General features: G+C 47.5%; 58 protein-coding genes and 1 pseudogene (2 of these 59 running past the window's edge). All 59 read right to left on the bottom strand.

Annotation, left to right across the window (positions count from 1 at the left end; genetic code table 11):
- On the bottom strand, positions 1-195 hold the beginning of the coding sequence (locus A3849_RS05735) for a dipicolinate synthase subunit B (protein WP_074088183.1). The gene continues 402 nt to the left of window position 1, outside the view; 195 of the gene's 597 nt are visible here — the first part of the coding sequence; it begins with the start codon at positions 193-195; its stop codon lies off the left edge, out of view.
- Positions 196-1,092, bottom strand: coding sequence for a dipicolinate synthase subunit DpsA (gene dpsA / locus A3849_RS05730; RefSeq protein WP_074110544.1), 897 nt, complete (start codon positions 1,090-1,092; stop codon positions 196-198).
- A gap of 279 nt (positions 1,093-1,371) precedes the next feature.
- A complete protein-coding gene (gene dut / locus A3849_RS05725) occupies positions 1,372-1,818 on the bottom strand; it encodes a dUTP diphosphatase (RefSeq protein WP_143191745.1) in 447 nt (148 codons plus the stop codon).
- Entirely contained in the window at positions 1,796-3,061 is a 1,266-nt protein-coding gene (locus tag A3849_RS05720; RefSeq protein WP_074110542.1) for a M16 family metallopeptidase, read from the bottom strand. The genes dut and A3849_RS05720 overlap by 23 nt, the downstream gene beginning before the upstream one ends.
- A 77-nt stretch (positions 3,062-3,138) precedes the next feature.
- Positions 3,139-4,125: a polysaccharide deacetylase family protein gene (locus A3849_RS05715; RefSeq protein ID WP_074110541.1), complete on the bottom strand. Its 987-nt coding sequence runs from the start codon at positions 4,123-4,125 to the stop codon at positions 3,139-3,141.
- A gap of 343 nt (positions 4,126-4,468) precedes the next feature.
- Positions 4,469-6,571: a polyribonucleotide nucleotidyltransferase gene (pnp, locus tag A3849_RS05710; protein ID WP_074110540.1), complete on the bottom strand. Its 2,103-nt coding sequence runs from the start codon at positions 6,569-6,571 to the stop codon at positions 4,469-4,471.
- A 460-nt stretch (positions 6,572-7,031) separates the two neighbouring features.
- Positions 7,032-7,301, bottom strand: coding sequence for a 30S ribosomal protein S15 (rpsO, locus tag A3849_RS05705; RefSeq protein WP_019910460.1), 270 nt, complete (start codon positions 7,299-7,301; stop codon positions 7,032-7,034).
- Positions 7,302-7,451: 150 nt separating this feature from the next.
- The gene (locus tag A3849_RS05700) at positions 7,452-8,399 is read right to left on the bottom strand and encodes a bifunctional riboflavin kinase/FAD synthetase (RefSeq protein ID WP_074110539.1); all 948 of its coding nucleotides are present in this window, start codon (positions 8,397-8,399) and stop codon (positions 7,452-7,454) included.
- Between the two features lie 38 nt (positions 8,400-8,437).
- Positions 8,438-9,352, bottom strand: a complete 915-nt coding sequence (gene truB / locus A3849_RS05695; protein ID WP_074110538.1) for a tRNA pseudouridine(55) synthase TruB — start codon at positions 9,350-9,352, stop codon at positions 8,438-8,440.
- Positions 9,349-10,326, bottom strand: coding sequence for a DHH family phosphoesterase (locus A3849_RS05690; protein ID WP_074110537.1), 978 nt, complete (start codon positions 10,324-10,326; stop codon positions 9,349-9,351). Before A3849_RS05690 ends, truB begins: the two co-directional genes overlap by 4 nt.
- A 21-nt stretch (positions 10,327-10,347) precedes the next feature.
- On the bottom strand, positions 10,348-10,701 hold the full coding sequence (rbfA, locus tag A3849_RS05685; protein WP_020434078.1) for a 30S ribosome-binding factor RbfA: 354 nt from the start codon (positions 10,699-10,701) through the stop codon (positions 10,348-10,350).
- Positions 10,702-10,718: 17 nt separating this feature from the next.
- A complete protein-coding gene (infB, locus tag A3849_RS05680; protein WP_074110536.1) occupies positions 10,719-13,352 on the bottom strand; it encodes a translation initiation factor IF-2 in 2,634 nt (877 codons plus the stop codon).
- Positions 13,350-13,668: pseudogene (locus tag A3849_RS05675) on the bottom strand (YlxQ family RNA-binding protein); the annotation flags it as partial. The gene infB and the pseudogene A3849_RS05675, both read right to left, overlap by 3 nt.
- Positions 13,661-13,969, bottom strand: a complete 309-nt coding sequence (gene rnpM / locus A3849_RS05670) for an RNase P modulator RnpM (RefSeq protein WP_019910454.1) — start codon at positions 13,967-13,969, stop codon at positions 13,661-13,663. The gene rnpM and the pseudogene A3849_RS05675, both read right to left, overlap by 8 nt.
- A 35-nt stretch (positions 13,970-14,004) precedes the next feature.
- A complete protein-coding gene (gene nusA, locus A3849_RS05665; protein WP_074088162.1) occupies positions 14,005-15,102 on the bottom strand; it encodes a transcription termination factor NusA in 1,098 nt (365 codons plus the stop codon).
- A gap of 26 nt (positions 15,103-15,128) precedes the next feature.
- Positions 15,129-15,596, bottom strand: a complete 468-nt coding sequence (gene rimP, locus A3849_RS05660; RefSeq protein ID WP_074088160.1) for a ribosome maturation factor RimP — start codon at positions 15,594-15,596, stop codon at positions 15,129-15,131.
- Between the two features lie 243 nt (positions 15,597-15,839).
- A complete protein-coding gene (locus A3849_RS05655; protein ID WP_074110535.1) occupies positions 15,840-20,165 on the bottom strand; it encodes a PolC-type DNA polymerase III in 4,326 nt (1,441 codons plus the stop codon).
- Between the two features lie 179 nt (positions 20,166-20,344).
- On the bottom strand, positions 20,345-21,793 hold the full coding sequence (gene proS, locus A3849_RS05650) for a proline--tRNA ligase (protein ID WP_074110534.1): 1,449 nt from the start codon (positions 21,791-21,793) through the stop codon (positions 20,345-20,347).
- 139 nt (positions 21,794-21,932) lie between these two features.
- Positions 21,933-23,207 (bottom strand): RIP metalloprotease RseP, encoded by a 1,275-nt coding sequence (gene rseP / locus A3849_RS05645; RefSeq protein WP_074110533.1) that lies wholly within the window; start codon positions 23,205-23,207, stop codon positions 21,933-21,935.
- A 146-nt stretch (positions 23,208-23,353) separates the two neighbouring features.
- Positions 23,354-24,493 carry a 1-deoxy-D-xylulose-5-phosphate reductoisomerase gene (locus tag A3849_RS05640; RefSeq protein WP_074110532.1) on the bottom strand — a complete coding sequence of 380 codons (1,140 nt, stop codon included), beginning with the start codon at positions 24,491-24,493 and terminating at the stop codon, positions 23,354-23,356.
- Between the two features lie 24 nt (positions 24,494-24,517).
- Entirely contained in the window at positions 24,518-25,318 is an 801-nt protein-coding gene (locus A3849_RS05635) for a phosphatidate cytidylyltransferase (RefSeq protein ID WP_074110531.1), read from the bottom strand.
- Between the two features lie 21 nt (positions 25,319-25,339).
- Positions 25,340-26,110, bottom strand: coding sequence for an undecaprenyl pyrophosphate synthase (locus tag A3849_RS05630; protein WP_074110530.1), 771 nt, complete (start codon positions 26,108-26,110; stop codon positions 25,340-25,342).
- Positions 26,111-26,188: 78 nt separating this feature from the next.
- Complete coding sequence (gene frr / locus A3849_RS05625) at positions 26,189-26,743, bottom strand: ribosome recycling factor (RefSeq protein WP_074088147.1); 555 nt, start codon at positions 26,741-26,743, stop codon at positions 26,189-26,191.
- A complete protein-coding gene (gene pyrH, locus A3849_RS05620; RefSeq protein WP_074110529.1) occupies positions 26,743-27,471 on the bottom strand; it encodes a UMP kinase in 729 nt (242 codons plus the stop codon). The genes frr and pyrH overlap by 1 nt, the downstream gene beginning before the upstream one ends.
- Positions 27,472-27,569: 98 nt before the next feature.
- The gene (tsf, locus tag A3849_RS05615; RefSeq protein ID WP_074088145.1) at positions 27,570-28,220 is read right to left on the bottom strand and encodes a translation elongation factor Ts; all 651 of its coding nucleotides are present in this window, start codon (positions 28,218-28,220) and stop codon (positions 27,570-27,572) included.
- A gap of 133 nt (positions 28,221-28,353) precedes the next feature.
- On the bottom strand, positions 28,354-29,055 hold the full coding sequence (gene rpsB, locus A3849_RS05610) for a 30S ribosomal protein S2 (protein ID WP_020434093.1): 702 nt from the start codon (positions 29,053-29,055) through the stop codon (positions 28,354-28,356).
- 188 nt (positions 29,056-29,243) lie between these two features.
- On the bottom strand, positions 29,244-29,888 hold the full coding sequence (locus A3849_RS05600; RefSeq protein ID WP_074110528.1) for a hypothetical protein: 645 nt from the start codon (positions 29,886-29,888) through the stop codon (positions 29,244-29,246).
- Positions 29,885-30,460, bottom strand: coding sequence for a hypothetical protein (locus A3849_RS05595; RefSeq protein WP_083613375.1), 576 nt, complete (start codon positions 30,458-30,460; stop codon positions 29,885-29,887). Before A3849_RS05595 ends, A3849_RS05600 begins: the two co-directional genes overlap by 4 nt.
- Before the next feature lie 36 nt (positions 30,461-30,496).
- Entirely contained in the window at positions 30,497-30,808 is a 312-nt protein-coding gene (locus A3849_RS05590; protein ID WP_074110526.1) for a hypothetical protein, read from the bottom strand.
- Positions 30,809-30,885: 77 nt separating this feature from the next.
- Positions 30,886-32,289 (bottom strand): flagellar assembly protein A, encoded by a 1,404-nt coding sequence (locus tag A3849_RS05585; protein WP_074110525.1) that lies wholly within the window; start codon positions 32,287-32,289, stop codon positions 30,886-30,888.
- Between the two features lie 30 nt (positions 32,290-32,319).
- Complete coding sequence (locus A3849_RS05580) at positions 32,320-33,108, bottom strand: FliA/WhiG family RNA polymerase sigma factor (RefSeq protein ID WP_074088136.1); 789 nt, start codon at positions 33,106-33,108, stop codon at positions 32,320-32,322.
- 50 nt (positions 33,109-33,158) lie between these two features.
- On the bottom strand, positions 33,159-33,578 hold the full coding sequence (locus A3849_RS05575; protein WP_074110524.1) for a hypothetical protein: 420 nt from the start codon (positions 33,576-33,578) through the stop codon (positions 33,159-33,161).
- Positions 33,579-33,580: 2 nt separating this feature from the next.
- Complete coding sequence (locus A3849_RS05570; protein WP_074110523.1) at positions 33,581-34,078, bottom strand: chemotaxis protein CheD; 498 nt, start codon at positions 34,076-34,078, stop codon at positions 33,581-33,583.
- Positions 34,071-34,664, bottom strand: coding sequence for a chemotaxis protein CheC (locus A3849_RS05565; RefSeq protein WP_372237746.1), 594 nt, complete (start codon positions 34,662-34,664; stop codon positions 34,071-34,073). The genes A3849_RS05570 and A3849_RS05565 overlap by 8 nt, the downstream gene beginning before the upstream one ends.
- 36 nt (positions 34,665-34,700) lie before the next feature.
- Positions 34,701-35,162: a chemotaxis protein CheW gene (locus tag A3849_RS05560; RefSeq protein WP_074110521.1), complete on the bottom strand. Its 462-nt coding sequence runs from the start codon at positions 35,160-35,162 to the stop codon at positions 34,701-34,703.
- Between the two features lie 28 nt (positions 35,163-35,190).
- Entirely contained in the window at positions 35,191-37,269 is a 2,079-nt protein-coding gene (locus tag A3849_RS05555) for a chemotaxis protein CheA (RefSeq protein WP_074110520.1), read from the bottom strand.
- A 34-nt stretch (positions 37,270-37,303) separates the two neighbouring features.
- On the bottom strand, positions 37,304-38,701 hold the full coding sequence (locus A3849_RS05550) for a protein-glutamate methylesterase/protein-glutamine glutaminase (protein ID WP_074110519.1): 1,398 nt from the start codon (positions 38,699-38,701) through the stop codon (positions 37,304-37,306).
- 36 nt (positions 38,702-38,737) lie between these two features.
- Positions 38,738-39,619: a MinD/ParA family protein gene (locus tag A3849_RS05545; protein WP_074110518.1), complete on the bottom strand. Its 882-nt coding sequence runs from the start codon at positions 39,617-39,619 to the stop codon at positions 38,738-38,740.
- The gene (flhF, locus tag A3849_RS05540) at positions 39,616-41,037 is read right to left on the bottom strand and encodes a flagellar biosynthesis GTPase FlhF (protein ID WP_074110517.1); all 1,422 of its coding nucleotides are present in this window, start codon (positions 41,035-41,037) and stop codon (positions 39,616-39,618) included. The genes A3849_RS05545 and flhF overlap by 4 nt, the downstream gene beginning before the upstream one ends.
- Entirely contained in the window at positions 41,034-43,067 is a 2,034-nt protein-coding gene (gene flhA, locus A3849_RS05535; protein WP_074088122.1) for a flagellar biosynthesis protein FlhA, read from the bottom strand. The genes flhF and flhA overlap by 4 nt, the downstream gene beginning before the upstream one ends.
- Before the next feature lie 21 nt (positions 43,068-43,088).
- Positions 43,089-44,183, bottom strand: coding sequence for a flagellar biosynthesis protein FlhB (gene flhB, locus A3849_RS05530; RefSeq protein ID WP_074110516.1), 1,095 nt, complete (start codon positions 44,181-44,183; stop codon positions 43,089-43,091).
- A gap of 21 nt (positions 44,184-44,204) precedes the next feature.
- On the bottom strand, positions 44,205-44,990 hold the full coding sequence (fliR, locus tag A3849_RS05525) for a flagellar biosynthetic protein FliR (protein WP_074110515.1): 786 nt from the start codon (positions 44,988-44,990) through the stop codon (positions 44,205-44,207).
- A 10-nt stretch (positions 44,991-45,000) separates the two neighbouring features.
- A complete protein-coding gene (gene fliQ, locus A3849_RS05520) occupies positions 45,001-45,270 on the bottom strand; it encodes a flagellar biosynthesis protein FliQ (protein WP_074088117.1) in 270 nt (89 codons plus the stop codon).
- 22 nt (positions 45,271-45,292) lie between these two features.
- Positions 45,293-46,057: a flagellar type III secretion system pore protein FliP gene (fliP, locus tag A3849_RS05515; protein ID WP_074110514.1), complete on the bottom strand. Its 765-nt coding sequence runs from the start codon at positions 46,055-46,057 to the stop codon at positions 45,293-45,295.
- A complete protein-coding gene (locus tag A3849_RS05510; protein WP_074110513.1) occupies positions 46,054-46,584 on the bottom strand; it encodes a flagellar biosynthetic protein FliO in 531 nt (176 codons plus the stop codon). The genes fliP and A3849_RS05510 overlap by 4 nt, the downstream gene beginning before the upstream one ends.
- Positions 46,585-46,593: 9 nt before the next feature.
- Entirely contained in the window at positions 46,594-46,959 is a 366-nt protein-coding gene (locus A3849_RS05505) for a response regulator (RefSeq protein ID WP_019910416.1), read from the bottom strand.
- Positions 46,960-46,986: 27 nt separating this feature from the next.
- On the bottom strand, positions 46,987-48,282 hold the full coding sequence (gene fliY, locus A3849_RS05500; protein ID WP_074110512.1) for a flagellar motor switch phosphatase FliY: 1,296 nt from the start codon (positions 48,280-48,282) through the stop codon (positions 46,987-46,989).
- Positions 48,272-49,270: a flagellar motor switch protein FliM gene (gene fliM / locus A3849_RS05495; RefSeq protein WP_074088109.1), complete on the bottom strand. Its 999-nt coding sequence runs from the start codon at positions 49,268-49,270 to the stop codon at positions 48,272-48,274. The genes fliY and fliM overlap by 11 nt, the downstream gene beginning before the upstream one ends.
- A gap of 38 nt (positions 49,271-49,308) precedes the next feature.
- Positions 49,309-49,776, bottom strand: coding sequence for a flagellar basal body-associated FliL family protein (locus A3849_RS05490; protein WP_074110511.1), 468 nt, complete (start codon positions 49,774-49,776; stop codon positions 49,309-49,311).
- Positions 49,773-49,997, bottom strand: a complete 225-nt coding sequence (locus A3849_RS05485) for a flagellar FlbD family protein (protein WP_074088105.1) — start codon at positions 49,995-49,997, stop codon at positions 49,773-49,775. Before A3849_RS05485 ends, A3849_RS05490 begins: the two co-directional genes overlap by 4 nt.
- 121 nt (positions 49,998-50,118) lie before the next feature.
- Positions 50,119-50,937: a flagellar basal body rod protein FlgG gene (flgG, locus tag A3849_RS05480; RefSeq protein WP_074110510.1), complete on the bottom strand. Its 819-nt coding sequence runs from the start codon at positions 50,935-50,937 to the stop codon at positions 50,119-50,121.
- A gap of 121 nt (positions 50,938-51,058) precedes the next feature.
- On the bottom strand, positions 51,059-51,442 hold the full coding sequence (locus A3849_RS05475) for a TIGR02530 family flagellar biosynthesis protein (protein WP_074110509.1): 384 nt from the start codon (positions 51,440-51,442) through the stop codon (positions 51,059-51,061).
- Entirely contained in the window at positions 51,439-51,924 is a 486-nt protein-coding gene (gene flgD, locus A3849_RS05470) for a flagellar hook assembly protein FlgD (RefSeq protein ID WP_074110508.1), read from the bottom strand. The genes A3849_RS05475 and flgD overlap by 4 nt, the downstream gene beginning before the upstream one ends.
- A 24-nt stretch (positions 51,925-51,948) precedes the next feature.
- Positions 51,949-53,454, bottom strand: a complete 1,506-nt coding sequence (locus A3849_RS05465; protein ID WP_074110507.1) for a flagellar hook-length control protein FliK — start codon at positions 53,452-53,454, stop codon at positions 51,949-51,951.
- Positions 53,455-53,479: 25 nt separating this feature from the next.
- The gene (locus tag A3849_RS05460; protein WP_256700660.1) at positions 53,480-54,427 is read right to left on the bottom strand and encodes a MotE family protein; all 948 of its coding nucleotides are present in this window, start codon (positions 54,425-54,427) and stop codon (positions 53,480-53,482) included.
- Between the two features lie 18 nt (positions 54,428-54,445).
- Entirely contained in the window at positions 54,446-54,889 is a 444-nt protein-coding gene (gene fliJ, locus A3849_RS05455) for a flagellar export protein FliJ (RefSeq protein WP_074088097.1), read from the bottom strand.
- Between the two features lie 6 nt (positions 54,890-54,895).
- Positions 54,896-56,221 carry a flagellar protein export ATPase FliI gene (gene fliI, locus A3849_RS05450; protein WP_074088096.1) on the bottom strand — a complete coding sequence of 442 codons (1,326 nt, stop codon included), beginning with the start codon at positions 56,219-56,221 and terminating at the stop codon, positions 54,896-54,898.
- Positions 56,202-57,053 carry a FliH/SctL family protein gene (locus tag A3849_RS05445; protein WP_074110506.1) on the bottom strand — a complete coding sequence of 284 codons (852 nt, stop codon included), beginning with the start codon at positions 57,051-57,053 and terminating at the stop codon, positions 56,202-56,204. Before A3849_RS05445 ends, fliI begins: the two co-directional genes overlap by 20 nt.
- Positions 57,046-57,671, bottom strand: partial view of a flagellar motor switch protein FliG gene (gene fliG, locus A3849_RS05440; RefSeq protein WP_074088093.1) — the 3' portion only. It continues 391 nt past the right edge of the window; 626 of the gene's 1,017 nt are visible here — the last part of the coding sequence; the start codon falls outside the window, past its right edge; the stop codon is at positions 57,046-57,048. Before fliG ends, A3849_RS05445 begins: the two co-directional genes overlap by 8 nt.

Here is a 57,671-nt window from a genome sequence, read left to right as displayed (position 1 = left end):
TGTTATATCTTTCAACTGTTTTAGCCAATTTTCCGATGTGCCAAAGCGTGTGTCTGTATTCAGCACAGATGCTGAAACAATTGGCACCACTTTGGCGCCGCCATCCATAAACCGTTGAATCTGCGGCATCACCTCGGCAAACGTACAGTGTGAACCGGTAATCGCATAACCTACTGTTTTTCCATGCCAATCCATTTATTCGTCCCCCCTGTTAAAAGTCTCGTCCGATATCGACTGTACCAGCGCACCTGCCATAATAATTCCGGCGCTTTTGGGAGCAACGATTCCGGGTAGCCCCGGTGCCAGCATGGCTTTGATCCCGCGTTTTTCCGCATAGCGGAAATCGCATCCGCCCGGGGCGGAAGCCAGATCGATAATTACACAGTGTTTGGGGAGACGCGACAGCACCTGCGCGGTAATAATCATACTTGGTATGGTATTGAAAATAAGATCTACTTCCGGCGCATGTACTAGCAGCTCTCCAGTCATAAAGGGCTTCCAGCCCATCTCTTCAGCCCTTGCGTAATGTTCTTGTTTTCTTACTCCCACCTTCACAACTGAACCGAGTCCCTGCAGCGCCCTGGCCATGGTGAACCCGGTTCTGCCCATGCCTAGTACCATTGAGGTCGAGCCATGGATTGTAAAATCCGTATTCTGAATCGCCATGACCAGCGCTCCCTCCGCTGTCGGGATGGAGTTGTAAATTGCCACATCGTCCCGGTTCAGCAGCTCCACCAGCTTCAGGGAGTGCTTGGCGCACAGGCCACGCAAATAACCTTTGGCCATACCTGTATAAACCGTACAGCCGGGTGGCAGTGCTGAAGCGTGTTCCTCCAACAGTTGCAGGTGCTCCGTGGAAAAAAGGGCATTGATATTCCCTTCATCATCACAGCCTACCGTAGGCAGCACCAGTACATCCGCACGGCTCAGCAGCTCTACCGACATTTGTTCAAGGCTAACCCCTGGGCCAGGGGTATCCCACTTGTCGAACCCGGCAGCGCTTACCGTCGCATCCATTTCCACACATTTCCGAATCACTTCAATCTGTCTCGCGTCCCCGCCCAGGAACACGATCCTGATGCCAGTAAGCATAGGGATGACGCTCCTTTCCACATACACACTATTGACTATAGAGCATCTTATGCCAGGGTGGGCTGATGGGTGAATAGCCGGGAAGAATTGAACCTCAGGCCCTATTCAAAACAACTTTCAAATACAAATAAGCCGCCTCAGGTATGCACCGTAAGCAGCGTTATCAATATCAGTTGATCAATTAAAAAAAGCTAAGCAACCAATATCTACCGAATCCAATCCGGTGTGTATTGGTAATGCTTAGCTCAAGTTAATAATCAATGTAAAGAAAAAAGCATTTTATTTACCTGTATGTCCGAAGCCTCCGGCTCCGCGCTCCGTCTCTGACAGTTCATCCACTTCGACCAGTGTCACTGACGGTACAGCCTGAAAGACCATTTGGGCAATCCGCTCGTTGCGGGCGATGGCAAAGGGTTCCTGTCCCAGGTTGATGAGCAGCACTTTGATCTCACCGCGGTAATCGGCATCAATGGTTCCAGGTGTGTTCAGGCAGGTGATACCATGCTTCAGCGCAAGCCCGCTGCGCGGCCGGATCTGCGCCTCCAGGCCGTCTGGCATGGCCAGTGATATTCCTGTGGGGATTAGTGCCCGCCCGCCCGGAGCAAGCACAACAGCCTCTCCCACGGCGGCATACAGGTCATAACCCGAGGCCTGCTCAGACATTTTACGGGGAAGCTCTACATCCTCATTCCCGGGAAGCTTATTAATTTGAACGTAGTACGACAAGATCATCTCTCCTAACATTGGCAATAGCTTTGTCTGTTGAGCCCACCATCGCTAGTGCAAGCGGCTCCGCAAACATATGATCCAGCAAATGGTTGACATCATCCATTGTCACCTGCTGGATTTTGGCGATCATATCATCCAGTGTATCATGTCTTCCAAGCATCAGCTCGTTTTTACCGATACGGTTCATCCGGCTGCTCGTGCTTTCAAGGCTAAGAATCAGGCTTCCTTTAAGCTGCTCCTTGCCCTTTCTCAATTCATCTTCGCTAAGCCCGTGGACAGCAAGCTCAACCATCATTTCTTTGATCAGTTCTGTGACCTCTTTGGTCTGCTTCGGTGCAGTTCCTGCGTATACAGTGAACATCCCGCTATCCGCCTGGGAGCTGTGATAGGAATATACTGAATAGGCCAAGCCGCGCTTTTCACGGATCTCCTGAAATATACGTGAGCTCATACCGCCGCCAATTGCATTATTCAGCAGCACCATCGGGTATTGCAGGGGACCACCGCTTTGCACACCCGGCAAAGAGAGGCAAATATGGTTTTGCTCTGTCTTTTTGCGGTGGAACAGCAGCTCGCCTTGGAAATCAGGCACTGTCAGCACTGCGGATTCACCATGATTTTGAAAAGATCCAAAGTGTTTCTCTAGCAGCTCTGCCAGTCCATCATTAATATTCCCGGCAATGCTGATGACCGTATTTTCAATCGTATACTGAGCCTTCATATAGGCCCGGAGATCATCCGGAGTCATTTCCTGAAGACGTTCTTTGAGGCCCAGAATTGAATACGCCAGCGGGTGTTCGCCGTAGGCTGCAGCACACATCAGATCATGAACCAGATCATCCGGAGTGTCCTCACACATGGCGATTTCCTCCAGAATGACGTTTTTTTCCTTGGCAAGCTCTTCAGCATCCATACGTGATCGGAAGAACATATCGGCCAGCACATCCACGGCAATGGGCAGATGCTCATCCAAAACTTTGGCATAATAGCATGTGTATTCCTTAGAGGTAAATGCATTGACGTTACCGCCAATCGCATCGAACTGTTCGGCAATATCCTTTGCACTGTACCGTTCGGTGCCTTTGAACAGCATATGCTCAATAAAATGAGAAATCCCGTTATTCTGCGGAGTCTCATTGCGGGAGCCTGTTTTGACCCAGATTCCAAAGGAAACGGATCGGCCGGTGGGGATTTTTTCCGTTACCACCCTGAGGCCGTTTGATAACACTATTTTTTCCACTTCTAAATCCTCCTGGCATAGCCCTGGTTCTATCTGTATTTGGTATACGCGCTTTTATCCTACCAGAATTATACGGCTCACTCAACATCGGCAGGCAGCACACGCTCTGAAGATAACGTTTGGCTTACTGTTCCCAGTTGCAGCCCTTTAGCCTTTATTCCCCGGATCATGCCTTTCAGTGCCTGAGATGAGGAAGCTGTCGGATGCATAAGAATCAGGGTTCCCGGCTCCGCCTTACTGCTGATTTTGGTTATGATCGATTCCGGTGAAGGATTGCGCCAATCCACCGTATCGAGCGTCCACAGTACTGTTTTAAGACCAAGCGAGGCGGCAATCTCTACAGTTTCCTGGTCAAAATCACCGGATGGAGGTGCAAACCAAATATTCGTTACGCCGAGACTTTCCTTTAAAAGATTTTGCGTTTTCCGAATTTCAGCGGTAGCCCTGGCCCTGCTCAAAGTGCTCATATTGGGATGGGTATATGCGTGATTCTCCATTTCATGACCGCGTTTCTGCATTTCCCTTGCCAATTCTTTATTATGACTAAGCCAACTGCCATCCAGAAAAAAGGTGACCTTCACCTGTTCCTGATCCAGAATGTCCAGCATCGGGATAATATACTGGTTCCCCCATGCGACATTGATCATCAGTGATACCATCGGTTTCGCCGGATTGCCCCGGTAGATGGGCTGCGCCCCCAAGTCACTTAATGAAATCTTAGGCTGAATTTGGCGGTAGAACAGCTTCAAGCCGTCATTTGGCCCCTTAAGCCGTGCATTCCTGTAGGTTGCCTCCACATCTACCTCCAGACCGTTATAGCCCGGTATAGCCTTCCACACACGGTCCACAGTCGCATCCACTGGCGGGCTGTTCAGTTTGGATGCCTTGCTCTCGATGATCGTTCGTAGATCCTTCCCCGGCTCTGCTGAGACCTCGTTCCATACAGCCAGTTCTGTCGGTGGCTTAAGCTGGGAGAGCATCTCTTTTACAGGACCTTGGGTACTGCCGATGCCGATTACCACAGCGATACAGGCCAGTACAAGTGCCGCTTTTTCCGTCTTCATGACGCCTTTCCTCCTCGGCAGAAACGTTCATTTGTCGGTCCCGGCACAGAGCAGGTGCAGGGACACTTTGTCCCAGCCTATGAACCCCCGGAGGAAAATATGCCCGCAACTCAAGTAGAAACGGCTACGCCGTCCTTTTTGGGGACGGTAGCCGTTTCAGTGAGAAATATAAGGATAATTTAATGTGTGAAACATATAAATTCTATATTCTAAAATAGCCCCACAGCGTGGAGCTTGGTCAGCCGGATATTCAGCCCTATATATTTAAAAAAAGAGCCAGAACGAAATTGCTTCTGTCTCTTCCCATTCATACATTTAACCTGTGTTTGAAGTAACAGTGAAATTACGCTTTGGCTGCGCCTTCCGAAGTCAGCACAGCTTTACGTGACAAATTGACGCGGCCCTGCTGGTCGATTTCGGTTACCTTGACAGTAATCGTATCGCCGATGGCCACTACATCCTCTACCTTGGCTACACGCTCTGTGGACAGCTGGGAAATGTGCACCAACCCGTCTTTGCCCGGAATGAGTTCAACAAATGCACCAAACTTCTCGATACGTCTGACTGTACCCACATAGATTTCGCCAACCTGCACTTCACGCACAATGCCTTCGATAATGCCGCGCGCTTTTTGAATCATCGCTTCGTCTGAAGATCCGATAAAGACACGACCATCCTGCTCGATGTCGATTTTCACGCCGGTTTCCTCAATGATTTTGTTGATGATCTTGCCACCCGCACCGATAACATCACGGATTTTGTCCGGATTGATGTTGATGATAATGATTTTGGGAGCATATTTAGACAGGCTTGTTCTAGGTTCGGAGATGGCTTCCATCATTTTGCCCAAGATGAACATCCGTCCTTCTTTCGCCTGCTGCAGCGCATCCTGAAGAATCTTACGGTCGATGCCGTCGATTTTGATATCCATCTGAATCGCCGTAACCCCTTCAGCCGTACCAGCTACCTTAAAGTCCATATCGCCTAAATGATCTTCCATCCCTTGAATATCGGTAAGAATCGAGACATGATCTCCGTCTTTGATCAGACCCATAGCTACACCGGCTACAGGGGCCTTAATTGGCACACCCGCATCCATCATTGCCAGAATACTGGCGCAGATACTCGCTTGGGAAGTTGATCCGTTGGATTCAATGGCTTCTGATACCAGACGAATCGTGTACGGAAATTCGGTTTCACTAGGGATAACTTTGGACAACGCGCGTTCACCCAGAGCTCCATGTCCAATCTCACGGCGGCCAGGTGCTCTAAGCGGACGAGCTTCCCCTACGCTGAAAGGAGGAAAGTTGTAGTGGTGCATGAATCGTTTGGTCTCCGTCGGATCAATTCCATCGAGAATTTGCACATCGCCGAGAGCTCCAAGTGTACATACGCTAAGGATCTGTGTCTGTCCACGTGTGAAGAGACCGGAACCATGTGTCCGTGGCAGCAGAGCAGTGTCACATTCAATGGGACGGATTTCATCCAGTTTGCGTCCATCCGGACGGATTTTGTCATGTGTGATCAGACGTCTTACTTCATCCTTCACGATATCATGCAGCACTTCCTTAACATCTTTCAGAAGCTCCGGTGTTTCTATGTATTTCTCTGCGAAATACTCCACCGTTTCATTATTAATCAAATCGATGGCATCCTGACGGGCATGCTTCTCGGCGATCTTCACTGCCTCTACCAAGCGAATCTGTGCATACGCGCGAACTTCTGCGTTCACATCCGCATTTACAGCATGCAGTTTCACTGCCATTTTTTCTTTACCGGCAACCGCAACCAGTTCCTCGATCACAGCAACGATCTTGCGGACTTCATCATGTCCGAACATGATGGCTTCCAGCATTACATCTTCCGGCACTTCATTGGCTTCTGCTTCCACCATCATGATGGCGTCCTTGGTTCCGGCTACAACTACATAAATATCGCTGACGGCTTGTTGCGCAACATCAGGATTAATGATGAATTCACCGTTAATACGGCCTACAGCCACACCGCCGATCGGACCGCTGAAAGGCACATCAGAAATACTGAGTGCAGCAGAAGTACCAATCATAGCAGCAATATCGGGTGCACAATCCTGATCCACACTCATTACCAGATTAAGAACCTGTACATCATTGCGGAATCCTTCAGGAAACAATGGGCGAATCGGACGGTCCGTGAGACGGCTGGACAGAATTGCCTTCTCGCTGGGTCTGCCCTCACGTTTGATAAATCCTCCGGGGATTTTACCAACTGCATATAGTCTTTCCTCGTAGTTAACTGTAAGCGGGAAAAAATCCAGATCTTTAGGCTCACTGGACGCTGTAACCGTACACAATACTGAAGTATCACCATAACGGACCATAACCGCAGCATTTGCCTGTTTGGCCAATCGGCCCGTTTCGAGTACAAGGCGTCTTCCGCCAAGTAGCATTTCTACACGTTTTTCCATAAAATCCCTCCTTGAATGGTAGTAGACCCGCCGTTCACGATCGCAGGTTCAATGTTAGCCTTAAGCAAAACGTAAGTTATACAAGTGGAAACGGCTATGCCGTCCTTATTAGGACGGTATTCGTTTCAGCGAGAAAGAGAAGGAAAATTTATAGCGTGGAATATATAAATCCTTATCCTTTATGAAGAAACAGCTTCAGCGTATGTAAATTAAGCTCTCCCGTTTCCTCAAAAATATAAGGATCACCTATAGCTCAACGACTATAAATTCTTATATTTCATGCAAAAACGGCTTGTCCTCAAGCTGAGGTTAAGTAGCCGTTTTGTGCAAATCATATCCACTTGCTGCTTACCATAGTTTCCCCTAAATTTTCAAAAAGCAACCCGGCTGTCCCGCTGTCGCTCGTAAGAAGGACATACGGTATACAACCAGGCTGCTTTAGGGTAAAGATTATGGAAAATTAGCGACGCAATCCCAGTTTTTCGATCAGGGCGCTGTAACGTCTGATGTCTTTGTTTTTCAAATACGCCAGCAGTTTACGACGTTGTCCAACCATCTTCAGCAGTCCGCGACGGGAATGATGATCCTTCTTGTGCGTACGCAAGTGGTCAGTCAAATTAACGATGTTCTCCGTAAGGATAGCAACTTGCACCTCAGGGGATCCTGTATCGGATTCATGAGTTTTGTGCTCGTCAATCAATTGGTGTTTACGTTCTTGAGTCAATGCCATCCTGTTCACCTCCTTCAATATAATCGCCAATAGCCTCGTCACCGTCGGTGAGAACATGCAACCAAGCTAAGGTTATGATGCTGTCATTCCAGCAACGTTAATCAGTATAGCACCTTCGCAGACAAATGTAAACGGCATGTCCACTGTGAATCAGGCTTGATCTTCCAGCAGACTTTTTGCTGTCTCGGCATCCTCACCAATTTGTTCGATCAAGGCGCCGATAGAGTCAAACTTACGCTCAGGACGGATGAATGAGACCAGCTCCAACTCAAGCTCCTGTCCGTATATATCCCCCGAAAAATCAAACAAATGCACCTCAAAGCTGGGCGCTGTTACTCCTTCATGGAAGGTTGGTTTCACACCAACGTTCATTACCCCGTGAAGTACTTCATCCTTATAGAATACTCTGACAGCATAAACACCTTTGGCAGGAATAACATAACGATCCTCTAGTTGCACGTTAGCTGTTGGAAACCCTATCGTGCGTCCACGCTTCTCTCCATGCACCACTGTTCCCCGCAGATGATAACAGCGTCCGAACCATGTATTCGCCAGGGTAATTTCGCCATTCTGGAGGCTTTTCCGAATTCCGGAGCTGCTTACCTTTTCTCCCTCAATCAGGAACGGAGGTGCAGTTACAACGCTCATTGCCCCTTGACCCAGCTCTTGAAGCCGTTCAGGGTCACCCTCTCCAAGATAGCCAAAACGGAAATCAAAGCCGACTACGGCGGTTACAATCTGAAGCGGTAGCAGCATCACTGATACGAAATCCTCCGGACTTACTTTTGAAAGCTGCTCATTAAATTCAATGATATACAAAATATCAACACCCATACCCGCAAGGATTTCCTGCTTGTCTTTTGGAGGAGTCAGATATCCATCATAGTCTCCTTTGCCCATAACATCCTTAGGATGCGGATGGAAGGTCATGACTGAAGCGGGTATACCCTCCTGACGGGCCAGAGCAACAGCGGATGCAATGACACTGGCATGTCCACGGTGCAGTCCGTCAAACTGACCCAGAGCGGCCACTTGCGGCCGTGCCCACAGAGCTGCGGTCTCCGGCGGTATCGGATAGCTTAAGGTTACGGTTCTCACGCTGTTTCTCACCTACAATTCACTAAATGAAATAAAATTTATGCTTGTGCAAATACCTTAACGGGAGCGATCGCCCCTGTATCTTCTAATTCATAAATACCCAGGAACTCACCCTTTACGTCATACAGACGAAAATGTCCATTCTGTTTCACTTCAGGCGCCACATGACGGATCGACAGGCGCTGTCCCTGCAGAGCTGCTTTCTTTTTCTCATCAATCACTGTATGTCTGGGTAAATGGGAAATGGCTTCATCCGCTGCAATCAAATGTTCCACCAGTGTACCTGCTTCTTTGTTTTCAGCTATTTGCTCCAGGGTTAAGCAATGACTGGCCGCTATCCCTGCTGACATGGTTCGTTCAAGCGTAACCATGACTCCAGGAAGTCCGAGTGCCCGTCCGATATCCACACAAAGTGTACGGATATAAGTACCTTTGGAACACAGAACACGAAATGTAATATCAGGATGATTGCCGCTCCAGACCATACCGGTCATCTCAATCTCATAGATTTCCACTTCACGGCTTTTACGCTCCACTGTTTTGCCTTCTCTGGCGAGTTCATATAGACGTTTGCCGTCGACCTTGACAGCGGAATACATGGGTGGCACCTGTGAAATCACGCCTTTGAAAGAATTAAGCACAGTGAGTACTTCAGCTTCCGTGACATGGACTTCTTCAACCGTTTCCGTAATTGTCCCGGTTAAATCCTCTGTATCACTGGATACCCCTAGTCTCAACGTGGCTACATATTCTTTGGGAAGCTCCTGAATGTATTCAACGACACGTGTTGCCCGCCCAAGGCAGAGCGGCAGAACACCAGTCACCTGGGGATCAAGCGTACCCGTATGCCCGATCCGTTTCATACCGAGAATACGTCTAGCTTTGGCAACTACATCATGTGAAGTGAATCCGGCAGGCTTATACACGGCTAAAACACCTGTAAGCTCACTCATAAATGACGTCTGACCTCCTGAAGTACCATTGGAACAGCTTCTTCCAGTGTGGCATCGATACGTGCACCCGCTGCGCGGGTATGTCCGCCTCCACCAAAGCTTTGCGCCAAAGCAGCAACATCTACTTTACCTGCAGAACGCAGGCTAACCTTCACAGCACGCTCATGAATAACCTTAAACAGAATTCCTACCTCTACGCCACGGATATTCCGGGGATAGTTCACGATACCTTCAAGATCTTCGTTCGCGGCTTCACAATCCAGCATATCTTGAGGTGTCACTGATACCCAGGCTATTTCGCCTTCAGGTGATAGCTGCAAAGTACTTAGCGCCCGATTCAGCACCTTAACTTGTGCCAGTGTCATTTCCTCCAGCAGCGTTTCCGCAAGCGTTGGTCCATTTACACCGAGTTCGAGCAGCTCAGAAACCGCCGCCATCACTTTAGGGGAAGTATTGCTGTAGCGAAAACCACCGGTATCCGTCAACAATCCAGTGTAGAGAGCTGTGGCGATATCTATATCCCATTCCACCTCAAACGTCTTCAACAGATCGAACAAAATTTCCGCAGTCGCAGCAGCATCCGGTTTAATCAGCGTAACGTAGCCATAACCGTTGTTCGTAGGATGATGATCTATATTTACGATGAGGGCATCGGTGGCAAAATGACGCTGGGTAAGCCCTACACGCTGAAAATCGGCACAATCGACGCAAATGACATTCTGGTATTGCCGGGAGAGCTCACCGTCAGCCAAATTAACAATCTCATCAGCATGCCATAGGTATTCCATCCGTTGCGGGATCGGTCCTTCATTCAGCATAGTATATTTTTTGCCCAGACATGAGAGAAGCCAGCCCACCGCGAGGGTGGAGCTGACTGCATCTCCGTCCGGCTGAACATGCGACACTACAAGATAATCGTCGTGTTCCAGCAGAAACTTACGGGTCTGCTGGAGACTTTGTTCATAGCTCTGCATTCGCCGTCTCCTTTATGTTTCCTAGCTTTCTTCGTTCTTGCCAATTTCACCAAGCAGCTTCTCGATATGGCTTCCGTAAGCAACGGATTCGTCAATCTTGAAGATCAGCTCAGGGGTATGACGAAGGCGGATCGCTTTGCCAAGCTCCGAGCGGAGAAAACCGTTGGCTTTCTCAATCGCTTTGAGCGAACCCGTGACCTGCTCTTCGTCCCCAAATACGCTCAGGTAGACTTTCGCCTGCGACAGATCGTTGGTCACGTCTACGCCGGTTACTGTCACAAACCCGATGCGCGGGTCTTTTAGTCCACTTTGGATGAGCTGGCTCAGTTCTTTTTTGATCTGTTCGCCAACTCGTCCGGCTCTGATTTTAGACATCTATATCACCTCTTCGCTTAGCGCTCTACCGTTTCCATGATGAACGCTTCGATAATGTCGCCTTCAACGACATCATTATAGCGTTCCAAAGTTATGCCGCATTCATAACCCTGCGCCACTTCTTTTGCATCATCTTTGAAACGTTTCAAGGTGTCGATCTTGCCTTGGAAGACAACGATACCGCTGCGGATCAGGCGCATTTCGGCATTGCGGGTGATTTTGCCGGAAGTAACCATACATCCTGCAATAGTACCCACTTTGCTGATTTTGAAGACATTACGCACTTCAGCATGGCCGATAACGTTCTCTTTGTAGATGGGATCAAGCATCCCTTTCATCGCACTTTCAATTTCTTCAATTACATTGTAGATGATGTTGTGCAGACGCACATCCACTTTCTCCTGCTCGGCAGCCGCTTTCGTCTGAGTATCCGGACGAACGTTGAAGCCGATAACGATAGCATTGGATGCTGCCGCCAAGGTGATGTCGGATTCCGTAATCGCACCAGCACCACTGTGAATGATCTTCACGCGCACACCTTCAACTTCGATTTTGGCCAACGAGCCTTTCAGTGCCTCTACCGAACCTTGTACGTCACCCTTGATGATCACGTTGAGATCTTTGATCTCGCCGTCTTTGATGTGCTTGAACAGATCATCCAGCGTTACGCGGGTGTTCGTGTTCAGCTCGGACTGGCGCTGAGACGTAGAACGTCTGTCAGCAATAGCACGGGCTTTGCGCTCATCTTCAAAGGCCATGAACGGATCGCCAGCCTGCGGCACTTCCGTCAAACCGGTAATTTCCACTGGTGTGGAAGGTCCCGCTTCCTTAATCTTGCGTCCCTTGTCATTGACCATGGCACGTACGCGTCCGAAACAGTTACCTGCAACAAAGGCGTCTCCGACTTTCAGCGTACCATTCTGTACGAGAATTCGGGCAACTGGTCCACGGTTTTTGTCAAGCTCAGCCTCTATAACAGTACCGCGTGCCCGTTTGTCCGGGTTCGCCTTGTACTCATTTACTTCAGCAACGAGCAGAATCATTTCCAGCAGTTCTTCCAGGTTAATACGCTGTTTGGCTGACAGGTTGACGAAGATTGTATCGCCGCCCCACTCTTCCGGAACCAGTTCATAACTAGTAAGCTCCTGCTTCACCTTGTCAGGATCTGCGCCCGGCTTATCGATCTTGTTAACTGCAACAATGATCGGAAGTCCGGCTGCCTTGGCATGGTTGATTGCTTCCACCGTTTGCGGCATTACACCGTCATCAGCTGCTACGACGATAATTGTCATATCCGTAACCTGAGCACCACGGGCACGCATAGCTGTGAACGCTTCATGGCCCGGTGTATCGAGGAACGTAATTTTTTTGTGGTTAATTTCGACTTGGTATGCTCCGATATGCTGTGTGATTCCGCCTGCTTCACCGCCGGTTACGTTCGTGGAACGAATGGCATCAAGCAAAGTTGTTTTACCATGGTCAACGTGACCCATGATCGTTACAACCGGAGGACGGGCCTGCAGATCATCTTCGGAATCATTTTCTTCCACAGTTTCGAAGCTGTCTTCGTCCACAGGGATCTTCACTTCAACTTCAACACCGAACTCGCCGGCCAGAAGCAAAATAGTGTCGATATCAAGCTCCTGATTAATCGTAGCCATAACGCCCATGGAGATCAGCTTCTTGATCACTTCGGAAGCATCCTTGTGAAGCAGCTTAGCTGTTTCACCGACAGTCATGCTGCCGCGTACAATGATCTTCTTCGGTGTGTTGTCAATCTTTTCGCGGTATACTGTCGGCTGATTTCTGCCACGGTTGTTCTTGCCGCCACGGCCGCGGAAATTGCCGCCTTTACCGTCTTCAAAGCGTTTCTGGCCGCTGTTGTTATTTGGTCTGCCGCCAGTTGTGTTCTTTTTGGGACCTTTGTCGCCGCCACGGGAGAAATCACCGCCACCTTGACCTTGTGGACGGCTGTCAGCCGTACGTGCTCCACCTTGACCTTGTGGTGCGCCAGTACGTGGTGCACCGCTGCCTTGGCCTTGTGGGCGGCTACCAGTGGAACTGCCTTGTGGACGGCTGCCTCCGGTGGAGCTGCCTTGTGGACGGCTGCCGCCAGTGGAGCTGCCTTGTGGACGGCTGCCGCCAGTGGAGCTGCCTTGTGGACGGCTACCGCCAGTGGAGCCGCCTTGCGGACGGCTGCCTGTGGAACTGCCTTGTGGACGATTGCCGCTAGTGGAGCTCTGCGGACGGGAATTCTGTGTGGAACCTGTTGTTGCTCTGCGGGAATCTTGTCCGCTTTGGGGCCTTGGGGACGTCATCGATTGGTTGTTGTTTTGGTTACTGTTCATACCTACCTGCTTTTCCGGTTGATTTTTGTTGGCATTCTGAGCATTTTGGGGATCGGCGGTTACCGTTCCGGCAGATGCCGGACGGCTGCTGGTTCCGCTGTCCCGCTTAGCTGCAGCGTTTGACTTGATATCCTTGAAGAACTGTTCCACTTTGTTCACGGAGCCATTCTCCATGACACTCATATGATTATTCACAGGGACATTCAAACGCTTCAGAATTGTAATAATTTCTTTACTGCTCATATTGAGCGATTTCGCGTATTCATACACGCGCAGCTTATCCTTATTGTCTTCTTTAGTCAATAACTCCACCTCCGACAGTATCTCCGAGCACTCTGGAGATCATTTCCGCGAATCCTTTATCCGTAACGGCCAGCACAACGCGCTGGTCCTTACCAATACTTGCACCGAGTTCATCCCGGTGAAATGCGATTACTAGTGGAATATCGTAGGTTCCGCACTTGTCACGGAACTTTTTCTGAGTATTTTCTGAAGCGTCACCTGCGAGGACGACCAGCTTCGCCTCCGAAGACCGTACTGCTTTGAGCACAGCTTCGTCGCCGGTGACAATCTTGCCAGCTCTCATGGCAAGCCCTAAATAAGAAAGTGCCTTACTCATTGTCCTCACTATCCTTTGCTGCCAGAAACTGCTCCTCGACGGATGCAAAATCCCGAGCAAGCTGGGCATAGATTTCAGGACTCACTTGACATTTGAGTGCACGGTCAAGTGCTTTATTCTTTTGTGCCAGCTTAAAACATTCCAGTTTGCCGCAAATATAGGCTCCCCGGCCCGACTTTTTGCCAGTCAGGTCTATCAGCACTTCGCCCTCAGGCGTTCTCACCACGCGAATCAGCTCTTTCTTGGGCATCATCTCCTGGCTTGCAACGCATTTGCGCAGCGGTACCTTACGCTGTTTCATGTCAATCGCCTCCCCTCTAAAATAGAGCAGGTTGATTAGTCAATGGAGACGGAATCCTGATGCATTTCATCATTAGAAGTTCTTGGTCTGCCGTATTCCTGCTCTGCCTGGCTTTCGCTCTTGATATCAATTTTCCAGCCGGTCAGCTTCGCGGCAAGACGGGCATTCTGTCCCTTGATGCCGATTGCGAGCGACAATTGATAATCAGGAACAATGACACGAGCCATCTTTTCCGCCTCAAAGACTTGAACCTCAAGCACCTTGGAAGGGCTAAGCGCGTTGGCTACATACTCCTGAACCGCTTCAGAATAACGGACGATATCAATCTTCTCGCCGCGCAGCTCCGTAACGATCGTCTGAACTCGTGTGCCTCTAGGGCCTACGCACGAACCGACTGGATCTACTTCAGGATTGCGGGAGAAGACGGCAATCTTGGAACGGAAGCCAGCTTCGCGGGCTACAGAACGAATTTCAACGACACCGTCAAAAATTTCTGGAACCTCCAGCTCGAACAGGCGTTTCAAGAGGCCGGGATGACTACGCGACAGCATGATCTGCGGCCCTTTGGTCGTGTTCTCAACCTTAGTGATATATGCCTTGATGCGCTCGCTTTGCTTGAACTTTTCTCCCGGCATCAGCTCGCTGAGCGGCAGAACCGCTTCGATTTTCCCAAGGTCAACGTAGATGTTGCGCATGTCCTGACGCTGCACAAGGCCGGTAACAATGTCATCTTCCTTGTCGATAAAGGCGTTATAGATGAGTCCGCGCTCCGCTTCGCGGATACGCTGAGTTACCACCTGCTTGGCCGTCTGGGCAGCAATACGGCCAAAATCACGCGGCGTTACTTCAAGCTCGGCGATATCCTCCAATTGAAAATGAGGGTTGATCTCCCGGGCAGACATCAGCGAGATCTCAGTCCGGGTATCCAGTACCTCCTCAACAATCAGTTTGCGGGCAAACACCTTGATTACACCTGTGTTGCGGTTCATATCCACACGCACATTCTGCGCCGCATTGAAGTTGCGTTTATAGCTGGAGATCAGCGCAGCTTCGATGGCTTCGAACAGCACATCCTTACTGATGCCTTTCTCCCTTTCCAGTTCATTCATAGCTTCGATAAAATCCATACTCATGAAATTCCGGTCCCCCTTTCAAGACGTTAAAAAATAATGGCCAATCTCGCACTGGCGACTTTGGCATACGGTACAACATGTTCTTTTTTGCCCGCGGAGATGAGCAGTTCCTCGTTCTCGAACGAGAGCAAACGGCCTTCGAATTCCTTAAGTCCTTGAATCGGCTCATACACCGTTACATAGACATCCTTGCCAACCGCTTTGGCGACATCCGCAGCTTTTTTAAGCGGGCGTTCAGCACCCGGTGAGGATACCTCAAGAAAATAAGCCTCAGGTATAGGATCATTCTCATCCAGCTTCTGACTGAAATATTCGCTGATGGCACCACAATCATCAATATCAATGCCGCCTTCTTTATCTACGAATATACGCAAAAACCAGTTGGAACCTTCCTTCACATATTCAACGTCCACCAGTTCGAAACCATTGTCCTCGAGATAGGGCCCAAGCATCTGCTCTACCGTTTGTTTAATTTGGGATTTAGGTGTGCTCAAAAGAAAATAACCTCCACGAACTTGTCTTTTGCTATATACCAAAGATAAAGAGTGGGTTTCCCCACTCTTTACACAACGGACTTATCTCATTATTACTAAAAAAATTATACCATAGTGCATCAGCACTGACAAGTGCCAGCCCTTGACTGCCTCATGTAACAAGGTGTAAAAGCCTGCTCCCTCCCTGTTTAGAAGGGGAGTTTTTTAAGATTCCCCGTAGCGTTACTCCACTTGTGGCGGATATTAGAACAGCGAAAGCTGGTTGCTCTCCGGTAATCCGCGGAAGCAGCCCATATTGTTCAGCAGTTCAATAACCGTCTTGCTTGCCTTGGATTTTTGCTGGAAATCTTCGATGGACAGAAACTCTCCGGCATTCTTGGCAGCGGCGATATTGATCGCTGCGTTATCGCCAATTCCTGCAAGTGAAGAGAACGGAGGAATCAGACTTGTACCGTCAACAGTAAATTTGGTCGCATCCGAATGGTACAAATCGATATTTTTAAAGGTGAAGCCGCGTGCCGTCATTTCCAGAGCCATTTCAAGCACAGGAAGCATTGCTTTTTCCTTTGGGAGAGCCTGGAATCCTTTTTGCTCAATCTCAACAATTTGCCGGGCAATGGCTTCGTAACCCTTGCAGCACAACTCAATATCAAAATCAGCCGCCCGCACCGTAAAGTAAGTCGCATAATATTCAATAGGATGGTACAGCTTGAAATAGGCGGTCCGTACTGCAGAAATTACATAGGCTGCAGCATGTGCCTTCGGGAACATGTACTGAATCTTCAAGCAAGAATCAATATACCACTGCGGAACCTTGCATTTCTTCATTTCCTCTATCCATTCGGCAGACAACCCCTTACCCTTACGGACGCTCTCGGTAATTTTGAAAGCCAGTCCTGCATCCATTCCCGCCTTATAAATTAGAAAGAGCATGATATCATCGCGGCAACCAATAACTGTCTTAATGTTGCAGGTGTTGTTCTTAATAAGCTCTTGGGCATTACCAAGCCAAACTCCGGTGCCGTGGGATAAACCCGAGATCTGCAGCAAGTCGGCAAAGCTGGACGGCTTCGACTCCACTAGCATCTGGCGGACAAATTTGGTCCCCATCTCAGGTACTCCGTAGGTTGCCACAGGTGTCCGGATCTGATCGGGCCTTACACCCAGCGCTTCGGTAGAGTTGAACATGCTCATGACCTTCGGATCGTTCATCGGAATGGTCGTTGGGTCAACTCCGGTTAAATCCTGGAGCATACGCATCATCGTCGGATCATCGTGGCCCAGAATATCGAGCTTCAACAGATTGGCATCAAACGCATGGTAATCGAAATGGGTCGTCTTCCATTCTGCGGTGACATCATCCGCCGGGAACTGAACCGGGGTGATATCTTCAATCTCCATATAATCCGGCAAAACAACAATACCGCCGGGATGCTGCCCCGTACTCCGTTTCACACCGGTGCAGCCTGCCGCCAGGCGTCCGACTTCGGCTCCGCGCCACCGCTTTTGATGATGCTCCTCGTATTTTTTTGTGAAGCCAAAAGCGGTCTTTTCTGCAACAGTACCAATGGTGCCGGCACGGAATACATTGTCCGGTCCAAACATGGTCTTGGTGAAATTATGCGCATTCGGCTGATATTCACCCGAAAAGTTAAGATCGATATCGGGAACCTTGTCTCCCTTAAAACCAAGAAACGTCTCAAACGGAATATCCTGCCCTTCGCCTTTGAGTTTACCTCCGCAGTTCGGACAAGTCTTATCCGGAAGATCGAAGCCGCTCGGCACACTGCCGTCAAGAAACCACTCGTTATGCTTGCACTCCGAATTCGTACAGATATAATGGGCAGGCAACGGATTTACCTCGGAGATCCCGAGAAAGGTTGCCACCACTGATGATCCTACGGAACCACGCGATCCTACCAGGTAACCATCCTGATTCGATTTCTTGACAAGACGCTCAGAGATTAGATAGTTGGCAGAGAAACCGTATTTAATAATCGGCGCAAGCTCCTTTTCGAGCCGGGCAACGACTACCTCCGGTAGTTTTTCACCGTAGATCGATTTTGCTGTATTGTAGCAGGTTTCCCGGATCTCATCGTCTGCCCCTTCAATAATAGGTGTGAACAGATCGCTTGGGAAAAGCGGATATTCCTCAAATCGCTCAGCTAAGGCTACGGTGTTAGTAACAACAACCTCCATCGCTTTTTCCGTACCCAGGAAATCAAATTCTGCCAGCATCTCGTCCGTTGTGCGGAAATGGGCGTCCGGCTTGCGCTGATCCTTCAGTGGACTGAAGCCGGTAATTCCATGAATCGTAATATCACGGAACAACTTATCCCTTGGTTCCAGGTAATGCACATTTCCAGTGGCGATAACCGGCTTATTCAATTGCTCGCCAATTTCGCAGATTTTACGCACTACTCCCCGTAAATCCTCCGGACTGGCAACAAAACCTTTGTCCACCAGATGCATGTACATGGTCAGCGGCTGAATCTCAAGAACATCATAAAACTGAGCAACTTCCATTGCCTCTTCCACAGTCTTGTTCAGCACCGCCTCAAAAAACTCGCCCCGTTCACATCCAGAAATCACAAGTAGACCGTCCCTATGCTCTTCGAGCTTGGACTTTGGTATGCACGGCACCCGTTTGTAATATTCGGTATGAGACATGGAAATCAGCTTATACAGATTCTTTTTCCCCACTGGATTCAGCGCATAAATACCGCAGTGGAACGGACGGGTGTTGGAGAGATCATTACCGACATAATCATTCAACCGGTCTAGCCGGGTAAGGTTCTTGAGCTTCTCAGCATCAGCCAGTAAGCCGTTTAGGATTCCTCCCAGTGCAACAGTATCATCTACCGCACGGTGATGGCTCTCCAGCAGTACTTTATACTTATCCGCTAATGTATTCAGCCTGTGATTCTTCATGCTCGGGAACAACAGTCGCGCCAGCTCCAGAGTGTCCAGCGAAGGGTTTGGTAATATCGGTTTGCCCAGCTTCGTTAGTGATGCCTGAATGAATCCCATATCGAATCTTGCATTGTGGGCAACGAGGATGCTATCTCCAACAAAATCCACGAATTCCTGAAGCACAGGCTCCAGGTCCGGTGCATCCTTCACCATTTCATCCGTAATATTGGTCAGTTGCTGGATATGATAAGGAATTTTTTCATGCGGGTTCACAAACGTTGAGTACCGGTCGAGCTCCTTGCCTTCGCACATCTTGATCGCCGCAAGCTCGGTAATATTGTTGCGTGTAATTGATAAACCCGTGGTCTCTATATCAAACACAACGTAGGTGGCTGTCTTCAGTTCCAAGGGCTGCGGATTCTCTACAATATTCACCGAGTCATTGACAACATTGGCTTCTACGCCATAAAGCATTTTGATTTTGTGCTTATGGGCGGCGTGATCTGCATCAGGGAAGCTCTGAACCACACCGTGATCTGTGACGGCAATTGCCGGGTGACCCCATTTCGCGGCTGTTTTAACATACGCATCGATAGGTGCGACCGCATCCATTGTACTCATTGTCGTATGCAGATGGAATTCAACACGCTTCACTGGGGCAGTATCTTTACGGGCAGGTGGTGCCTGAACCTCGGACAGATCCGAAGGAATCATCACCAACTCGGGAATTTGCATGAACCGGTCGTATTCCACTTTACCGCGTGCTCTGACCCATTTGCCGTTAGCAAGTTGTCCCATGACCTTCAGATCTTCTTTGGTCTTGGCAAACATCTTGATTTGCAGAGAGTCCGTAAAATCTGTAATACAGAAAGTGAACAGTGTATTTCCGTTACGAAGCTCCTTGCTCTCGAGACCAAAAATAGTCCCTTGTATCGTGATCTTCTTTTCCTCATCCTGAATCTCAAGAATGGGCACAGCCTGCTCTTTAATCTCATAGCCGACCTGAAGCTTAATAACCTCGTTCGGATCCCCCTCCTCTACAGGCTCATCAGGTTCACTGGACATCATCATCATTTCAACCAGTTCACGCTGTTCTTGCTGCAGTTTCTGCTGGAATTCCTCATAGGCATCCGCTTTACTCTCACTCTCAGCAATCTGGAGTTTAACCTTCAGGGGAAGACCGAAGAATTTATCGTAAAATTTTACTATCGCGCCTTCGATCCCTTTTTTGCGGGCCAGCTCCAGGGACATGGAGTCATTCAGGCTCAGTAAAAGTGTACCGTCTTGCAGTTCCTGGGTGGAGCGTGTCAGCCAGCCATTGACAGAAGGGATTTCACGCTGCGCCCATTCCAGAAAAAGCCCCCAATACTCCTGCACAAGCTCCGCTCTGCTAATTTTGTCATCATATAGGAACAAGAAGCTAACTTTGGCAATATGCTGCAGCTTCTCACGCATTCTCAGTACAAAGGTCCGGTACGTCTGGGCCGGAACCAAACTTTCTTTGACAATAACGATATGCCAGTCATGATTACCGCGGCTGATTTCCACACGTTCAATATATCCATCCAAGAAGTAAGGATCAATAATCGCGGGCGGAATTTCACCTTGCTTCATCAAAAGCTCAAACCGCTTTCTTCTCTCCACGTTCTGTTCCATGCTTCCCCCACCTAACTTACGCAATAATAAAAACACCTGATTTCAGCACATCATAAGATTAAACAGATTTAAAAAGCTTCCGGGTCAAAAAGCTTTGGGTTCTTTCGGCCCGCCGACTCCTCTCACCAGAAGCTAGATTAACGTACTAGAATCTTTATCATAAACAATGCTGAACCAAATTAATAGGCTTTGGCAAAAACAACCGTATGTGCTGCTGGTTTGCCGCAGCAAATGCACACTTGCTTCGTCTCGGCAGGGTTAAAAGGAATGTTGCGGCTTGTAGCACCCATCTCTTCCTTCACCTTGGATTCGCACTCCTCGGAGCCGCACCAGCCTGCCAGTGCAAAGCCTCGTTTTTCTTCCATGGAAGCCTTCATTTCTTCGAGTGTATCCACAGAATAGAAGTGATCCTCACGGAATTTCAGCGCGCGCTCGAACATTTCGTTATGCACCTGCTCTAGCATCGTCTGTACTTCTTCCACCAGATTCACTTGCTGGATGACCTTCTTCTCTCCGCTAATACGAGAGACCAGCACGCAGACGCCGTTCTCCATATCACGTGGCCCCAGTTCAAGACGGACTGGCACACCGCGCATTTCATATTCATTAAACTTCCATCCTGGAGTTACATCCGCCCGGTCATCCACGCGCACGCGAACACCTGCGTTTTTGAGTTCCTTGAACAGCTCGTCTGTCCGGCCGATGACAGCGTCACGGGTCTTAGGCGGTCCGATCGGAATCATAATAACTTGGGTAGGCGCAACTTTTGGCGGCAACGCGAGCCCTCTGTCATCACCGTGGACCATAATCATGGAACCAATCAGACGTGTGCTTGTTCCCCATGAGGTGGTATGTACATGCTCAAGCACATTCTCCCGGCTCAGATACTGGATTTCAAAAGCAACTGCAAATTTGGTACCCAGATAATGCGAAGTTCCCGCCTGCACAGCTCGTCCATCCTTCATCATGGCTTCAATGGAATACGTATCTACAGCACCGGCGAAACGCTCCGATGGGGTCTTTTGTCCGGTAATTACCGGAATCGCCAGATATCCTTCTACAAAATCACGATAGATCTCCAGCATCTGCATCGTTTCTTCACGTGCTTCTGCTTCATTCTCATGAGCAGTATGTCCTTCCTGCCAGAGAAATTCACTGGTGCGGATGAAAGGAAGTGTACGCTTCTCCCAACGGACTACGTTAGCCCATTGATTGATCAGTACCGGGAGATCACGGTAAGACTGAATCCACTTGGAATACATATGCCCGATCATGGTTTCCGACGTAGGCCGGATTGCCAGTCGCTCTTCCAATTTATCGCCGCCCGCTTCTGTTACCCAAGGCAGTTCAGGATTGAAACCTTCGATATGGTCCTTTTCCTTTTGGAAAAAACTCTCTGGGATGAACATCGGAAAATAAGCGTTACGATGTCCTGTTGCCTTGAAACGCCGGTTCATTTCTTCCTGGATATGTTCCCAGATTTCAAAGCCATCCGGTTTGAACACAATACAACCGCGGACTGGTGAGTAGTCCATCAAATCCGCCTTTTTAATAACATCAATGTACCAGCGTGAGAAATCCTCGCCCTGCGGCGTAATCTCTGTAACGAACTGCTTATCTTTGGCCATGTGGTGTAACTCCTCCTAAAATAGCCCCACAAAGTGTTGAATATTCATCAAAGCTGATTCAGGTGCTTTGCGGGGACCCCCAAAAATGTAGAACCCAAGCGAAAAACGTAATGAAAAAGATTAGGTGAAACAAAAGTAATCAACCGCTTATGAGACGCAGTATATCATTATACGTAACAGCAATCATCACCAGGAACAGCATCGCAAAGCCGACGAAATGGACCATACCCTCATGGCCAGGATCAACCGGTTTGCCGCGCAATGCTTCTACACCAAGGAAAACCAGCCGGCTTCCATCCAGCGCGGGAATCGGCAGCAGATTAAATATCCCCAAGTATAGGCTTAGAATAGCCGCCCAATAGGTTAAATACTGAATCCCCTGCTGAGCGATCTGGCCTGTCATTTTTGCCGTACCAACAGGTCCTGAAATATCATCCATGTTAAAATTATTAATTAATTGTTTAAAACCCATAAATATCGCCTTGGTCGTATCCACCATAGCTATACCTGATTTGGAGAACGTCTCCCCAAACCCGGCCTGTCGAGTAGGCAGCTCAGGAGTAATACCTACTTTGCCGCCTTCTTCTCCCTCCATACTGCGAGGAATCATAGCCACTTTATAGGTTTCATCACCACGCTGTAATGTCCACTGCATCTCTTTGCCTTTGGAAGCGGAGGTTAACGAGATCATCTTCTGATAATCCCCGCCGATTTTCTCTCCGTTTACGGATACGACGATATCGCCTTTCTGCAGTCCGGCTTCCTCAGCTGGCATGTTGGCACTGACATCACCGATTTTCACATACGTAGGATTCTCTATGGGGATTCCTGCCATTTGCAGATGCAGGGCAAACAGCACAAAGGCGAGAATAAAATTCATCACTGGTCCGGCAAAAATAGCAATTGCACGCTGACCAACGGTTTTACTGCCGAATTGGCGGTCCTTAGGTGCAATTTGCGTCTGCTGTGTTCCTTTAATCAGCATTGCTTGCGGATGAACATCATACACGGTTACTTCTCCATCTACATCCAGACGAATCTTCAATTCGTTCTCCAGATCCGTATATTGCGCTTCCCCGCGGATTACATTTCTGCGCGTGTCAAGGGAATCCAGGTATATGTTCTTAACCTTGTTATCTTGTCCCAGCCTAACAGCAATAGTTTGTCCTGGACCAATCTCAATAATTTCCGGATCTTCTCCAGCCATCCTAGCATACCCCCCAAAGGGCAGCAGACGAAGTGTGAACTGGGTTTCATTTCGTTTATAAGAAAACAGTTTCGGGCCGAAACCGATGGCAAATTCCCGCACAAGAATACCGGCGCGTTTGGCAAAATAATAATGTCCCCATTCATGCACTGTCACCAGTACAAAGAACATGAATACCGTTAAAAAAACGACTCTTACCATTTCCATGCGTAACTTTCCCCCTTTAGGTGTAAGACCGAAGTATGTCCTCTTAATTTATCATTATTCCAAGACCTTGCACAAGAGAATCAACAGCCCCAGCCTATTTTTCAGGGTAAAGCAAAAATCCACGGATACAACTGGATTCCAACAGATTACAGCTTACTTGCAAGTTCACGTGTTACACGGTCACAATACTCAATTTGTTCCAGATCCGGGAATGCAACCGTTTCATGATGCTGCAGTACTTCTTCAATAATCTCTTCAATCCGTAAGAAAGGAATCTCATGACGAAGGAAACGGGCAACTGCGATTTCGTTAGCGGCATTAAAGGCAGTAGTGTTCGTCCCTCCGGCCTTCCCGCATTCTATCGCAAGCTTCAGCGCTGGAAAACGCACATAATCCATTTCCCGGAAGGTTAGTTGGCCAACTTGAGCCAGAGACAATCGTTTGGCCGGTGAAGCCCAACGATCAGGATAGGTTAGAGCATACTGGATGGGTACGCGCATATCCGGGTTACCCAACTGAGCCATTATACTGCTGTCCCTGAACTCAACGTAAGAATGGATAATGCTTTCGGGATGAAGTATTACCTGAATTTGCTCATAAGGTAAACCGAACAGCCAATGAGCTTCAATTACTTCCAAGCCCTTATTTACCATTGTGGCCGAGTCAATCGTGATTTTGGACCCCATACTCCAGTTCGGATGCCGAAGAGCATCTTCAACCGTAACCTCCTTAAGCTGATCCCGGGAATAGTCCCGAAAAGAGCCGCCGGAGGCAGTAAGCGTAATATTGGCAATATCCTCACGGTTCTCACCATTAAGACACTGAAATATAGCAGAATGCTCACTGTCGATTGGCAGCAATTGAACGCCTTTTCTCGAGGCACGCTCAGTCACCAAATGTCCGGCTGTAACGAGTGTCTCCTTATTGGCTAAGCCAATATGTCTTCCGGCATCAATTGCCGCAAGTGTGGACTGTAACCCGACACTGCCCATTACCGCTGTTACCAAAGTATCCGCATCTCCGCCTGCAGCGATCTCAACCAGTCCTTCATTCCCGCTAAAAAGTTCCACGCCCTCAGGAAGGCTCGTTCTGATCTCCTCAGCCAGCTCTTTAGAGGACACAGAAACGCGGCGTGGCTTGAAACGCTGAATCTGCTCTAACAGTAGGGCAGTATTGCTTCCGGCGGCCAGGCCCTCCACTTCAAAGGCATCCGGGTGCATGGCGATAACATCCAGGGTCTGTGTCCCGATCGAACCCGTGGAGCCGAGAATACTTATTCTTTTCACAGTAGAACCTTCTCCCTGGCGTTATTAGTATGGCATAAGCATTACGATATGTACGAAAGGAAATACGATAATCCAGCTGTCGCAGCGGTCAAGAATGCCTCCATGACCAGGCAGCAGCGAGCCTGAATCCTTAATACCGTACACCCGTTTATAGGCAGATTGTACAAGATCACCCAGCTGACCCAGAACCGCGCATGAAATTCCGATAAGAAGCGCACGTCCTATAGTCAGGAGATCAGGAACAAATAAAGCAAAACCAATTGCAATCAGAATGGAGATCAATACCCCGCCAAGGGCTCCTTCCACGGTTTTGTTGGGACTTATAGCTGGCCACAGCTTGTTTTTGCCAAAGCTTCTGCCTACAAAATAAGCACCTGCATCACTGCCCCAGATACAGCACAGCAGCAGGAAAGTCCAGATCAAACCATGCCCGTCCCCCGCACCACGTGCAATAGACATATAGGAAAAACCCATTCCTATGTATACAATTCCGGTAAACAATATAGCTGCAATTTTAACATCCGACTTATTCTTGCTGATTACTGTAATCAAGAGAAAAACCAGCATTAATAGCCAAATCCCTTGCTCCCAAGAAAACCATTCAGAGATACCCATTAAATCCCAAGGAATCATAAAACACATTACAGACAGATAACCTACAATAGCGGTAGCACCAAAAGTCTGTGTGCCTGTCATTTTCACAAATTCATAAAAACCGATGAGCGCCATAGCCGTAAGCAGCAGCTGGTACGGCCAGCCTCCCCAAAAGCACAATCCTAAAAATACCGCGCCGGCTATAATTCCGGTAATCAATCGCTGCTTCAAAGGTTCCCATCTCCCATCAGGCTACTTCAGTCCACCATAACGGCGTGTGCGGCGCTGATACTCCGCCACAGCCTGCAACAAATGCGACTTATCAAATTCCGGCCAGTATGCTTCTGTAAACCAGAACTCACTGTAGGCAACCTGCCAGAGCATAAAGTTGCTGAGCCGCATCTCTCCGCTTGTACGGATAAGAAGGTCAGGGTCAGGCATTCCTGAACTCAATAGTCTGCTGTCGATCAGTTCGGATGTAATGTCTTCCGGTGATAATACTCCATCCTGAATATCCTGTCCTAATCCCCGCATGCAATCTTCAATTTCTTTGCGCGAACCATAATTCAAAGCAAAATTCAAAATAAGGCCTGTATTATGCTTAGTACGGTTGACTGCTTCCTCCATAGCCTTACGAGTATGAGATGGCAGAGCGTCAGTATCGCCCATCACGCGTACTTGCACATTTTTCTCAATAAGTTCGTCAAGCTCTAGAGCTAGAAACTCGACTGGCAAGCGCATTAAAAAGTCTACTTCTTCCTTCGGACGTTTCCAGTTTTCGGTAGAGAAAGCGTACATGGTCAAGAACTCCACGCCCAGATCATTCGCAGCAATTGTGGTACGTTTGACTGCCTTCATCCCGTTCTGGTGGCCAACGATCCGCGGTAATCCCCGGCGTTTAGCCCAGCGGCCATTTCCATCCATAATGACAGCCACATGACGGGGAATGTTATCCGGTGAAATCTCAACTGGCTCCTGCTGCCTGTCTTTACGGCTCAGCCACGCTTGAATCCGTTTGATCATTTCCGTTTCCTCCAAGCTCTTATCAGAAAGAGACAAACCCCACCATATACGGAGGGGCCTGAAGTCTCTTGAATTTCATTATACTTCCATAATCTCTTTTTCTTTGGCCAAGAGCACTTTATCAACTTCGGCTATGAACTTATCCGTTGATTTCTGTATATCTTCTTGGTGCCCATGGGACTCATCTTCCGAAATACCGTTTTTCTCCATCTTTTTGATGTCATCATTGGCATCCCGACGGATATTACGGATGGCTACCTTGGCCTCTTCACCAAATTTCTTGGTGAATTTCACAAGTTCACTGCGGCGTTCTTCAGTAAGCGGCGGAATAGAAAGGCGAATAATAGTACCATCATTGGCTGGAGTAATCCCAATATCCGATTTCATAATCGCACGTTCGATGTCCGACATCGAGGTTTTATCCCAAGGCTGGATCAGCAGCGTCCGTGAGTCTGGAGTGCTGATATTGGCCAACTGGTTGATCGGAGTAGGCGCACCGTAATATTCAACTTGAATACGGTCCAGCAGTGATGTTGAAGCACGTCCTGCCCGCAGTGTCGCCAAATCCCGTTTCAGAGATAAAATCGCTTTTTCCATACGCTCTTCGGCATTTTTCTTAACCGATTGTGGCATTAATCTACACTCCCTTTAACAATCGTTCCGATCTTCTCACCGAGAACGACACGTTTGATATTGCCTTGCTCCGTAATAGCAAACACAATGAGCGGTATATTATTATCCATGCACAGAGAGGAAGCGGTGGAATCCATAACTCCAAGATTTTTGTTGAGCATGTCCATATATGTGAGCTGCTCGTATTTCTCGGCTGTACTATCTTTGAATGGGTCAGCGGAATATACACCATCCACTTTATTCTTCGCCATTAAAATGACTTCCGCTTCAATTTCAGCTGCTCTCAGAGCTGCCGTTGTATCCGTGGAGAAGAACGGGTTACCTGTACCCGCTGCAAAAATAACCACACGGCCCTTCTCTAAATGCCGAATCGCACGGCGGCGAATATAGGGCTCAGCAATCTGCTGCATGGAAATTGAAGTCTGCACCCGTGTCGGCACATCAATTTGTTCCAACGCATCCTGTAGTGCAAGCGAGTTCATAACCGTGGCAAGCATCCCCATATAATCAGCTGTAGCCCGGTCAATCCCACTTGCGCTACCCGCGATTCCACGCCAGATATTGCCTCCACCGCACACAATGGCAACCTGAACCCCTAGCTCAACGACTTCTTTGACCTGTTCCGCGATGGAGATAATCGTCTCGGCATCAATGCCATATCCGTTTTGCCCTGCGAGTGATTCACCGCTAACCTTAAGGACTACTCTCTTAAATACCGGCTGTTCCAATTGTATACCCTCACTTTCTTACAAAAGGCGGAACACTACGTGTATGTGTTCCGCTCTTTTGATGCTTGCCTTTATTCAATTCTGTATACAGTTTACAATTATTGATTCACTTGAGCCATAACTTCTTCTACAAAGTTGTCGACTTTCTTTTCGAGGCCTTCACCCAGTTCGTAACGAACAAAACGGCGGATGGAAATGTTTTCACCGATAGTGCTGATTTTTTCGTTCAGCAGTTGGGAAATTGTCTTTTCATGATCTTTAACAAAGGTTTGCTCAAGCAAGCAGTATTCTTCATAGAACTTGCTGATACGTCCTTCAACCATTTTTTCTACAATTTTCTCAGGCTTGCCTTCGTTCAGGGCTTGAGCCTTCAAAATTTCTTTTTCTTTTTCAACAGCTTCAGCTGGCACTTCTTCACGACGAACATACAGCGGATTTGCTGCAGCGATCTGCATAGCGATATCGCGTGCGAATTCTTTGAAGGAATCCGTTTTACCTACGAAGTCAGTTTCACAGTTGATTTCAACAAGCACACCGATACGTCCGCCAGCGTGGATATAAGACTCAACAACGCCTTCTGTAGCAATACGTCCAGCTTTGTTAGCAGCGGCGGAAAGACCTTTTTCACGAAGCAAATCTGCTGCTTTCGAAATATCGTTGTTAGCTTCTTCCAGCGCTTTTTTGCAATCCAACATTCCCGCGCCTGTTCTTTCACGAAGTTCTTTTACTGCTTTTGCATCTACTGCCATTGTTAATTCCCTCCAGATAATTGTCGTTATGTTACACGTTTCATGTCTATTATCCTAAAAAAAGGGCAGTGAGAGGTTATCCACCTGCCAACCACCCTTTTCATTTAAGTTCTAGTTAAGTTCCGGCCACTACTTAAGCTGTAGTTGTATCTTCGCCCTGGTGAGCTTCAACAACTGCATCAGCCATTTTACCGGTAAGCAATTTCACGGCACGGATCGCGTCGTCATTGCCCGGGATCACGTAGTCGATCTCATCCGGATCACAGTTAGTATCAACGATAGCTACGATTGGAATACCCAGTTTACGAGCTTCCGCAACAGCGATGCGCTCTTTACGCGGGTCAATGATGAACAGCGCGCTAGGCAAACCTTTCATATTCTTGATACCGCCCAGGAATTTTTCAAGACGATCTTTCTCTTTGCGGAGAAGGATTACTTCTTTCTTAGGCAGAACTGCGAAGGTACCGTCTTCTTCCCAAAGTTCCAATTTCTTCAGACGGTCAATCCGCTTCTGAATGGTTTGGAAGTTAGTCAGGGTACCGCCCAGCCAACGTTGGTTAATGAAGAACATACCCGAACGTTCAGCTTCTTCTTTTACGGAATCTTGTGCTTGTTTCTTTGTTCCTACGAATAGGATAGTGCCGTTGTCGCCAGCGACGCTCTTTACAAAGTTGTAAGCTTCCTCTACCTTTTTAACCGTTTTTTGCAGGTCAATAATGTAAATTCCGTTTCTTTCAGTGAAGATATAACGATCCATCTTTGGATTCCAACGACGAGTCTGATGACCGAAGTGAACCCCAGCTTCGAGAAGCTGCTTCATGGAGATTACTGCCATCTTCACACACCTCCTAGTATTGGTTTTTTTGTGTGTCTCCTCCGCCGCGTGTCATCTTTCTACAAGACTTTCTTCAGAAGAAAGCACCCCTTGTCGAAATCAACCGGCGTGTGTTTTAACACCGTTTATTACTATACCATATTAAAATAACGTATGCAACGCATCAAATGAATTTCTTTTGCAAAGTGCTACTTTACGGTTATCAGTTTATCAATAATAGAATTAATACTCTCACCTTTTGTAAAGCTGTAGCCGCCATATTGAATTTTAGTATTAGCTTTACGGTTGTTCGCACTCTTCAAAAACTCAGCTTTATCATCAATGACACCTGCCTCTGCCAAAAGGTCAGCAGTCTCGGAGAGTGTGATTCCCGTAGGAATCTTAACAGATATGGTACCTGCAACCGCAGGAGCAGGTGTAGCAGGCGTATTCACCGTCGACGAAGTTACCTTTGGCTTAACTGCAGCTGAGGAGGATGGTTTGGCGGGAGCTGAAGGCTCCACAGGTTTGTTAGCATCTGTTGGCTTAGCCGCAGCCTTAGGTGAAGCTGCAGGAGAGGCTTTCGGTGAAGCAGATGGCTTGGGAGATCCGGCAACTGCTGTAGTATCATTTTCTTTGGCAGTCCCCTCTGTTCCCTGAGCAGAATCAGCTCCGTCTTCAACTGATGCTTTTGCGGCAGGATCGTTAACGGTTAAATTAAGTTTAGCCGCTTCCTTGACCAGCTCATCTTTGGTCATGGGTGCCGCTCCTCCGGAGAGCATTAACTGCAGCAGCAATGCACCCATAATTAGCCCAGCACCCAATCCCAACATGAACGAACGATTCTTGATCATACCGACTCCTCCTGTTTGGCAAGCTGCAAGATCAGCTGAACTTCACCACGCTGAAGACCTGCCGTCTTGGCAATAGAGTCAATAGATTTTCCTTCTTCATGCAGCTCAAACAGCCTGGGATAACGCTGTTTGATTGAACTGACCGGTTTCGGTTTGGGGACAGGCGCATCAATTACAGGCTCGGTATGTATATTCTGACCGGCAGCTGGTGAAACAGCCTGATTCCCTTTGCCAAAAGCCGCTGATAACTGTAGTAGGCTTTTCTCCTCAGCAGTCAGCCTGGCGTCAAGCAACATTGAGTTCTTTTGCAACTCAGCTACTTGCTCCTTCAATCCGGTAATCTCCTCTTGAAGAGCAAGCCGGTTGTTTTGCGACTGTTGTTTGATACTGCTGACCAGCTGCAGCATATCGTCATGATCACGCTCGATGTCTGCCATATACAATTCAAGCGCGGCCTCCGTTTCTTTCAGACTCTGTCTGTCTGCTGACTCGTCTTTAGCACGTACTGGCAGTCTCAGGGCATAAACGATAGCGACAGCGCCTACCAGCACGATGTATACCCATGGTTGCAAGTGCATATCTCCTTTAGAAGTTCAATTCAAGAATATTTATAGACTGAGGTCAATGCGATGCCCCTTATAAGGGTGTTCAGCATCATGACTGGTCTCCGGCTTCTGATGTTTGTGAGCGGGGGTATGACTGCCAGAGTGATGTTGTCCACTTCCGTCATCACGTAAAGCAGATTCAGCAGACTCATCCACTTCACTGCTCCGCTGTGCAAGTTGCTCCGATTGTTTCACATTCTGTCCTGCCAACTGCTGCTGATCCAGTGCAGGCCGATGCTGCAGCCCATTTTGAATCTTTCCTGCTTCGGTTGTCCGGGGCAAAGCAATTTGAAGTTCCACCGGTTTCAGACTCATAATACCCTCTCCTCACTGAAGTGGTTGCAGAACCGGTTTTCTAACGCATCGCCAATCAGAAACGTTCGTCCTCATTACTAAATATTAGGACTCATAGAGATATCCCCATCACTGTAGATGAAGGTAACCCGTTCTGTTGGGTCCTTGACGAAGCGGGTATACCTGCCAATCACAATCTTAGAACCTCCATAGATGGTTTTAATAACCTCTACTCTGGCTCGGCCTGTATCCTCAAGCATTTTTTCGATCTCGAGCACGCGCTCTTTGATCTTCTTCTCTTCTCGCATATGAGATTGCTTGGTTGCGTTCAGTTTCACGCGAAGTGCTACCTTGTCTGGAGAGAGTTGGCCGTTGTTCGCAAGCTGATTAAGCAGATACAAAGCTTTATTGGTCTTATCTTCATTCTCAAGCAGATGGCGCAGCTCTTGACGCAGTTCGTTGATCTCATTTCTCAGTTCGGGTACTACTCCTACCTCTATAGCCGTTGCTGTCGACATTGTGTTACCGATGGTCCGTGCCACTACACGTTCACCAGCCTGTACTACGCCACCAACAATCAAGCCTTTCGTTCCATTGCATAATACATCTTTGCCAGCTCTGATATTGGAATGCATTACGCTCTGTGACACGATTACATCCTCACCTGCCACTACATTCCCATCCTGGATGAAAGAAACCTTCACATTTTTCCCTGCGCTCACAAGACCCTTGTTATAGCCTATGATACCTCCGGTAATTTCGATTGAACCGCCCGAGATCAACTCTGCGCCTTCAACTCCACCAACTACACGGATATCTCCCGCAGATTTAACGGTGAAGCCAGTCAGTACGTTGCCCCGAATCACAACCGTTCCCACAAAATCAATATTGCCCGTGCTGTAATCAACATCACCCTTGACTTCATATACCGGAAAAACATTGATCTTCCCTTTGTCTGTCAAAGTCACTAGTCCATCAATAGCCGCATACATAGCCGTCTCATCCTGATCGACAAGCACATTCTTACCGACTTTGAAATGAGCTTCTTTGCCCGGTTTGAACGGCAGTTCTTCACCGGTAACCATCATGCCGGTTTTTCCTGGCTGAGGTGGAATGACTTTGGCGATAATCTGGCCTTTCAGAACGTTATGAAGCCTTACCAGGTCCTTGTAATCTACTTTCCCATCCGCCATTTCCAGTGGTTTGCGGTCCTCTTCCATATCGACAGTGAGTACTACCCGGCCGTCTGTTCCATTCACAGAAGGTTGTCCTATCGCTATAGGCACCCTGCTGAAAAAGTATTCCTCTGGATTGCTGCTGATACGTTGAACGATGTCCCGCTGAATCCCGTAGCGAATGTTGTGACTGTGCAGGAAGCTTTCCAGATCTTCAATCGTACACGAGAAATTTTCATCCTTCTTTGAAAACTGAAGGTAAGCAATCCCCTTATCCTCCGAAAAGGTAATATTAATATACTGGCTCAAAGCATAATGACCGATCAATTTCTGCTCCCCCTTGTCACCGTCGCCCGGTTAGTCGTTTTGCATGAGAAGATCACGGTTTTTTTCAAGTGTTCCTCTCAGCCGCAAAATAGCTTTCGAATGAAGCTGCGAAATCCGTGAAGGCGACAGTGACATCACCTCGGCGATCTCGCTCAAAGATAAATCTTCATAATATAAAAGGGACACGACTGTCCGTTCTTTCACTGTTAGTTTCTCGATGCCTTTGGTCAGGGTATCACGTAAATAAAATTCATTTACTTTTCGATCTGGATTCTTAGCCTTATCATCCACCAATATTGACATACGGGTCTCTGATTCTTCTTCACGGATTGGATCTTCAAGTGAGCAAAGTGACATGACTGCCACGTCCTGCAGCATATTTTGAAATTCCGGCTCCGTAATGTTCAGATATTGGCTCATTTCCTCGTCACTCACAGATCTCAAGTATTTCTGTTCAAGCTGCTGGTAGGCGTCCTCGATTTTCTTTGCTTTTTCCCTGACTGATCTGGGAACCCAATCACTTTGGCGCAAAGAGTCAAGAATCGCTCCACGCACTCGCCAGGAGGCATAGGTCTGAAACTGCAGCCCTCGTTTGTAGTCGAATTTCTCTATAGCATCAATCAAGCCCATCACACCATTGCTGGCTAAATCATCTTTGGAGACATTCTTGGGTAACCCAACTGCCAAACGGCTGGACACATAATCAACAATATGGAGGTAACTCTCAATCAGTTTCTTCTTGGCATCAGGGTTTCCGTGTTCTTTCCACTGTTCCCAGAGCCCATCAGTTTCTGATTGAGAAGCTTTATGCTCGTTCAACGGCTTTCACCCTTCCCAAAGTTTAGTCAGCGGGCATAAGCAGAACCCGCTTATTCTTCTTTCAGGTGACGAACGGCCTTGGCCAATTCTTCAGGATCTTTCATTGAAACCAGTTTGGGAGGTTGAAGCGGTGTAAAACTCTCCACATCCCCACTCCCCTGTTGTTCCGGTTTCTGTTTTAGCATATTGATTAATTCTTCATCTTCGTTCGGAGTGCTGATATCGAAATTACTACCGAGGTTCTCACTCCCATCCATGGAAGCTGTCTCGCCGTTCTCCGGAGAAACGGATTGCTTAACAATAGAACCCAATACCCATCTTAAGAGAAAAGCAAGCAGAAACCAGACAATAAATCCAAAAACCCCTCGAATCAAGCTGGTTCCCAGTAAGTTATGCCCATAGTTAATTAGAAAGGTAAAGCCAAAGCCAAGCAATCCAAACAACAGACTTAATAGAATTTTACCATTCATCGCTATATTTCCTTAGTGCCTTTTTGAACACTGCGAATATATAATATCCCGGTGCTACAGGCAATTTCTATCGTTCGGCCAAAATTTCCACCTGTGTCTTCCGCAATCAGTGGAATATTCAAGGCTTGAAGAGCAATCTTGCAGGATTCCACATTACGAGGCCCGATCCTCATGGTGTCACTCCCTCCGGCAAAAGCAAACATCTGAGAGCCGCCAGCCATTTTGGCTACAAGACGGCTCCGGACGGCGCCAAGCGCAAGCAAGCGGGATAATAGCTCCGGCAAAGCGGTATCCGCAAATTTGGCGATATTCATTTGTCCTTCCCGGGCGATCTCAGATGAAGGCAGCATAACGTGTGCCATCCCTGCAAGCTTTTTCCCAGGATCGAACAATGTTACTCCTACGCAGGAGCCAAGTCCGGTTGTACGGACAAGGCTTTCTTGACTGCCTACGTTAAGATCCGCCATGCCTACTTTGATGATGCTTTGTTCTTCAATCATTCTCGAATGGTACTCCTAATGATTTGAAGATTTTCGGGAAAGATTCCGGATCGGGAATAAGGAAAAATTGCCCTTCAATTTCATTCTGCCCTTCAAGAAAAGTCGTATCAATCAGCAAAGCGTCATCCCCCATTTGCCCAAATTGCAGCAGACCATAGCTCAATATCGCGCCAGCCATGTCCATAGCAAGTGCAGGTACGGTCGGGTACATAGACAACGAAGTGAAATCTGCTAGAGAAGATAAATAGGAACCCGCGAGAATATTGCCGATTTCGTTCAGCGCGGATAGTTCCATCTCTCCCAATTCTTCACCCTCCAAGAGCTCAATGCCGGCTATACGGCTAAGCAGGTTAATAGCTGCCTCTGGTGTGAGTATGAAGAACAAATTACCCGGTGCTTCACCTTCTACTCTTAGGAACACGGCATATACCAGTTCTTCAGCACCACCGACTTTGTCAGTAATTTCATCAAAATTCAGAAGTTGCACCTTTGGGACAGCCATATCAATCGGTTTGCCCAGAAGCTGCGACAACGCGGTGGCTGCATTGCCAGCTCCAATATTTCCGACTTCCTTTAGCACATCCATTTTAAAATCCTTAAAGTTTTTGAATAGCTCCACAGGTTAGCCCTCTAGACTTTCCAACTGCACGATTTCGTTCTTGTTCAGCACTTCGGATAAGTTAAGCATAATCAGCAAACGGTCTTCTCCGATTTTGGCCACCCCGTCCAGATATTTAGCTTTGATGCCCCCAACAACGTCTGGAGGTGTATCAATGGAATCCCGGTTCAGGTCAATGACATCATTAGCAGAATCAACAATAAAGCCAACTTCCATTTCATTAACGTTTACAATGATCACGCGGGTCTGATCCGTATGTTCCGCCTCTGCAATGCCAAAACGGCCGCGGAGATCAATTACTGGAATAACTACACCACGTAAGTTGATGACCCCTTTGATGAAGGAAAACGTCTTGGGTACACGGGTGATCGGCATCATACGCTCGATCGTTTGCACCTTTTCCACTTCAATGCCATATTCTTCATTTCCGAGTTTAAACACGATCACCTTGATGTCTTCAGCCATGGAATGAACCTCCCTGTTCTATCCTAAATTATTTAATAAAAGCATTCGGATCGATAATGAGTGCGACTTGTCCGTCACCGAGAATAGTAGCACCTGAAATGCCTTGAACCTCCGGCAAATACTTGCCCAGATTCTTGATCACAATTTCGTTTTGCCCAATAAAATCTTGAACCGCGAGGGCAACTAGTCGTTCTCCCTTGCGAATCACCACGATTTCAGTCTCCTCTTCCGTGCTTTCATCATAATCCGGTATAGAGAAGATCTTGCTGAGCGAAACCAGCGGAATATGGCTATTGCGGAATTCCAGCATTTTGTTACCATGAATTGTCCGGATCTGGGACTGCTTCACAATGCCAGTTTCTACAATGGATGAGAGCGGAATTGCATATTTCTCTGAACCCAAACGCACAAGCATAGCTGCGATAATGGATAAGGTCAGTGGAAGCTGAACAGAGAAGTTAGTACCTTTACCTTGCGTGGAGTAAATTACCACATTCCCGCCCAATGAGGTGATTTTTGATTTGACCACATCCAGTCCCACACCGCGGCCTGACACATCGGAGATAACCTCTGCGGTACTGAATCCCGGAGCGAACAAGAGCTGTATTGCCTCATCATCGGAATAATTTGATGCTTGTTCTTGGGTAAGAATGCCTTTTTTTATCGCTGACTGCAAAATCTTTTGCGGATTGATTCCAGCGCCGTCATCTTCGATTTCGATAAATACATGGTTGCCGCTGTGAAATGCCCGTAGGTTAACTGTTCCTGTATCGGACTTACCGGCAGCAAGACGTTCCTGTATTCCTTCAACACCGTGGTCAACAGCATTTCGCAGCAAGTGTACCAGAGGATCACCAATCTCATCAATAACTGTGCGGTCCAATTCCGTCTCGGCCCCGGTAACCACCAAATCGATTTTTTTATCCAATGATTTGGCCAGATCCCGAACCATGCGCGGAAAACGGTTAAATACGGTATCAACAGGAACCATGCGCAACTTCATAACAATGTTTTGAAGATCACCACTGACTCTGCCCATGTGTTCGACCGTTTCTGTCAGGTCTCCGTTCTGGACTTCTGAAGCAAGCTGTTCTAGCCGAACACGGTCAATCAAAAGTTCGCTGAACAGATTCATCAATACATCAAGGCGTTCAATGTCTACACGGATAGTCCTTGAAGGCGCTCCTCCAGTTCTCGCTGGAGCGGCTTTACTTTCTTCTTTGGCATGTGCAGCAGCTGCCGGAGATGCATTTCCATTGCCCCCGGCAGGTTCTGATGCTTTGACAGGTGCAGGTGCTTCTGAAGTAGCTGCCACCGTTTCCTGACCCATTTGACGCAGTGATTCTTGATCAAGTGCAACCGCAGTGACCTTGTCGATCTCAGAAAGATTCAGGATCATCGCCTGAATTTCACTTGCTTCCTTCTGGGTTATGTAATAGAGCGAAAAACTATGTTCGAATTTCTCCTGCTCTATATCCTGAACCGAAGGGAAGGATTTGACCACCTCGCCCGAACGCTCGAGAAGATCAAAGACCATATATGCCCGTACTGCTTTGAGCTGGCAGTCCTTACGGATTGCGACATCAACGTACAGCACCTTGTGGCCTTCCTGGAGCGACTGCTCCAGGACCGAGTATTGAAACTCATCAAGGAATACGGGGGCGTCTGCAGCCTTTGGAGCCGCTGCCGCTGTAGTTTCAGACGCAGCACCTGCAGCAGTCGGAATCTCACCGCGGACAATTGCCTGCAGTGAAGCAACAATAGCCGATACATCGGCTTTGCCTGCTCCACCACCCGTAATATCCTCAACCATGGATTCAAGGGCGTCCAGACTCTTGAACAGCGTGTCAAAAATGAAATCCTGCATCCGCAGCTTGTTATTGCGCACTAAATCCAGAACATTTTCCATTTGGTGTGTAAGTGAAGCCAAATCTTCAAAGCCCATTGTAGCTGCCATACCCTTTAAAGTATGTGCTGAGCGGAAAATGACCTGCACAATGCTCAGGTCTTCAGGATTTGCTTCAAGCCCCATCATACTTTCGTTCAATGACTGCAGATGATCATTTGACTCATCAATAAACATGGATAAATACTGGTTCATGTCCACTAACGAGCACCTCCCCTTCAAGTTCACTTTTCCGTTATCTAACGGCTTGTACCAGCCTTGGAGCAATTTCTTGCAACGGCAGGATATGTCTAACACAATGCAACTCCACAGCGGAACGCGGCATACCGTAAACCACACAGGTTTCTTCGCTCTCAGCAAAGGTGGAAGTTACACCCGAATCATAAAGAGATTTCATCATTTTGGCACCATCGCTACCCATCCCTGTCATAATCACTGCATGCCGCTCCAGTGAGGTATAAGGGAGTATGGATTCGAAGAGTGTATCCACTGAAGGACGATGGCCATTACGGGCTTCCCCCAGAGTCAGATCAATCGAATACTGACCTCCTGCTGCCGGAACAACCCTCATATGATAACCGCCCGGAGCAATATATGCCGCCCCCTTACGAAGAATCATACCCTGTTCTGCCTCTGATACTTCAAGAGGGCTGAACGTATTGAGCCTCTGTGCCAGCGACTTGGTGAAATTGGGCGGCATATGCTGCACAATAACAATCGGTGCTGGGAAATCAGCAGGAATATTTTCGAGGAACTCTTTTAAGGCTCTTGGTCCTCCTGTGGAACAACCAACGGCAACCAGCTTACTCAAACCTGTAGACGAGGACTTGCGGTCCCCGGCAACGGAAGGAGGGTCATTCCTGGCACCGGTTGAAGTTTGAGGTAACGTTTTTGAATCCGGTATTAACGGTTTGGCTTCCTCCTTGGAACGGTTTCTAAATGGTTCAGTTGCCGGTTTAGGAAGTGCAGCCGATTTGGCCCCGGATTGCGGAGAACCACTCTCTGGAGCTGTTCTTCCGGGTGAACTTTTGCTTTTGCTCTTATCTGGTGCAAGGTTCATTTCCGGCTTTACTTTGGGTTTCTCCACTAATTTACTTGCAGGATCCGGGAGCTTCTTGATCGGCTCCATTATCCGTTTGGCAGGACTCTGCGTCGACTCAGGTACGGAAGGCACATCTGTAGCTGGTAACTCGGGCGCCTTATATGAAGAAGCTCTGGCCTCACGTTGCTTACGGGCAAGCATAGCCTCATTCATTTGCTCCCTGAGCGCTACTCCCACAGAGATAATGTCCTGAGAGTTGGAAATGGACGGTTTGCGTATAAAATCAAATGCCCCCCATTCCAAAGCCAGAATGGTTTCCTTCATCCCCTCTTCATTGATGCCAGAGAGCATAATTACCGGCAACGGACGCTGTGCCATAATTATTTTCAGCGCCTCCAGGCCGTTCATCTCCGGCATTTCAACATCCATGGTTACAAGATCCGGAGAAAGCTCATTTACTTTGTCAATGGCTTCACGGCCGTTAGCAGCCGTAGCCGCTACCTGAAAGTTAGCGTCATTTTCAATCAGATCAGAAATAATTTTGCGCATAAACGCAGAATCATCAACAACCAAAACTCGATATGGCTTCATACCCATTTCCACCTCTGTTCCTCAAATTCAGAACAATTAATGTTTTCGCTTCAACCACCTGCTGATAAATCCCTTGATGCCTTGTACTTTAGTGGTGTCTGCCGAATCTGCGGCCAAATAGCTTAGCGCAAGCCGGTGTACATCTTTGGCTGCCGCACTGTTCGGAAAAGCCACTGAGAATGGAATTTGCTTCTTCACTGCCTGTACCACATGGGTATCACTGCTGATAAATCCAAGAAAAGTAATCTCTAGCTGCAAAAAGCGACTGGCTGCCATGCGAATTTTATCGCTGGTTCCGGTTGCCTCTTTCTCATCCCCTGCCTGATTGACTATCAGCTTAAATGAAACATCAGGATAAGAGTTATTCACTACCTTAATCAGTGCATAAGCATCAGTTATTGCAGTAGGCTCAGGTGTAGTCACCACTAGACAGTCATCTGCTGAGGTGATGAATTTCATCGTCTCTTTAGACAGTCCGGCTCCAGTATCAAACAGGATAAAATCCATCGAGTCTGCAATCCCGGCAATCTGATCTGTAAAATAGCTAAGATCGCCTTCGGAGAGCGAAAAAAGCTCATCCATTCCCGAACCACCTGCGATAAAAGGAAGCCCGCTGGGGCCTTTCTGAATGATCTGGCTGATGTCCGCTTCTCTTTTCAGTAAATGATAGAGATTATATCTGGCTGACACCCCCATAAGCACATCAATGTTGGCCATACCAATATCGGCATCGAACAATAGCACTCTCTTGCCCATCGCTTTAAGTGCAAGCGCGAAGTTTAAGGTGAAATTCGATTTCCCGACACCACCCTTTCCACTACAGACGGTGATAATCCGGGCTGATGTTCCTCTACCGGATGAACGTTTGGGCTCCTGGCTGGACACAAGCTGTCTCAGGGATTGCGCCTGATCCATCATACGCCTCCTGTTCCCAAAATCATCCCGCTGATCTGCTCTTTGGTAGCCAACAGCAGATCATCAGGAACATTCTGACCGTTGGTAATATATGAAAGCTTAAGCGGAAAATCATTCAAAACATTGAAAAGCGGGCCGAAGGTCCCAGTCTCATCAAGCTTGGTAAAGATGACTTTATCCAGCTGATAGCGGCCGAAATGCTCGGCAATTTTCTTCATATCACGGCTTTTGGATGTAAGACTGAGCACCAGGAAAGTTTCACTTTTAAGCTCCCTGGCCAACAGGCTCTGAAGTTCTGCAACCAGCATCTCGTTACGGTAATTCCGGCCTGCAGTATCCATTAATACCAGATCGCAGCCTTCTAAACGGAACAATGCTCTCTGGAGATCACCCGGTGACTGGACAACTTCAAGAGGCATATTCAATATCGCCGCATAAGTACGAAGCTGTTCAACTGCCGAAATACGATACGTATCGGAGGTTATTAACCCTACCTTACGCCCTTGCTTGAAAAGCTGCTCTGCAGCTAACTTGGCGATCGTAGTTGTCTTTCCCACACCCGTAGGTCCGGCAATATAGACAATCCGTGTATCAGGTGCAATTCCATTTGCAATGCGTCCGGACAAAAATCCTTCGACTTGAGTTTCAAGCATTTCAGCAAACTGTTGCGGAAGCCAAGTACGGCCTTCTTCACTCCATTGCTCAAAAATATTACTGATCCACTCATCTACCAGAACGACATCTGTCTCCTGTTCAATCAGATGATCCCTCAGTTGTTCCAACTGTTCTGGAAGCTCAACAGCGCCTGAAGAATACCGGGCAATCCGCTCCATCCACTGTTTCATATCGCGGATTTCCTTGAGCACATCACCCTCCAAGCCAGTTGATGCTGCTGGAACATTATTCTTACCCCTTGCCTCATCTATAGATGACATGCCGGGATAATTGTTATTAGGCAAAGCAGATTGAGGTTCAATGAAGATTTCATCCACTTCTTCATCAATGGCAGGCAATACTGCTACAGCCCCTCTATTCTCTGATGCATCAGACAAGGCAGCGGCGATCTCGGCAAATGCCCGTTTCGCCGCTGCCTCGTTCGCCGAGGAGGATGCCAAAGCCACAGATTCATTTGCACCACCTGCTGCTACTGCAGAAGAAGCTGCAGCGGCTTTCTGATATGCTTGGGGAACTGCGCTACGCGGAATGCTCTGGGGAGTTGCCGTTTTTTTCACAGAACCACCCGGCTTTTGGGTATCCTCAACAGCCGCGACAACCTCGATTTTTTTCTTTTTGAACATTCCCATGAAACCGCCAACTTTGACCTCTTTGGTGCTAAGGATGACGGCGTCACTTCCCAGCTCGGTGCGGATGGAATGCATGGCGTCAGGCATCGTATCGACCACATAACGCTTCACTCTCATAAATTCACCACCCCAACGCTTTGAATTTCAATATTAGGCTCCAGTTCACTGTAAGATAACACTGGAATGTCCTGCATTGTCCGTTCAATCACTTGACGCAAATACATCCGAATCGTTGGCGAAGTGAGCACGATAGGCTGTTGCCCGGACTGAAGAAGACGGTTAATTTGTTCTGTGAGGCGCTGGTACACTGTTTGTGTCGAGACTGGATCCAGCGCAAGATAGCTACCCTGTTCCGTCTGCTGCACACTTTCCGAAATTTTCTTTTCCAGATTGGGTCCGACTGTGATGACCCGCAACGTCTCCCCAGCCTGCGAGAATTGTTGGGTAATTTGTCTGGACAGCGATTGACGGACATACTCTGTCAGAATATCAGGATCTTTGGTATAGGTGCCATAATCTGCTAATGTTTCGAAAATAGTAACCAAATCGCGGATGGATATTTTCTCACGCAGTAGCTTGCCTAGCACCTTTTGTACATCCCCAATAGCCAAAACAGAAGGAATCAACTCATCCACAAGTACTGGATAATTCTCGCGGAGATTGTCGACCAGTTGTTTGGTCTCCTGTCGTCCAAGCAGTTCGTGCCCATAACGTTTGATAAGCTCAGTCAAATGAGTAGCCACTACAGAAGGGGGATCAACTACCGTATATCCCGATAATTCAGCTCTTTCCTTGACAGACTCGTCAATCCACAAAGCTGGTAAACCAAATGACGGTTCCACTGTCTCGATGCCATGAATCGACTCATCATCATACCCAGGACTCATAGCCAGATAGTGATTAAGTAATAATTCACCACCGCCAACGTTATTTCCTTTAATTTTTATAACATATTCATTCGGTTTTAGTTGAATATTGTCGCGAATGCGAATTACAGGAACAACCAGACCCATCTCTAAGGCACATTGCCGTCTGATCATGATAATCCGGTCAAGCAAATCGCCGCCTTGTCCTGTATCTGCCAGAGGAATGAGTCCGTATCCAAACTCAAATTCAATCGGATCTACAGTCAGTAAGTTGATTACACTTTCCGGACTGCGTACTTCCTCTATCTGTTTTTCTTCAACCAGCTGTTCTTCTGCAATTTGCTTGCGGTTGGCTTTTTGGCTCATACTATAGGCCGCATACCCCATTAAACCAGCCAGCGGCAGTGTAGACATCACGGTAATAGGTGTGAAGAATCCCAGAAAAGCAATGGTTACAGCAACAATGTACAAAAGCTTAGGGTAGGACAGGAGCTGACCCGTCAAATCCTCCGCCAGATTGCCTTCAGAGGCCGCGCGGGTAACAATCAGACCGGATGCAGTAGAGATAAGCAGTGCGGGAATCTGGCTGACCAGACCATCCCCGATCGTAAGTACAGAGTATGTCGACAGTGCATCCTTAAAGGGAAGCCCGTGAATAGATACTCCGATAATAAACCCGCCGATCAGGTTGATCAGCAGGATAATTATACTGGCGATAGCATCACCCTTAACGAATTTGCTCGCACCATCCATTGCCCCGAAGAAGTCCGCTTCACGTTCAACATTACGTCTGCGTTCCCGGGCTTGCTGTTCATTAATCATCCCTGCATTCAAATCAGCATCGATACTCATCTGTTTACCGGGCATTGCATCGAGTGTAAAGCGGGCGCCTACCTCAGCAACCCGTTCTGAACCCTTAGTAATAACTATGAACTGAACTACTACCAGAATAAGGAAGACAACAAAGCCTATTGCAATTTGTCCCCGGGCAATCCAACTTCCGAACGTGGCTACTACCTCACCTGCATGACCACTGGAAAGAATCAGTTTGGTCGTAGAAATGTTCAGCGCAAGCCGGAATAGTGTTGTGATCAACAGCAGCGAGGGGAAAATCGAGAACTGCAGCGGATCCTTTGTGTTCATTGCTACTAAGATGATGGTTAAGGCAATTGATATATTGATAATTAGCAGAACATCCAGAAGCCAAGCCGGGATGGGCAGAATCATCATAAGCACAATACCGATAACACCCAGTAGAACTGTTAGATCTCTAGCTTTCAATGTCCGTGAACCTCCCCCGACTTATCTCCTTTTACCTTTAAGCTTGTATACATAAGCGAGTACTTCCGCAACCGCCTGGAACAGGTCTGCAGGAACTACATCACCAATCTCCGCTCTTTGAAACAACGCCCGCGCGAGCGGTTTGTTCTCCATAGTCATAACACCATGCTCTTTGGCCAATTCACGTATTCGAAGCGCTACATAATCCTGGCCTTTAGCAATAATCTGTGGAGCTTCCATTTTAGAACCGTCGTATTTCAAAGCGACTGCAAAGTGCGTAGGATTGGTAATAATAACATCCGCTTTGGGTACTTCTTGCATCATGCGCTGCATAGCCATTCTTCGCTGGCGCTCCCTGATCTTGCCTTTGATGATGGGATCGCCTTCCATTTTTTTGTATTCATCCTTGATATCCTGCTTGGACATCTTAAGACTTTTTTCGTGCTCATATTTCTGGTAGATATAATCAAGAGCCGCCATGATTAACAGAGCCGCTCCAATTTTGATGCCAAGGCTCATTACGAGTTTGGCAGCGAAATGATAAACTCCTTCGGCATTGACATGAGACAATGCGGCGAAGCTCTCCTTTTGTCCCCAAAGTGTGCTGTAGACCAGATAAGCAATCAGCATAAGTTTGAAAATTGATTTCAAAAACTCCACAAAGGAACGCATGGAGAAAATATTCTTGAAACCTTTTATCGGATTGATTTTGCTGAATTTGGGTGTAATCCCTTCCCCCGTTGCCATAAAACCAACCTGCGCCAAATTTGCCACCAGGGCCAGCACAAAGGTAATACCCAACAAAGGAGCTAATAAAATCAAGATCTGAATGCCATAGTGATTGAACATCTCTGATACATTTTCCGGAGTCACTTCCATCATCATCCGGTTCTGAAAAACATCTGTGTACAGTGTGATGAACCGTTCTTTCATGAAGCCGCCAAACAAAGACAGAGTTAGCAATGCAGATAAAAGCACAACAGCACCAGACAGTTCCGCACTTTTGGCTACCTGACCCTTTTTACGGGCGTCCTGCCGTTTTTTCGGGGTAGCTTTTTCCGTCTTGTCTCCCCCAAAATGCTGAAGATTAAGCCTATAACGTCTCGTCTTCGGCATAACTCTCCCCCTTACAGCCACCTAAGGACTCTTCCCTATCAGGCCCAGCAGATTGTGCATGGACTCAAACATAATGTCGAAGAGATTCTGGAACAGCATAGCCAGACCCGGCATCAGAATAAGAAGCAGCGCAAGGCCAACAATAATTTTGAGTGGCACCCCGATGACGAATACATTATATTGTGGTGCGGTTCTAGCCAGAAATGCCAGCCCCACATCCGTAAGAAATAATGCCGTTACTAATGGTGCTGACATTTGAAAAGCCAAAATAAAGGATTGTGCAAATGTACGGACAAAAAATTCCGAAAGACTACCATCTATCATTTTTATGAACAGATCATTATCTATCGGTACCCATTTGTAACTATATACGATCGCATCCAACAAGTAGTGATGACCATTCATACTGAGGAACATCAGCAGGGCAATCATATACTTGAAGTTACCGATAATCGGTGCGGACGCTCCAGTCATAGGATCAATAACATTCGCAATCCCGAATCCAATCTGAATATCAATGAATGAACCGGCGGTTTGAATCGCCATAAACATCAAATACCCAATAAAACCCAGCAATAATCCGATTAAAACTTCCCGGGCAATTAACAAGATATAAGTGAGATCCTGCGGTACGGTAATTCCTGTTCCTCCTGAGCTGAAGACAACCAAAGCTACAAAAAAGGAAATCCCAATTTTGAAGGTGGCTGGCACACTTTGCGAAGAAAATACCGGTACTACAACAAAAAAAGCGGAAATTCGACAAAAAATCAACAGAAAGACGGGAAAACTCTGTAGCAAGATCTCCATACTCATCTAATTAACCGATGTACATATTGAGATTGCCCAAAATTTGACTGGTGAAATCCACCAGTTTCGTGATAATCCACGGTCCAAACAAGAGCAGAGCAAGCAGCACAGCAACAATTTTGGGAACAAACGCCAAGGTCTGCTCCTGAATTTGCGTTGTTGCTTGAAAAATACTGACAATCAGTCCTACCACCAGACCAAGAATCAGCATGGGAGCACTGGTTTCGAGCACCAAATATACGGCTTGGCCGGCTAGACCGATAATAAAGTCCGCATTCATCCCTTATGCCTCCTCTTGCATCTCAGGTGTTAAAACTTAACAGTAGTGATTTAACGACTAAGTACCACCCGTCTACCAGTACAAAGAGCATTATTTTGAATGGTAATGAAATCATTACCGGAGGCAGCATCATCATCCCCATAGCCATCAGGGTGCTGGCTACCACAATATCTATAATTAAAAAAGGTATGAAAATCATAAATCCCATGGTAAAAGCTTTTTTCATCTCTCCGATGGCAAAGGCAGGTACGATCACCGTCAATGGGATGTCGCTGTATGTCGCAGGCTTAACCGAAGCTTTATTGCCGGTATAATTCATGAATAACAACAAATCTTTGGTGTTGGTCTGCTTGAACATGAACTCCTTCATTGGATCTGCTGCTTTGTTAAGCGCCTCGGACTGGGTAATTGTTCCCTTCATGTACGGCTGCAGTGCCGTCTCATTTACCGTTGCAAGTGTCGGTGACATGATAAATAGCGTTAAGAACAACGCCAATCCCACAAGCACCTGGTTGGGAGGCATCTGCTGTGTACCGAGTGATGTTCTGACAAAGCCCAGAACAATGACAATCCGAGTAAAGCTGGTCATCAGGATAAGAAAAGCAGGAGCAACACTCAGAACCGTAGTGAGCAGCAAAATCGATATAGAACTCGTACCACCGGTTGACCCCTGATTATCACCGACCTGAATACTAATATTAGGTATAGGATCGGCATGAATAGTGTGCAGGAACATAACGCTGAATACAGCGAGCAGCAAAAATGAAAACATTAGCTTTTTTTTCATAAATCCCTCGACTCATCCTTGAGCACATCATCACGAAGCAGCTCTTCCATTTTCCCCTTACGTTCAGGTGCCAGCGCAAGTTTGGATTGCAGTGTCTCGTAAAAAGAGGATGTTTCACTAAGTTCAATTTCCTGTGAGGGTACTTCTCCACGGAACTTGGCTCTTATCTTGGCCACGATTGGCGCAAGAAAGTTATTCTGTCCTGAAGTTTGATCCTCAAATGCCGAAATGATCAAAGCTACCTCAGCCGGGTCGGTGATTTTATCCATCATGGATATATTCTCACCGACTCCGATCAGATAGAGGCTGCCTCCAAGCTCAATAATTTGTATGGACTTGTTAGGTCCAAGACCCAAAGCGCCTAATGTACGGATGGAACGCCCACTCATCAGAGTCTGATTGCGGCGTCCCAGAAAACGGATAAGCAGCACTATGAGCACAACAATTACCGCAAGGACAAAAATAACATTTAAAAGATTCAGCAGATTGTTACCTGTTCCCAGATGCGGCTCTACAGTGACTGGCATGATTTCTTATTACACACCCAGTGTTTTGTTAATCGCTTCAATAACACGGTCTGCCTGGAAAGGCTTTACAATAAAGTCCTTGGCACCCGCTTGAATTGCATCAATAACCATAGCCTGCTGACCCATGGCAGAACACATGATGACTTTGGCATTGGCATCTACTTTTTTGATTTCTTTAAGGGCGGCAATTCCGTCCATTTCAGGCATGGTGATATCCATCGTGATCAAATCGGGACGCAGTTCCTTGAATTTTTCAATAGCCTGCGACCCGTCCTGGGCTTCGCCCACAACCTCAAATCCGTTTTTCGACAAAATGTCACGGATCATCATTCTCATAAATGCTGCATCGTCCACGATTAGAATTCGGTTAGCCATTTTTACAAAATCCTCCCTAAGTATGCTTTATTGTAATTTTTGAATTCGGTCCCACTGGCTGACGATATCCGTAACGCGAACTCCGAAGTTTTCGTCGATAACTACGACTTCCCCTTTGGCAATAAGCTTGTTGTTAACCAGGATGTCTACAGGTTCACCGGCAAGTTTGTCCAACTCAATGATTGAGCCTTGCGACATTTCCAGAATATCTTTGATCTGCTTCTGGGTCCTTCCTAATTCTACGGTTACTCTCAGTGGTATGTCCATCAATAAATTTAAATTATTTTCATCAATATTACCAAAGGCGCCGTTGCTTAAGTTGGCAAACTGCACCGGTTGTACATTTACATTACGGTTAGGAGCCTGCTGCTGGGGTGGAGCCTGCTGGTATGGCATACCTTGAGGTGGCATTCCATAAGGCGGCATCCCATAAGCTGGCATTCCTGCTGGAGGATAATAATACCCTCCCTCCGGCATTCCCGGATATGGCGGCATACCCTGAGGTGGATATGGCGGTGGAACTGCTCCAGGCTGCACTGGAGGGGTTTGCTGTACCGGTGGCGCTACCGGAGGTTCTGGCGCTGCTGCAGGCTTAGGTGGCGCTTCTACCGCTGTTGCTGCCGTCTCCTGATCCGATTGCGACACATCCCCCAGAAGCATAGTCACCATATCTTTGGCGAATTGCACCGGAAGCAGCTGCATAATGGTGGAATCAATCAAATCCCCAATCTTGAGCCGGAATGAAATCTGAATAAGTGTCTCATCATCTGGAAGACTGCCTACGCCTTCTCCGCTGGACATATTCAAAATGTCGATACCCGGAGGCGAAATATTCACGAAGCGATTGAAGATAGTAGACATGGATGTAGCCGATGAACCCATCATTTGGTTCATCGCTTCCTGAACGGCACTGATGTGAATTTCATTCAGCTCTTCATCCTTTGGATCCCCTTCTCCACCAAGCATCAGATCAGCAATAACCTGTGCATCCCTGATTTTAATGACCAATGAATTGATACCCTGAAAACCATCTACATATTGTACATGTACTGCAACATGAGGTTTTGGAAAAGCCTCTTCGAACTCGCCACGGGTGATAATGGATACTTCAGGAGTAGTGATATCTACTTTCTTGCCCAGAAGGGTAGACAGCGCTGTAGCTGCACTCCCGAATGTGATATTCCCGATCTCTCCCAGTGCGTCCTGTTCAAAGGGTGTCAAGTAATCATCCACCGTCTTCGTCGAGGGAGCTAGCGATCCTTCTGCAGACTGTCTGAGCAGAGCATCTATTTCTTCTTGGGACAAATAATCTTTACTCGTCAAAATCTTCAACTCCTTCGCTGACTATCTCGTCTATTTGCACAGCTACACGCTCTTTAATCATCCCAGGACTTCCGATGAATTTCAGCTTGTCCCCCACCTTGATTGACAGTCCTGAATCCACAGTCCTGTTGAGAGAAATCACGTCGCCGACGCTGAGCCCGAGAAATTCAGCAATGGATAGACTCGATTCACCCAACTCTGCCACAATCGGCAGCTGCGCTCTATGAACTCTCGCCCGGATTGCCTCAAGCTCAACTTCATCACGCGCCTTTTTTTCTGAAACAAACCATTGGTGTACCGACAGTCTGGACATGATAGGTTCAAGAACAACGTGAGGTATACACAGGTTGATCATCCCAGTTGTATCGCCAATTTTGGTACTTAAGGAAATAAGTGCAATGGTCTCATTGGGCGATACGATTTGCATGAATTGAGGATTTGTCTCCAAAGCCTCCATGCGGGGATTAATATCAAGCACTGTCTTCCAGGCTTCCTGCAGACTTTCAAAACATCTGCTGAAAATCCTCTCCATTATAGTGGTTTCAATCTCAGTTAAAGCATTGATCTTGGAAGGTGCCGTACCAAAGCCTCCCAGCAGTCTATCCAGCATGGCAAAGGCTATATTCGGATGCACTTCCATTACCATCCGGCCTTCAAGCGGTTCAGCTTCAAAAATATTTAAGATCGTCATTTTCGGAATGGAGCGGATAAACTCATCATAAGGGAGCTGCTCTACTTGAACGACATTGATCTGTACGAAGGTGCGCAATTGGGCCGAAAAGTAGGTTGTAAGATAGCGGGCAAAGTTATCGTGTATCCGGGTTAAGCTTCGGATATGGTCTTTTGAAAAACGTACAGCCCGTTTGAAATCATAAGAGCGTATTTTTTTCTGGGTTTCTTCCTTTTTAAGTTCGTCAGCATCCATTTCACCGGATGAAAGAGCGGCAAGCAGAGCATCAATTTCGTTTTGTGATAGTACATCAACCAATTCAATCACCCCCCCATCAAAGAATAATCCTTCAGCAGCTACATGGAAGCCAAAATGAATTTAGTGAATTCGATCTGGGTTATAGTGCCTTCGGTCAAATTCTTATTTATTATATTCACCAGCTTGCTGCTGAATTGATCTTTGCCGCTTGCCCCATTTAGTTCCTCAGGCTTGGTATCGGCAATCGCCTTGATAATTAGCGGCGTGATTTTAATATCTTTTATCTTTTCGAATTCTTCCTTGGACTTCGCTGTATCCAGCTGGAATGCGATGTCTACTGAAAGGATATAATCGGGATCGGCAAGATTAGTTTTGATATCGGTGATTTGTGAAGTCAATTCGACGATCTCATCAGCGCTGAGTTTTTTGGTCTCAACCTTCTGAACTGCCGTATTCACGTCGTTCGAATTACTCGGAAAGATCTTATCCATAAGTAAAAATGCAGCTACTACGATAAGAGTTATTGCTAATAAAATTGTAATGAGCCACGGCAGCATCTTTTTCATGAAAGCTCCTCCATTGACTGGACTTTAATGGTGGCAGCATATGTGCCAATGTCCCTGTTATACTCTCGGATCTTACGGATGACTTCATCGGCCTTTTCCAGCACGATCAGCCTTTTTCCAGTTACGAGCGTAATATACGTATCTGGACTTTCTTCTACCATTTCTACCAACAAAGCATTTAAAAACATAGGTGTTCCATTCAATCTGGTTACCGAAATCATAACAGGCCTCCTAACAAAAAATAGGGGGAGGAGTTCCTCCCCCACGACTTCGCAATAACCTTTGCACCAGAAGGCGAAACGTTACTATTGTACACCAAGTTTTTGATTATGGCCTTTCAAATTAACGCTTGAGGTTCACGACTTCCTGCAACACTTCGTCGGAGGTCGTGATAATGCGGGAGTTGGCCTGGAACCCGCGCTGGGAAACAATCATTTCCGTAAACTCACTGGTTAGATCCACATTGGACATTTCCAGTTGGCCGGATACAATGGCTCCCGTCCCCGCTTCAGCATTGTTCGCAGTAGTTGGGGTAAGTTCTCCATCAGCATTGGCATTCATCGTCATACGATACAAGTTGCCGCCAATTTTCTCAAGACCTTGAGGATTACTTACTTTTGCTACGCCAATTTGCACACCCGCTTGAGTAGTACCATCTGCCATTGTCTGCATAATTGTACCGTCAGAACCGATTGTGAAAGCAGTAACGTCTTCACCTAGCTGGATAGCTTGTCCGCCAGAATCAAGCACATGCAATCCGTCCGAGGTTAACAGGTTGCGGTTGGCATCCATGTGGAAGTCACCGGCACGTGTGAGAAATGGTGTTGTCTGTGCATCAGAAAGATTGACGAGGAAAAATCCATCACCATCAAGACGAAGGTCTGTTGGATTATTGGTAGTCATAGCACTACCCGCTAAGTGCATGGTGTCAATAGAACCAATACTAACTCCAAGCCCGATTTGCTTGGCATTCACACCACCCTGACCTCCATCAACAGGTGCTGTTACTCCGGATACCGTCTGGCTCATGATGTCTTTGAACATCACACGGCCTGATTTGAAGCCAATGGTGTTTACATTTGCAATGTTATTGCCGATAACATCAAGCTTTGTCTGGAAACCGCGCATTCCTGAAACCCCTGAGTACATTGATCTTAACATTATTGAATTCCTCCCGGATAATGGAGTTCTTAGACTCCGTATTTGTATTAAATTTGTTTTGAGCTATGGCCGCGTCAGTCGGTCAGCGGTCATTCCGGCTCTCCAGTAAGGACCGGCCGGTTCAAGAAATGATAACTGCACTATCAATTTGTGTGAATACATTGTCCTTCATGGAACTACCATCCATAGCAGTCACTACTGTTCGGTTCGCCACACTGACTATTAAAGCCATATCTTTCATTAATATCAGTGATTCTTTGCTGCCTTTGGCGGCTGCCTTATCGACTGCGGACGAGATTTGATCCAATTGGCGGCTGCCAAGCTCTATTCCTCTTTGTTCCAATCGTTTGGCTGCATGATTGCTGAACTTCAGCATATTCTTCTGCAGCACACTTTCAAATGAAACGTCTGAATTTACAGTGTTCTTAGCATTTGCTGGTCGCTGTAGTGTTGTCGGGTGCACATTGGCTGGATATAGCTGGCCTATTGTAAGTCTGTCGCTCATGAAGTCGCCCCGCCATCCGCAGAACCGGTATTGTCAGCCGCATTCTCCACTGGCGTTACAGGATTCTTAATCTGCGTTACGTCAGTTAATGCAACTCTGTCTTTGCCTACAACAGCGTACTGTACGCCACTGCTGACTACTATTGACTCTACATTGCCTGATTTCGGCTGTTCCGTCGTTGCATCCGTCCAGGTGATATCCTTGCCAATTAGACCAGACACCGCACCAAGAGACTGATTCATCGCCGTCATTTGTGTTGAAATATTCATTAGCTGTTCTACAGACGAGAATTGGGCCATCTGGGCAATAAATTCCTTATCCTCCATCGGCTGCATAGGGTCCTGGTTCTGAAGCTGCGTAATGAGTATCTTCAGGAACTGGTCCTTGCCGAGTGTTGAATTACCGGTAGTTTTTTTCGAGCTGTCAGGTACTTGATAATTCCATTGATCCTTTGTTGAAATAGGATTAGTTGATGATGCCATTTTTTTCACCTCGCTTGTCTTAAGTTATGCCTTGGCTGAGAAACCTCCGCCCTCTGAGCGGTTTTCCTGTTGTGTGTTTGCAACCCATTCTTTCCATTCACCGTTCAGCTCTGCTGCAAGTACGGCATCTCCTATTTCCTCTGTGCGTTCCTTGGAACGTCTCTCCTGCTGCTGACCACCAGAACCGGTGCCACGACCCTGATGACTACCATTATACTGAGACTGCAAAGGTGTGTTGTTCTGAGTGACCTCCAGCTTCTCGACTTGAAGCCCTTGAGACTGAAGGGCTGATCTCAGCTGGCTCATCTGTTGTTCCAACATATCTTTGGCACCTGTATGTTGCGTTAAGAACTGGGCTACCAAATGGCCGTTTTGCATAGTGATCTTTACATCGACTTGTCCAAGATTCTCCGGAAACAACGTAATCGAAGCCTCAGCCACCCCACCCTTTTTAACAATTTCCAGTTTACCAGTAATAAACGAAGTCATCTCTTGTGCGAACTGGTGGACCGGAACAGGTGGTGCTTCTGCCTTAAGTGGTGCGGTAATTCCACCCCGTAAGGATAATTGTCCTGCAGTGACGACTTCATTATTTTCTTCAGCTGGCTTTACGACTGGAATCGATTCTGCAATTACCCCATTCTTAGAAGCTTCTGAGGTTACAGTTGTTTTGGCAAGTGGTGTTGCAGTGAGATCTGTAACAGCATCCTCCGTTACCGTTATTGCAGGGGTAGCAGTTGTAGCATTATCAGTCTTAACCGTAGCTGTTTGAATTGTACGAAGATCTGAAGAAGCAGGAGCTTTCGCTTTTAGATCAGCTTTGGATTCCGTTTCGGATAATGGTGTCAAAACCACCGGTGAGGTTTCTGTGCTGACTTCTGTTTTAACCGTCTTACCTTTTACATCTGGAACCTGCGTTTCTGCCAGGATTGCTGTGAAATTGTTCAACATTGCAATACCCTCAGAGGCTAATTTCCCATCCCCCCCAGCAGCAGATTGCTGAATAAGGTTAACAAGGCTGTTAAGCTCATCTTGAACGGCAAACCGCAAAGTTTCCGGGTTCTGTGCTAATGGGGATAACGCTACTGTAGAGCTGTTCTCAGCTTCGGCATCGACATTTCCATTTGTAGGAGTACTGCCAGACAACAAAGCCGATACCTGAAGCAACCATCCTTGCAGCGCTGCCATCAAAGAAGGATCACTGCTGATGCTGTCATCCAGCTTCTCTATATCCTCTGCAAGCACATGCATCTGCCCGGTACTATTCGCAGTATCATCTGTACCTTTTTCTTCACCAGCTGCTTTCACGGCGTTCATAAGCCCTTGCAGCAAGGAAGCCAAATTCCCCAAAGCTGCGGGCACTGACGTTCCTTTGGTCTGTGCTCCACCCATGCTCTGAACAAGAGTCTGGGCAAAAGGCAGAACTGGTGTGGTCCCACTTGAAGCCGCAGTCCCCGCGTTTGCAGCTGTTGGTGTTCCGCTAGTCGCAGCAGTATTACCACCACTCATTGATTGAACTACTAAACTCATTCTTTTTCACCTCCTCTCAAATGGATTATTTGCCGCCCATCAACCGGTTAACAACCTTAGCGGTCTGAGTACTATTTTTCTTAGCCATCTCCCCAAGAATGGAGGATCGGACGCTGTCACTGACCGTATTAAGAATTGTGATCACTTTATCAGGACTAATGGTATACATTGACGAAAGAAGGGAAGCAGCATCTGCAGCAGGCATTGTAGTAAAGGTCTGGCTTAGTTTTTCTTTATCCAGGTTCGCTGTTGTTTTGGCCGTCGTTGTAGCAGCCGCATCCTGCTTCAGTCTGGATTGAAGGGCTGCAATAGCCATATCGGTTGAATTCGTGGTTTCCTTTAGCTTCACGGATACATCCGCTGCTTTTTTGGGATCCATTTTTTCTAAAATCGCCGTTTTGCTCGCATTATTCATGACACTGAAGATTTGCACCATTTCATCCGTAGTTAAATTCTCCATAATTGGAGCAGCTTTTGATGCTTTCATCCCTGCATAGAGCTTCGCCAGCTCAGTCACCTGCTTTACATAGGGATCTTCTGATTGGCCTGTGCTTGCTTTCGCAGCCGCAGCTTCTTCTTTCATGCTGTCAATCTGTTTTTGCAGCGCTTCTGTCTTTGCAACTTGATCCGTCTTGTCTCCATTAGCCTTCTTGAGCTGCTCCGCCTGTGCTGCTAACTGACTTTTCAATTCCTTAATCGTAGTTGCCGAGCTCGTTGCCTGCTCTTTCAATTGCTTCTGCGGATCCGTTTCTGCGCCATCTTTAGTCGTTGGCTCAGGATCAGGAACCCACTTCTCCACAAAGGGGATCTTGTTTGCAATCGAAAGCACATCTTGGCGGATATCCATATTGAACAAGGTCAACAGCACTCCAAGCAGCACAAGTGTAAAAATAATCGGTATCATTAAAAATAAAAACCGTTCAAATTTACTGGCTGACCCTTCATTATCAAATTCCATTTCATTTTTAGCCACTAGCGGAAACCTCCTGGGTTAGAGGGATTTCATCGCGAAGCGGACGGTAGCCATCTCATCCAGTTCGTTTTGTTCCCGTAAAGTCATGTTCTGCTGAAAAGCGGTCTGTGCTTTGTCTTTGGCCTTAAGCCACACCTTTTCATCCAGAACCTTCGTGCTGAGGTGGTCCTGCTTATGCTGTACTTCAACATGCGCACGGCTGATATCTGAATGCTTCCGGGCTATACAGTGATCCAGGTAATCCACATAATCCTGCATTTCTCGTAGTTTAGACAAGGGCGTTTTTTGTTCAGCGGCTTGCTGAAGTGACTGCATTAGCTCACGGCGTTGCTGAATCAAGTCTTCAAGACTTTTCTCCTGGGCCTGCAGTTCTCCGAGTGCGCTTGAGAGCAACCACTCTGCCTGTGTTTTTTCATTGGCTTTCAAGTCCACAACTTTTTGAAAAGTATAATGGAATCTCACTATCAATCAACTCCTTGAGAACTGAGAAATTAAAGACTCTTGGACTTCGGCAAGCGTGACCTTCTCATTCACCTTCTGCTTGGTGAAATTCCAAATGCTGTCGATATAATGCATTGACTCGTCGATTTGGGCATTAGAGCCTCTCTGATAGGCACCGATGTTAATTAAATCCTCTGAATCCTTATACACAGCCATAAGCCGTTTTACATTCTCAGCAGCAGCAATCTGTTCCTCGGGAGCAATATCCTTCATCACTCGGCTGATGCTTGAGAGTACGTCTATGGCTGGGAAATGCCCCTTATTGGCGATATTCCGGTTCAGCACAATATGACCATCCAGAATCCCTCTAACTGCGTCGGCAATAGGTTCATTCATATCGTCACCGTCTACAAGAACTGTGTAGAATGCGGTAATCGATCCCGAAGGCCCCGTTCCTGCTCTTTCAAGCAGTTTTGGCAAGCTTGCGAATACTGAAGGTGTATAGCCCCTCATCGCAGGCGGTTCACCAACTGCCAGCCCAACTTCACGCTGTGCCATGGCATATCGTGTAACCGAATCCATCATCAGCATGACATTTAAGCCGCGGTCACGAAAATACTCAGCAATCGTAGTGGCGATAAGGGCCCCCTTAATGCGGATAAGTGCGGGCTGGTCAGAAGTAGCGACAACAACGACTGAGCGCTGGAGACCTTCTGGTCCAAGATCACGTTCAATGAAATCCAGCACCTCTCTGCCCCGTTCTCCAATCAAGGCAATCACGTTCACGTCTGCTGACGTATTGCGTGCAATCATCCCCATTAATGTGCTCTTGCCAACCCCTGATCCCGCAAAGATACCTACCCGCTGGCCTTTACCTATGGTAAGCAACCCGTCAATCGCTCTAACTCCAATACTGATCGGTTCATGAACCCGGGGGCGGTTTAATGGATTTGATGGAATGTTGAATGTTGAGCTGTGTGGCATTCGTGCCGGAATAAGTGAACCATCAAGCGGCTGTCCCAAACCGTCAAGCACCTTGCCAAGCAACTCAGAACCCACCTGTACACTTAGCGGTTTGCCTGTTCCTACCACATCACAGCCTGGTCCGATGGCTTGCAGCTCTCCGAGCGGCATTAGCAGCACCTTGTTGTCGCGAAATCCAACAACTTCAGCCTGTAGCGGTTTGTTGCCTTTGGCCGGGTAGATGTAGCATACATCACCTATGCTGGCATCCGGCCCTTCCGACTCGACCATTAGTCCAATCACCTGGGTGACTTTCCCGTTGATTCTGACAGGGTCAAAATTCCGCAATTGCTCCTTATACCGTCCGCTGTCAAGCATCCTCTTCCCCATTTCTGTTCTCATCGGTATCCAGTGCTATTCGAATCAATTCTTTTTTGATTTCAGCAAGCTGTGTATCAATCCGTGCATCAATACTGCCAAAAGAAGAGCGGATTACACAGCCATGATCTCTAACGGTTGAATCAGGGAGTATTTGCAGTTCTGCCTGCGAATCAACCGCCATAGCCAGTTCTTCTCTAGCTGCATTCACAAAGGAGAACTGCGCAGGTGACACGCATAAGGAGATCAGCCCCTGCTCCCGCTTGCGGGCAAGATTCTTGCGGATCAGATCCATTGCAAATTGCGGTTCCACCGTCAGTTGCTTGTCCACAATTTTCTCAGCTATATCACAACTGAGTTCTACCAGAAAGGGTTCAGCCTCTTGAATAATAACTTCTTTGGCCCTGTAAGCATCCTGAAGGACTTGTCTTGCTTCCTCCATCATCTCAGCCAGCTTACGCGACATTTCTTGTTCAGCCTGTGCAAGCCCTTCCTGGTAACCCTGCTGATAAGCCTCGGATTTGACAGCTTCTACAAGATGCTCATCCTGCTCTCTGCGCTGCCGCCACCATTCTTCAGCCTCTGTCCGTGCTGATTCCACAATATTCTCCGCTTCCTGTGCTGCGTTTCTGACTTGTCCTTCAGCAAACTCCTGTGCATCCTTCAGCATTTGCTTACGGGCCTGTTCCGCCGTTTCCTTGGCAGAGTCCTGAACATGCACCTCACCTGTCGCTTCATCAGAACCAGTGGGCTCCTCATCCAGACCTCCATGCTGTCTGGCTTGTTCCAATCGTTTCAGTACATCAACCGGAACATATTGTGAATGTTTGATCAGCCTAGACAATGATGTCATCTCCTCCACCACGGGCGATGATTATTTCACCTGATTCTTCGAGTCTGCGGATCGTTCCTACGATGCGGGTCTGAGCTTCCTCGACATCACGCAGCCGTACCGGACCCATATATTCCATTTCCTCGCGGAAGGTTTCGGCCATACGTTTGGACATGTTGCGGAAAATAACATCCCGAACTTCCTCGCTGGCCACCTTGAGAGCCAACTGCAAATCGGCATTTTCGATGTCGCGGATAATTCGCTGGATCGAACGGTTGTCCACATTGACGATATCCTCGAACACGAACATCCGTTTTTTGATTTCTTCGGCAAGCTCCGGATCCTGAATCTCCAGTGAATCCAGAATCGTGCGTTCTGTCCCGCGGTCAACACCGTTCAGGATCTGCACGATCGATTCAATACCTCCGGCATTGGTGTAATCCTGCGTTACTGTAGCGGATAGTTTTTGCTCTAGCACCCGCTCAATTTGTGTCACAACCTCTGGAGAGGTGCTGTCCATAATTGCAATTCTTCTGGCCACTTCAGCTTGCTTCTCCTGTGGAAGTGAAGAGAGAATCGATGCCGCCTGTTCAAATTGCAGATAAGACAATACAAGGGCTATCGTCTGCA

Source organism: Paenibacillus sp. P46E (assembly GCF_001909095.1).
Classification (GTDB): Bacteria; Bacillota; Bacilli; order Paenibacillales; family Paenibacillaceae; genus Paenibacillus_AQ; species Paenibacillus_AQ helianthi.
Note: the sequence above shows the minus strand (reverse complement) of the source record. Positions and strands in the feature narration are given on the sequence as shown.

Bases quoted from the DNA above. Each gene is read 5' to 3' on its own strand.
- A3849_RS05690 (WP_074110537.1), bottom strand. From the start codon at position 10,326: ATGCAGAGCTATGAACAAAGTCTCCAGCAGACCCGTAAGTTTCTGCTG.
- flgG (WP_074110510.1), bottom strand. From the start codon at position 50,937: ATGTTAAGATCAATGTACTCAGGGGTTTCAGGAATGCGCGGTTTCCAG.
- A3849_RS05465 (WP_074110507.1), bottom strand. From the start codon at position 53,454: ATGAGTTTAGTAGTTCAATCAATGAGTGGTGGTAATACTGCTGCGACT.
- A3849_RS05485 (WP_074088105.1), bottom strand. From the start codon at position 49,997: ATGATTTCGGTAACCAGATTGAATGGAACACCTATGTTTTTAAATGCT.
- A3849_RS05575 (WP_074110524.1), bottom strand. From the start codon at position 33,578: ATGAATGGTAAAATTCTATTAAGTCTGTTGTTTGGATTGCTTGGCTTT.
- A3849_RS05490 (WP_074110511.1), bottom strand. From the start codon at position 49,776: ATGAAAAAGATGCTGCCGTGGCTCATTACAATTTTATTAGCAATAACT.
- flhF (WP_074110517.1), bottom strand. From the start codon at position 41,037: ATGAGAGTGAAGCGTTATGTGGTCGATACGATGCCTGACGCCATGCAT.
- A3849_RS05510 (WP_074110513.1), bottom strand. From the start codon at position 46,584: ATGCCAGTCACTGTAGAGCCGCATCTGGGAACAGGTAACAATCTGCTG.
- fliR (WP_074110515.1), bottom strand. From the start codon at position 44,990: ATGGAGATCTTGCTACAGAGTTTTCCCGTCTTTCTGTTGATTTTTTGT.
- pnp (WP_074110540.1), bottom strand. From the start codon at position 6,571: ATGGAAAAACGTGTAGAAATGCTACTTGGCGGAAGACGCCTTGTACTC.
- nusA (WP_074088162.1), bottom strand. From the start codon at position 15,102: ATGAGTATGGATTTTATCGAAGCTATGAATGAACTGGAAAGGGAGAAA.
- A3849_RS05475 (WP_074110509.1), bottom strand. From the start codon at position 51,442: ATGAGCGACAGACTTACAATAGGCCAGCTATATCCAGCCAATGTGCAC.
- proS (WP_074110534.1), bottom strand. From the start codon at position 21,793: ATGGCCAAAGATAAGCAGTTCGTTACAGAGATTACGCCGCAGGGCGAG.
- A3849_RS05545 (WP_074110518.1), bottom strand. From the start codon at position 39,619: ATGATGGATCAGGCGCAATCCCTGAGACAGCTTGTGTCCAGCCAGGAG.
- A3849_RS05715 (WP_074110541.1), bottom strand. From the start codon at position 4,125: ATGAAGACGGAAAAAGCGGCACTTGTACTGGCCTGTATCGCTGTGGTA.
- A3849_RS05590 (WP_074110526.1), bottom strand. From the start codon at position 30,808: ATGAGTCTGAAACCGGTGGAACTTCAAATTGCTTTGCCCCGGACAACC.
- A3849_RS05600 (WP_074110528.1), bottom strand. From the start codon at position 29,888: ATGATCAAGAATCGTTCGTTCATGTTGGGATTGGGTGCTGGGCTAATT.
- A3849_RS05550 (WP_074110519.1), bottom strand. From the start codon at position 38,701: ATGAAGCCATATCGAGTTTTGGTTGTTGATGATTCTGCGTTTATGCGC.
- rpsB (WP_020434093.1), bottom strand. From the start codon at position 29,055: ATGGCAGTAATCTCCATGAAGCAGCTTCTCGAAGCTGGGGTTCACTTC.
- A3849_RS05630 (WP_074110530.1), bottom strand. From the start codon at position 26,110: ATGATCAAACGGATTCAAGCGTGGCTGAGCCGTAAAGACAGGCAGCAG.
- tsf (WP_074088145.1), bottom strand. From the start codon at position 28,220: ATGGCAGTAGATGCAAAAGCAGTAAAAGAACTTCGTGAAAGAACAGGC.
- frr (WP_074088147.1), bottom strand. From the start codon at position 26,743: ATGCCACAATCGGTTAAGAAAAATGCCGAAGAGCGTATGGAAAAAGCG.
- dpsA (WP_074110544.1), bottom strand. From the start codon at position 1,092: ATGCTTACTGGCATCAGGATCGTGTTCCTGGGCGGGGACGCGAGACAG.
- A3849_RS05505 (WP_019910416.1), bottom strand. From the start codon at position 46,959: ATGGCTAACCGAATTCTAATCGTGGACGATGCAGCATTTATGAGAATG.
- flgD (WP_074110508.1), bottom strand. From the start codon at position 51,924: ATGGCATCATCAACTAATCCTATTTCAACAAAGGATCAATGGAATTAT.
- fliQ (WP_074088117.1), bottom strand. From the start codon at position 45,270: ATGAATGCGGACTTTATTATCGGTCTAGCCGGCCAAGCCGTATATTTG.
- flhB (WP_074110516.1), bottom strand. From the start codon at position 44,183: ATGCCGAAGACGAGACGTTATAGGCTTAATCTTCAGCATTTTGGGGGA.
- A3849_RS05570 (WP_074110523.1), bottom strand. From the start codon at position 34,078: ATGATTGAAGAACAAAGCATCATCAAAGTAGGCATGGCGGATCTTAAC.
- A3849_RS05560 (WP_074110521.1), bottom strand. From the start codon at position 35,162: ATGGCTGAAGACATCAAGGTGATCGTGTTTAAACTCGGAAATGAAGAA.
- fliI (WP_074088096.1), bottom strand. From the start codon at position 56,221: ATGGGGAAGAGGATGCTTGACAGCGGACGGTATAAGGAGCAATTGCGG.
- rseP (WP_074110533.1), bottom strand. From the start codon at position 23,207: ATGGAAATGGTAAGAGTCGTTTTTTTAACGGTATTCATGTTCTTTGTA.
- rnpM (WP_019910454.1), bottom strand. From the start codon at position 13,969: ATGAAACAGCGTAAGGTACCGCTGCGCAAATGCGTTGCAAGCCAGGAG.
- rpsO (WP_019910460.1), bottom strand. From the start codon at position 7,301: ATGGCATTGACTCAAGAACGTAAACACCAATTGATTGACGAGCACAAA.
- A3849_RS05565 (WP_372237746.1), bottom strand. From the start codon at position 34,664: ATGGATGTGCTAAAGGAAGTCGGAAATATTGGAGCTGGCAATGCAGCC.
- truB (WP_074110538.1), bottom strand. From the start codon at position 9,352: ATGAGTGAGCTTACAGGTGTTTTAGCCGTGTATAAGCCTGCCGGATTC.
- rbfA (WP_020434078.1), bottom strand. From the start codon at position 10,701: ATGTCTAAAATCAGAGCCGGACGAGTTGGCGAACAGATCAAAAAAGAA.
- fliP (WP_074110514.1), bottom strand. From the start codon at position 46,057: ATGAAAAAAAAGCTAATGTTTTCATTTTTGCTGCTCGCTGTATTCAGC.
- A3849_RS05655 (WP_074110535.1), bottom strand. From the start codon at position 20,165: ATGGAACAGAACGTGGAGAGAAGAAAGCGGTTTGAGCTTTTGATGAAG.